Here is a 57,671-nt window from a genome sequence, read left to right on the forward strand (position 1 = left end):
TTAATGAAGCGTTCATTCCCGCTCTTTACCAAAATGCAGGCCAAGCTGGATAGCGTCAATACAGTGCTTCAGGAGAATCTATCCGGCATTCGCGTAATCAAGGCTTTTGTTCGAAAAGGTCATGAGCAGCAAAGATTCGGTAACGCTAATGAGGAATATACCGACGCTGCGATTCGCGCCAATCGATTGATGGCTCTGAACATGCCGCTGATGACGCTCATTCTTAACTTCAGCATTGTTGCCGTATTATGGTTTGGAGGCTTGCAGCACTGGGGCGGCGGGCTTGAGATCGGTAAACTGATTGCATTTATTAATTACGTGACCCAGCTGCTCATGTCCATGCTGATGCTAAGTAACATGCTGGCTTTTGTATCACGTGCCAAAGTATCGGCTGATCGGGTAAATGAAGTGCTGGAGACCCAATCCGAAATTGCGAATCCTTCAGCTCCTGTCGTTCCGGATGAAGCTAAGCGCGGCAGTGTTGAATTTAAAAATGTATCCTTTGCGTACAGCTCTAATGGCGGTGACCTGACATTAAGAGATATCAGCTTCACGGTTCAGCCAGGAGAGACTCTGGCTATCCTCGGTGCTACAGGATCAGGTAAATCCTCGCTCGTCAGTCTGATTCCGCGGTTATATGAAGCAAGTGGTGGAGAAATTTATGTCAACGGTGTGAATGTCCGGCATCTTGATCTGAACTACCTCAGACAGGAAGTAGCCATGGTCATGCAGCAGGCTCTACTGTTCAGCGGCACGATTCGCGATAATATCCGCTATGGAAACCCGGATGCCTCCGATGAAGATATCCTATGGGCGGCAGCGGCGGCAGAAGCTGATCCCTTTATCCGGCAGCTGGAGCATGGATATGATACACAGCTTGGACAACGAGGGGTCAATTTGTCCGGCGGACAAAAGCAGCGGATATCTATAGCCAGAGCACTCCTCACGAAACCATCCATCTTAATACTGGATGACAGCACCAGCGCAGTAGATTTGAAGACGGAAGCAAGAATTCAGCAGGCTTTGGAGACAGAAATGAAAGACACAACCAGGCTGATTATTGCTCAGCGGATCTCGTCCGTCATGCAGGCAGATCAGATTATTGTGCTGGACCAAGGGACCATCGCGGCCAAGGGTACCCATGATGAGCTGATGCTGACGAGCCAAGTCTACCAGGATATTTATCGTTCTCAGCGTAAGGAGGAATCATCTTATGTCTGATAAGCAGGAGATGAACAAACCCGCTTTTGCCATGCCCGGACCGGGACCACGAGGACCTGCCGGTGGACAGCCCGCCGGCTCCATTAAAGTAAGACCCAAAAATACGGCTGCAACCATCAAGCGAATATGGAATTATCTGAATAAGCAGCGTTCTGCCTTACTTATCGTCTATCTGTTCACCATACTAAGCGCACTCATTGCCTTAGCCGGACCATATTTAATCGGTGTAGCAATCGATGATTATATTGTACCTGGAGATTACACAGGTCTGATTCGTTTATGCTTGATCATGCTGGCCATATACCTGTTAGGCAGTATCGTTACCTGGATTCAATCGTATGTCATGACCAGTGTATCGCAAAAAACGGTACTTCATCTCAGAAATGATCTCTTCGCCAAATATCAGGACCTTCCGGTTCAATTCTTTGACACTCGGAACAATGGTGAGCTGATGAGCCGGGCGACGAATGATATAGAGAACGTGTCCAACACACTGAATCAAAGTGTTACTCAGCTGCTGAACAGTCTCGTTACCCTTGTCGGGTCCTTGGTGATTATGCTTAGTCTGAATGTACCGCTTACAGTCGTTGCACTAATCAGTATTCCGCTCGTCTTGATTTCGACCCGTCAGATTGTGAAGTACACCCGTATTTATTTTAAGGGACAACAGCAGCAGCTCGGCCAGTTAAACGGCATGATTGAAGAAACGATCAGCGGTCAAAAGGTCGTCAAGCTGTACCGGCGGGAAGAACAAGAAATCGTAAGATTCAAGGACATTAGTGAACAGCTTAACAAGGTTGGAATTAAGGCTCAGATCGTATCTGGTATGATGGGCCCCTTCATGAATGTCATCAATAACTTAAGCTTTGCGCTTATTGCAGCTGTAGGTGGATGGATGGTGTTTCAGAATGAGATGGTATCTGTCGGGATTGTTGTCAGCTTCCTGAACTATTCCAAGCAATTTGGCCGTCCTATATCGGAGCTTGCCAATCAGTACAATCTGATACAATCTGCGGTAGCCGGCGCGGAGCGAGTATTTGAGATTATGGATCTGAAATCGGAGTATGAGGAAGAGCAGGATCACGGCAAGACCATTACGAATATCCAAGGTTCTGTTCAGTTTGATCAGGTAAGCTTTCATTACAAACCGGAGAAGCCAATCTTAACGGACATCAGCTTCGAGGCTCATCCCGGAGAGAAGATCGCTCTTGTTGGACCGACTGGAGCAGGCAAGACGACCATCGTCAATTTGCTTACCCGCTTTTACGATACAGCGAGCGGGGATATCCTAGTGGATGGCAAATCGATTCGTTCACTGGATAAGAAGAATCTTCGCAAGCAGCTCGGTATGGTGCTGCAGGATGCGCATGTCTTCTCCGGAACCATTCGAGACAACATCGCCTTTGGCAGATTGGATGCAACAGATGAAGAGATCCAGCAGGCTGCCGTAATGGCCAATGCCGATCGATTCATTCGTAGATTACCAAACGGCTACGATATGAAGCTTAGTGCAGAGGGCGGCAATCTCAGTCATGGTCAGCGACAGCTGCTCACAATCGCACGAGCTATACTTGCAGATCCGGCCATACTGATATTGGATGAGGCCACGAGCAGTGTTGATACTAGAACCGAGATGTATATTCAAGAAGCGATGAAGACGTTGATGCAAGGCAGGACCAGCTTTGTGATTGCCCACCGTCTCAGTACGATTCAAGATGCAGACCGTATTCTTTACATGGAGAATGGATGCCTTGTTGAGCAAGGAACGCATGAGGAACTGCTCGCCATCGGTCCTGAAGGCCGATATTACAAGCTGTTCACCAGTCAATTCCATCAAGCCATTTGAGCTAGTCGATTCTTTTCACAGCAAAAAAAGCACACGCTCTGCAGATCTTCCTTGCAGAACCGTGTGCTTCTTTACTTATCCGATATTACATTTCACTAGCGAAATCTGATTATAGTGTTACGGCAACACCGGAGTGATCAGAGACGATCGGGCTGTCTTTGCCATCAAGAACAACCTTGGAGGATTTAACAGCAAGCTTACGATTACTGAATACATAATCAATCCGCAGCTTCTGCTTATTATTCTCCCAGCCGGCGATGGCTTTAACAACGGTATAGCCCTCATCCTTCTCTTCTGCCAGCTCGTAGCAGTCATGCCATCCGCTCTGTGTAACATAGTCGTAGCCTTCACCTTCCAGATGGGCTGCATTATTAAAATCACCCATAATGAAGGCCGGCTGATCCTTCACCTTCTCCAGAACAGCCAGTGAGTTATCCCACTGTCCTCTGAAAGATTCCTCATCATGCCACCAGCCATAGTGACCATTCACAAACCAAGTTTCTTCTCCTGATATAACCGTTTTGATCCCTAATATTTTGCGGGTACGGTAATTCTCATAGTCTCTCATTTCGGAAACATAGGCTTCAAAAGCATCAAGGATCGGAGTCTTCGATAAGAAAGCAAGGCCTTCATCATACTTCTCAAATCCCACATGGATCGGGATATATGTCCAGTAATACGTACCGATCTGAGCGCGTAATACGTGAGCATAATTATCTGCCTTTACTACCGCCTCATCATCTGTAACGTGGAAGTGCTTCAGATCGTCATCAGATAATGGTACCTCACGCTGTGACTGATTTACTTCCTGCAGCGCAATGACATCAAAATCCTGAGTGCGAATGAACTCGGCCAGCTGATCCATCTTGGTCAGCTGATCCTCCTCCATCCAGGCATGCGTGTTCAAAGTTAGAATCTTCAAATTGTAATCACCCTAGTCTGTCTTGAATATCGGACTTCAGAACGTCGGCTTTTGGACCATAAATGGCTTGAATACCGTTATCCTTCTTAATCAATCCAAGAGCTCCGAGCTTCTTCCACTCCTCTTCGTTACCCACTGCATTTACATCATTCACCGTAATCCGCAGGCGAGTCATGCAAGCATCCACATCCACAATGTTAGATGGGCCCCCGAGCGTGGCTATGATTTGGGCCGGAAGATCATCTCCAGCGGTTGCAGCAGCAGGAATGTTCTCTCCTGCAGCTTCTGCAGTAGCTGCTGTTTTATCGGACTCTTCATCCGTATAATTCCCAAGACGTCCTGGTGTAGCCATCTTAAATTTACCAATCATGAAGTAAGCGATAAAGTAGGAGCCTGCAAAGAATACAACGGTTGTAATGACAAAGTTAATGATATCGGCAACAAGGCCTGCATTGATCGATAGCGGAATTCTAGTCAGCAATTCGATCATACCGAACGAATGAAGTCTCAGGTCAATAATATCAGCCATACCAAAGGCAAGGCCAGTAATGACCGCATATACACCGTAAAGCAGCGGTGCAGCAAACATAAACATGAACTCAAGTGGCTCTGTAACTCCTGTCAGGAATACCGCAAGACCGGCAGACAAGAACATCGATTTGTATTTGGAACGCTTGTCCTTATCCACTCTGCGATACATCGCAAGTGCAATACCCATCAGAATACCAGCGCCAGCAATCATTTGACCTACTTTGAAACGAGCTGGTGTTACGGTGTCCATAAGCTGCTGATACGCCATTGGATCTGCACCATGCAGATTGGCAAGGTCACTTGCCCAAGCGAGCCATAGTGGATCTTGTCCAGCAACTGTACCGCCGGCATTGCCGCCAGTGAGTACCGTGTAAATTCCGCCAAGCTCGGTATAGTTGACGGGGATCGTCAGCATGTGGTGAAGCCCAAATGGCAGCAGCACACGCTCCAGTGTTCCGTATAGGAATGGGGCAATGAACGGTGCAGACTCCCCTGAAGTCGCTAACCATTTACCGAAGCTGTTGATTCCGGTTTGAATAAACGGCCAAAATGCAGACATTACTATCGCAACAATAACGGACCACAGAATGACAACAAACGGAACGAACCGTTTACCGTTAAAGAAGGCCAGCGCTTCTGGAAGCTTACGATAGTTATAATATTTATTGAAGATAACGGCTCCAAGGAAACCAGAAATTATACCGACGAACACACCCATATTCAGTGCAGGAGCACCAAGTACAGAGGTGAAGTAACCATCTACCGTAATCATTTGACCAAACAGCGTCGTAGTGGTTGCACCTTCCTGGCTCAGCATATCATTGGATACGCCAAGAATGGTACCGGTTGTAATATTGATCAGAATGAAGGCGATAAGTGCCGCAAACGCCCCTCCTGCTCTTTCTTTTGCCCACGATCCACCGATCGCGACAGCGAACAAGATATGAAGGTTGGTAATAATCCCCCAGCCGAGGTTCTCCATGACACCACCGACAGTGACAAGGAATGCGATATTTTCCGCAAACATCGCGATCACTTTGCCAAGCGAAATCATGATCCCTGCAGCCGGCATAACGGCAACGACGACTAGCAAGGCTTTACCGAATTTTTGCCAAAACTCAAAAGACAGAAGTTTTTTCATATGCGTTACCTCTTGTGTTTTTTATTGTGCAGCTTGGTCTGAACGCCTTGTTCTTTGTTGATATCGCATTCAGAAATCCCTTACAAAATCCTATGTTTATAAAGCCGGTGACACAGTGATTGATAAAAAAGCGATTACATCTTCCTTAAAATTGTGCCATGGCTTTTGAAAAGGAGTTATTGCAAGATCGTGCAACTTTAGTGCAATCGGTTGCAGTGCTATTATAAAATCATTCGCTTTCATTTTGCAACCCATTTTTTTAACTTCCCAATTTTTTTATTCCTCCTGCATTGTTTTATATGTCTAGGTGTGTGTATGATAAATACATCAGAATAACGCAAATTAAAAGGAGATTCAGCGATGGCAGTAACAATTAAAGATATTGCTAAACGAGCCAATGTTGCTACTTCCACCGTATCCCGGGTCATTCAGGACAGCCCCAAGATTAGTGAGGCAACCAAGGCACGGGTTCGTAAAGAGATGAAAGCGCTTGGATATGAACCGAATTATTCGGCGCAGAGCTTGGCCAACCGAATGACGCAGTCCCTAGGCATTATTATGCCTGAAGCGGATGTATCTATATTCCAGAATCCGTTTTTTCTTGAGAGCATTCGGGGCATCAGTGAACTATCTAATGAAAAAAACTTTACAATGGCCATTGTGACCGGCAGAGATGATACTGAACTCTTGTCTCGTGTAAGAATGATGACGAGGGCTAACCGGGTGGACGGTTTTATCGTCCTGTACTCCAAGCCCGAAGACCCGGTTGTTGATTTTTTTCATCACGAAAAAATCCCCTACACGGTTATTGGTAAGCCTCAGCAATACGTCAGCGAAACGACCCATGTAGATAATGACAATTTCCAGGCAGGGAAGGATGTTGTTACATACCTGTATGAGCTCGGTCATCGCCGAATTGCTTATGTTGGAGCAGATACAGCAAGGACTGTGCACAAGGAGCGGGTACGCGGATATCAAGCCGCACTTGGCGAACTGAATTTGGAGTGGGATTCCCGTTACTTGATCGGGACATCGTTCACCAATGACGATATTGCCGCCCTGTTCCAATTGGATACACCTCCTACGGCTATGATTGTCGGTGACGATATTGTCGCGCTGCCATTGCAAAGGACACTTCAGCAAATCGGGGTACGTCTTCCGGAACAATGCTCCTTGATCAGCTTCAATAACCTAACTCTTGCCGATATGATGAATCCGCCTCTCACGTCTGTAGATATCGATATATTCAAGCTGGGTTACCAGGCCGCTAAGAGCCTCATCGAGAAGATTCAGGATCCGAAAGAAATGACCAAGCATATTATTGTGCCGCACCGAATTGTGGAGCGTGCATCATGTACGAGGATAAATGAAGAACGATTATAAACCCAAGACACTTAAGCAAGCTGTTTGCATACTTTCATGCAGACAGCTTTTTTTCATGCAGACTGTTTTTTTAATTGACAGGGCAACCGGTTGCACTATATACTGTAATCGCAATCAAATGATAACACTTACATTTTGGGTATAAGCTTACGAACTCTGAAGTAAAATGAAGACTTATGACATATGCTGACAGAGAAGCGCCAAGTTTATAATTACCACTTAAGTTTCATCTTATTATTTCTAAACCAACCAAATAGGTATAGCGTGCTTATACGCTGCCCAAGGAGGATTAAAATGTCATATAAACGAATTTTTGATATTGATGCCTGGAAGATCTCCACAACGGAGCTTAACAAAGAGGACCTGCGCTTGCAGGAGAGCATGACTTCCATCGGTAACGGCTATATGGGAATGCGAGGTAATTTTGAAGAAACGTATTCCGGTGATCATCATCAAGGCACTTACATTTCCGGTGTATGGTTCCCGGATAAGACGAAGGTCGGCTGGTGGAAAAATGGCTATCCGCACTATTTCGGCAAAGTAATCAATGCTATGAATTTTATCGGGATCCGTGTTCTTATCAACGGTGCTGAAGTCGATCTGTATACAGATGCAGTAACTGATTTCTATCAAGAGCTCGACATGAAGGAAGGTATTCTTCGTCGCTCATTTACGATAAATGGACAGGTTCGAATTGAAACCGAGCGCTTCCTCAGCATATCGAAGCTGGAGCTGTGTCTGATTGATTATCGTGTCACCAATCTTACGGATCAAAACATGAATGTGGAGCTGATCCCTTATCTGGATGCAGATACAAAGAATGAAGACTCGAACTACGAGGAATCATTCTGGGTTGAAGCGGATCGCAAAGTCGGCGAGCCCTATGTCAGCCTTGCAGCTACAACAAAAGAAAATCCATTTGGTGTAGAACGCTTCACTGTCAATTCAACCATGGGTATTGTCACAGATAACGTAACTTCCAAAAAGATAAAAGAAGCTGCCCTCTTCGCCGCAGTTCATTATGTGTATGACGTTGCTCCACAGGCTGCAGCAGCGATTCAGAAATTTGTCATTGTCACAACTTCACGTGATATGAATACAGACCAGCTGATTCCTACGGCTGAGAGCATGATGATGGAAGCGATGAATAAGGGCTACAACCTGCTGAAAGAGGAGCATGTCAATGCTTGGGCTGAGCGCTGGGACAAAGCCGATATCGAAATCTCCGGCGATATTGAAGCTCAGCAAGGAATCCGCTTCAACATCTTCCAGCTCTTCTCTACTTACTATGGTCATGATGAGCGTTTGAATATCGGTCCTAAAGGCTTCACAGGGGAGAAATACGGCGGTGCAACGTACTGGGATACTGAAGCTTATGCCGTACCTATGTACTTGGCGCTTGCAGATAAGCGCGTAACCGAGAACCTGCTGCGTTATCGCCATAACCAGCTGGCAGGTGCACATCACAATGCACGTCAGCAAGGTCTGAAGGGCGCCCTATATCCAATGGTAACTTTCACAGGGGTAGAGTGTCATAACGAGTGGGAAATTACGTTTGAAGAAATTCATCGTAACGGAGCTATTGCCTATGCAATCTATAATTATACAAACTATACCGGAGACACCAGCTATCTGGTGAATGAAGGTATCGAAGTACTTGTTGAAATCAGCCGCTTCTGGGCAGATCGGGTTCATTACTCCAAGCGCACTGGCAAGTATATGATTCATGGCGTTACCGGACCAAATGAATATGAGAACAATGTTAACAATAACTGGTACACGAACAAGATCGCAGCTTGGGTATTGAAATATACAATGGACAGCTTGTCTAAAGTTTCCGAAACAAGAACACAACAAGAGCTTGGATTAACGGAGAGCGAACTGGCGAAATGGTCAGATATCGTAGAGCATATGTACTTCCCGTATGACGAAGAGCTGGGTGTATTTGTCCAGCATGATACTTTCCTGGATAAGGACCTCCGTCCAGTATCCTCGCTTGCGAAGGAAGAACTGCCGTTGAACCAGAAATGGTCTTGGGATAAGATCCTCCGTTCGCCTTTTATTAAGCAGGCAGATGTACTTCAAGGAATTTATTTCTTCGGAGATCAGTTCACATTGGAGGAAAAAGAACGCAACTTCAGCTTCTATGAGCCGATGACAGTACACGAATCATCTCTGTCCCCTTCCATCCATGCCGTGCTTGCTGCCGAGCTGAAAATGGAAGAAAAAGCAGTAGAAATGTACAAACGCACCGCGCGTCTGGACCTGGATAACTACAATAATGATACAGAGGACGGTCTGCATATTACTTCTATGACAGGAAGCTGGCTTGCAATCGTTCAAGGATTTGCCGGGATGCGCACGTATAATGAGACTCTCAGCTTCTCACCTTTCCTTCCAAAAGGCTGGACGAAATACAAGTTCCACATTAACTACCGGGATCGTCTGCTGAATATCAGTGTAGAACAAGACGAAGTGAAGATTACACTGGTATCCGGTGAGCCACTCACGATGGAATTGTATGGAGAAGAAGTCGTGATTACGAATGAGTCTGCATTAGTAACAACAATCGCATCTTAAGCGAAGAAACGGGTGAATGTAACATGAAAGCAGTTATTTTTGATCTTGATGGCGTGATCACCGATACGGCAGAGTACCACTACCTTGCCTGGAAGAGCCTAGCGGATGAGCTCGGCCTTCCTTTCGATAAAGAATATAACGAGAAACTGAAAGGCGTAAGCCGAATGGAGTCTCTTGAGCTAATTCTTGCACTTGGGAATACTGAGTATACAGATGAAGAGAAGTATCAGCTGGCTGATCAGAAGAATGAACTGTACAAAGAAATGATTAAAAAGGTAACACCGGCAGATCTTCTGCCCGGCATTGAGAGCCTGCTCAAGGAATTAAGGGAAGCCGGTATCCTTATCGCACTGGCCTCTGCGAGCAAGAATGCACCGTTTATTCTAGATCGGCTTGAAGTGACGCATTACTTCAATCATGTCGTTGACGTCACACAGATTAAGAATGGCAAGCCTGATCCAGAAATCTTCTTGACTGGCGCAGCCAAGCTGGGCGTCCTGCCTTCCGATTGTGTTGGCGTAGAAGATGCAGAAGCAGGCATCGAATCTATTCGATCCGCTGGCATGTATGCCGTGGGTGTCGGTACACCTGCTCAGATGCAAAGAGCTGACCTTATTGTGGCTTCGACCTCAGAGCTAACTCTGGACTTACTGAAGTCTAGTCATGCAAATAGAGCTTAATATGGAAATAAAATAAGAGCCGCATCCTTAATGAATTGCACCCTGTTTACTCGACAGGAAACACTCATTAGGGGAGCGGCTCTTTTTTATGCTTGTGATTGTAAGAATCCCAGTGCCTCATCAGCATTCTCAAAGTGAGATTCGGTATCGTTCCCAGCTTCTCTCGCCGAACGCTTCAACTGCATGGTCGTCAATGCCTTCTGCGTAATAATGGCCGCATGAGACATACCTGAATCCCTCAGCTGACGCTGATGCTCAACCAATCTTGCTTGTGATTCCTTAGAGAATACAAGGGATTCTCTCATATCAACCAGTACTTTGAAGGTGGGACTGCTAAATTCGCTTCGCAATAATAGCACACGCTCAGTGAGGCGATCCACTTCTTCAGGCTTTGGCAGGCCTATCCACTTAATCTCAATAATACGCTTCTGCTTATCTAGGACATTTGCTGTCGACATCTGTTGTTCTCCTTCATCAATATGTATAAAGTCCTATATAAGTATAACAGAAGTGGGTATAAAGATTCATCCTCAACTTCAGCTTTTTGCAATTTGTTTATACTTCTTAAGTGCGGTTACCGTCACATCGGGCTGAATCCCTGTCATTGTATATATTCGCTTGGCCCAATCCTCTATGTGATCAAGGGGAGATTCGGTGATGAGTTCTCGATTGTTGCTTATAAAGCTTCTTCCTCCTTCATACTCCCAGTGGACAATTTCATTCTCCATCGGAACTCTCATCTCTACAAGTGCATTATGCAGCAAGGACTGAGAATGCTCTCCTGCAGCGATCAAATCCTGAAGATCAACCGGTGTAAGATCAAAGACCTGACTGCTCGTCTTGCCATTCGGCCTAACCCAAGTGAAGGATAAGTGACTGCTCCCGTGATGATCAAGCTTTATTTTGCCTCCTGTAATATATCCGCTGAGCACCTCTCCACCGTATTCATCTGCCGTGAAGTCCATGAGAATCGGCTCAATCCATTGATCCCCCAAGTCGCAAAAATATCTACGCCCCTGCTCGTCAAGCGCACACACAGCTGCATGAGCCTCCTCTGTACCGAGGCCTTCTCCTAAGCCATAAGCTTCAATCCCGGCCCGCTTGAACTCATCAATCAGCCAGATCGCCAGATCAAAGCAATTCCCTGAGGTGCCGAATCTCTCGCGATGCTCCTTCATCTCTTCTACACTGCGTTGACGGACAGAGGACTGATCATAATACCATGCCTTGGTCAGCGTTTCCATGGGGAAAGCATCAAATTTATGCCATACAGTGAGGATTTGAGTCGGTGCATTCATCTTCCTATCCCCTCCTAGATTAAACGAGTTTAATTAGAATAAATTATGAATCTGTGCAGCTAAGGTCCATACAATCAATCCAAAACATAACGCGCAGCAAATTCCTTCCCATTTGTAGGACTGGTTATTACAATTTTCTTAATTGCCTCGAGCAAGGTAATAACAAAGAAAATTCCGAGAACCGGTATCAGGTAGAAGCTAAGGGATAACAGCACTGTCATTAACGGCTACCTCCTATCTTACTAATAGAACATTCTTCCTCAAATCATCTTGAGTCATTTCAACGGAGGCATTGCACTGTCATAGCTCGAATACTGGGTGAGCAAAATCTCATTCGTAAGTGCCAGCGCCTCGGTCCTGTTATTCGCGGGATAAGCAATAACATACCCATCGTCACTGCTCCATGAACTCCGCCCTTCTTCCTCCTGTTGCGATACCTGGATCGCCCCCTGCTTGAAATCATCTTGTTGATTAAGTGTACCGTACATGAATGACCCGGCGTGTGGATCGCCAGCTTCATCCTTATACAGATAGTGATACATAATCATCCCCGAGTAGTCCAGATCGGATAGTTGCAGCGTATACGCTGCTTCGCTTGAGATCGGATTGATCTCCCCCTCGATCTCGATCTCTCCCTCGAAGGATCTTTTACCAAGAAAGGTCGTATCGATCACTCCAGTTAATTGAACCTGCACTTGCTTTTCTATGGAGGGACTGCCTAGCCGATATTTTACTCCTTGTACGTCTACATGGATTTTTTTCGGAAACAGAGGATACACCAAATAAACAACAAGAATCAGTATGCCGATAACCCAAATGGAAATGCCAAGTCTATGCTTCAAGCTGCACCACTCCTTCATCAATAGCAATTCGGAATGTCTACTTCAGCCTATTATGCGACTTACCATAGCTGTCTAGTTCGGATATAGGTCTTCCCTTCAAATGGAAACTTCAGCAAATACCAAAGATCCTTCTCGATATATTCCTTCACAGGTTCCACTTCTTTGATATCAGAGGATCGATTGTCAAAATGATGATTTAGAAAGGAGTTGACAAAAGTGTAAAATTTCTCTCCCAGCTCCCTAGATTCTTCGGGAAGATGGCACTTCCATTCCACATCTCGAACTTCAACAGCTAGAAATGAAGGATCAGCATCGAAGTATTCATAATCCTCATCATCATCCCCGACAACGCTTGCTTCCAAGGCAGAAATGAGCGAAGGGTTTTCTTTTTTCACATCAAGCAAGGTGCATTTGAAGGTAAACTCGTCTTTGCCATGGATCGTCAGATGAGCTACATTCTCATTCCATCCTTGGGACACGAATATGTTATGATCGTCTATATAACGCTGATAACTGTATTCGGCATTTGGACCAAAAATAGGATCGATATGATCCTTTGACGGTTTATAAGAATATACACGATTTTTTACAAAATCACTGACTCGGCAGATGATATTTGAATAACTCTCCCCTACCAGTCTAATTTCTTCATCAGACCAATTATCAAGCTCAAACAATGATTCATACGGATCTCCGTTCAGATATAACAAAAAGGCAAAGGCTGGCTCTGTCTTCATACCCTGTCTCTTAAGGGATATCACTTGATTCGCAAAATCATCTCCTGCCAGTCTGAGAAATCGGTCTTCAATGAGCATATGCCTGTATGCATTTTGTTCAGAAGTAGGAATCGGCTGACCAAATACCTCAATATCCCAATCCTCTAATTTAAAACTGGCCTTCATTCGTTTGATGCCGTCTACGATTTTCTCGGATATTTTAAAGCCTTCGTATTCTCCAAATTGGTCTGTGAGCCGCTGATTAAATTCGGAGAAATCATGCACCTCGCAAATGATATCCAGATCGCTTCCCTCTATGTCAACTGCAATGGGAACAGTTCCTGTAAGAATGGGATCATAAACTTCCAATTTATCCATGACTTTGAACTGTGTTAGGACTCGATATACTTCCTGTTGCACTTCATTCCCTTCTATTAAATAACGTATGTCTTTATATAAATGTTTGTTTTGCATTGGTGGTTTAACTCCTTCCATTTATCTGTACAGCAACCGGACTACACGATCTACACAGGCCAGCAGCATAGGGGGCAATTCATCGTTGTGAATTTTAATTTGTCTGGTGAGCATCGGATGATTTGATCTACCACTCTCTATCTCTGCCACCAGCATTTTTCCTGAATTATGAACAAAACTTGTTTTGTCTAATAATTCTTTGGTATAAGCAAATTCCTCGTTCTTGTATGTAAAAATAAACCTAGGCGATAATTTGATTTTGGTGCGATCTTGTAGAATATTCTCCTCATCACCTTCAGGACCAATAGAAAATATACTCCACTTATTACGTCCTAACCAAATCATCTTATCCTGGATGGATACACGGAAACCTGTTTGAAGCTCTTCTCCGTCAACACTAATCTCAAGACTATTTATAAACCAGTTCGCAGCATCCAATCCTTTATTACGATATACACGCCTTAACGAGCCCAAGTCTTGATTGACCTCGTTTTGTAGTAAAGATGGGGCCTTAGAATGTGTCATAAATGGGATTTTATAAGAGTACTTCCTCTCCATTGACTCCGCTCCCTTTTTGAGATGAACATCACACATACATCTTATGTACTCCATTAGAAGTATAATGTTGCGCAGCCCGATCTACAAATCAAAAAAACCTGTATGGAGCGCTCCATACAGGTTTTCTAACAGGTTAATATTTACGATTCGATTACTTGTTAAAGCTGACTTGCTCAGGACCATCCCCAAGAATAATGGATGCCTGCTGGGGCTTTGTTTCTGCAATTTTACGGCCTTCTTTGAAGGAATACAGAACAGCAGCCTGTTTGCGTACAGCCTCATATTCATTCTCCGCGGAGAGTACAATAAAGCTCGCCGGTTTGCCGGCTTCGATACCATATTTATCTTCAATGTGCAGCGTTTTTGCACTATTACTCGTAATAAGGTCAATCGAATTGACGATCTGATCGTAGCCAAGAAGCTGTGATGCATGAATTCCCATATGCAGCACTTGCAGCATATTGCCTGTTCCAAGCGGATACCATGGATCAAAAATATCATCATGCCCGAAGCAGATATTGAGACCTGCCTCCTGAAGCTCCTTCACACGAGTCAGTCCTCTTCTCTTCGGATACGTATCAAAACGTCCTTGAAGGTGGATGTTCACGAGTGGATTGGATACAAAGTTCAGTCCGGCCATTTTTAACAATCTGAACAGCTTATAAGTATAGGCATCATTGTAGGAGCCCATTGCTGTCGTGTGACTCGCAGTTGTGCGTGCACCGTATCCGCGCTCATAGGCTTCCTTCGCCACAACCTCTACGAACCGGGACTGCTCATCATCGATCTCATCACAGTGAATATCTACGAGCCGGTCATATTTCTCGGCAAGATCAAACGCAATCTTCATCGACTCTACGCCATATTCTCTCGTAAATTCGAAGTGTGGAATGCCGCCAACCACATCAACGCCCATCTTCAGTGCCTCTTCCATCAGCTCGGCCCCATTCGGATACGAGAGAATGCCCTCCTGAGGGAAAGCCACCAGCTGGATATCTACATAAGGCGCCATTTCTTCCTTCACTTCGAGCATCGCTTTGACTGCAGTCAGGCTTGGATCCGTTACATCGACATGCGTGCGGACATGCTGAATACCTTGAGCAATCTGCCATTTGAGTGCAGTCTTGGAGCGTGTCTTCACATCCTCATGTGTCAAAGAGGTCTTGCGCTCCGACCAGCGCTGAATTCCTTCAAAGAGCGTACCGCTCAGGTTCCACTCCGGCTCACCTGCTGTCAAGGTTGTGTCGAGGTGAATATGCGGCTCAATAAATGGAGGCAGTACAAGTGACCCGTTGACGTCGAGCACTTCATTGTTCGAATTGGGTATGGATTCCTGTGTAATTTGTTCGAACTTTCCATCTGTCACGAGAATATTCCACAGTCCCTCTTTACCCCGCAATTTCGCGTTCTGTATGATCATTTGTTATCACCTTTTCATTAGATACTTTTGTTGAGAATACGGACATGAGTACGATGTATACGACGGCTGTGCCCAATAGCGCATTAAGCGGCGTAATGCCTGGAGCGAGCTGTGCAAAAGCAACCCCGATCGCCCAAGCGAGCATTGCTAACCAGTTTACCTTTTTAAAATTCATGCTGGCATATTCCTTGTATGTTCTGCGTTTAACGAAGAAGTAGTCAGCAATAATGATGGCGCCAATGGATGGAACCGCCGCACCCAGCACGTTTAGAAATCCAACAAAATTGTTGTACATCCACATCGCAAACACCGTGCCGACAATACCATTTATAATAACAAAGAACTTCTTGGAAATCTTCGTAATGTTCGCAAAACCTAGACCTGATGCATATAGAGCATTGTCATTGGTCGTCCAGATATTTAAGCCCAATACAATGATTGCCGGAATGAGCAGCCCCTGCAGGAACATAACTTCGGAAATATCGGCCAAGTTATAAGCCATGGCGCCAACCGCGCCGAACAGGAACATTAACGAGTTGCCCAGGAAAAAGGCAATAACAGTTGCAATGACCGCCTGCTTGGATGATTTGGCAAACCGGGTAAAGTCCGGCGTAAGCGTCCCTCCGCTAATAAAGGACCCGATACAGATCGTCATCGCCGCAGCCACAGACAAGGTTTGTGTTGGTGTGTAATCAAGCAAGCCTTGCATGCCGCCAAGTGTATCAACACCCTTAAGCATCGAGTAACTACCCAATATAGCGATCGCTGGAACCGCGATATAGCCCAGGATTACCAACGATTTCATACCAAAGATTGCAGAAGCTGTCATCGCCAGACCGAAGATGAAGATGAGTAAATTCACATCCCAGTTCATCGCCTTCGCGACCGGAACTGCAAACATCGCTACACCTACGCCGAACCAGCCGACCTGTGTAAAGCCAAGCAGGAAGGAAGGCAGATAGGAGCCTTTTTCACCAAAAGAATATTTAGCCAGCAAGTGGGTTGAGAGCCCCGTCTTGGCCGCAATGTGTGCGAGTGCGCCCGTGTAAATACCGAGCACCAAGTTTCCCGCCAGCACGATCAGCATAAACTCAGTGAAGCTCAGGCCAATGCCCAGCTCTCCGCCTGCCAGCATACTGGCCGAGAAGAATGTGAAACCCAGCATAACAGATAGTGTCTTCAAAAATTGATTTCTCTGCGTTCTCGGTACCGCCTGCAACGAAAACTCTTGATCGTTCTTACTCATCAGAATACCCCCAAATAAAAGTTTCCTGATACCAAAAAGAGCAGAAAAAAGAGGCTAATCGCCGTCGTTAAACTGACAATTAGCCTCATTTGTACATCATAAGCCGCGCGAATATAGAGAGCATCTCTAAATAGACTATGCCCTGCTTCACGCCGATTACGAAAATCCGCTGTCCTTGCCAGCCTCTCTGGACTGATTTAAAGGTACCAGTATTTAATTACGTTCTATTATTTTAGAAAACCAACCCTATGTCAATGTAATTATTATCCAAGTGTCAAAAAACAGGTGTCATTTATTCATTGGACAATACTACGGACGTCTCAATTTGCCTGTCAGGTACAGTCCAATAAGTCTTGAGCAATCTCATCTTATCCTCTTGAGAAACCCTATTAAACCCGTGTTTGTTGTAGAAGCGGATCGCCCATGAAGCATCTGCCCATGTGCCTATTAGAACAGGCTTATTCGTAAGCGCAAGCAGGTGGGTCAGCAGCATGGAACCGATACCTTTTTGGCGAGAATTCGTCTTGACGTATGCGTGCCGGATCAAACTAACATCCCCCCGGTCTTGTATCCCCATGACACCAATCAGATTGCCTTCAAGCTCATATCCCCAAAACACAACTCCGCTCTCGATCTCGCTCTGCAGCTCGTCCAGTGGCATATAAGGCTCGTGATAGCAATCCTCGGGTATGATTCCTTTATAAGCACGCGAAGCATCATTAACAATCTCATAGATTTCCTGCATTTCAACAGAACTACACAGCCTGATCATATATCATGCCTCCTATTTAATAAGCGTCCTCATTCTCTAACCACTCTTTTAGCCGTTTATTCCGATGCTCCAAGAATCGCTTCATATACGATTCAAGTACCCAGCGTTCCGCCATTTTCCCTAATACTCCAAAAGGAGCTTCAAATATTAATACATCCTTCATTTGGGTATACTCGTGGTCTATAGATGAGAAAAAATGCTGATGGGTCATGCTCCGAAATGCCCCCGTCTGCATCTCGTCAGTAAAATAGATCGGGCGTTTGTAGGCTGTCACTTCGGAAGTCAGTCTTTGTCTGACACCAAAATGAGTGGCCTCAAAGGTTACCGTTTGACCACATTCAATGAAACTGTCTGTAACGCCTGCCACAGCCTTTTCTTTGGTATGCTTCCATACCGTTACGGGATGAAGACGGATATTTCTGGCGGCATCAAAGCAATGCTCTATTGGAGCCTGGATAATGATGCTCGTGTCCAAAGTAACCATGCTCGGTTCAGCTCCTTATTTCTTGGATAATTGCAGGATATCAAAGGATTGAAGCATCGCTTGATGATTAACTGCATGCTTGTACTGAGGTATAATCATCGGGTTTACTAGTTAGACGCCACTCGCTAACCATTTGTTTTAGTCATTCAGAAATTCGAATACATATTCATGAGTCCTTGGACTGTTTATTAACTGTAGCACCTGTTCAAAGTATATCACGCTTAAATGTGGAAGTACTTCTAATCTATGGATGATATGGTTGGAGATACACTGTTGACGTTGTACTTTTGTGTGTTAGAATCAGAATACAAAGAAAGCATAGTAGTTTACTAGTATTTAGAATGAATGCTATGAAAATAAGGAGAGTGAGCAAGTTGTTACAAATGGTCATTACAGGACTTTTGTGCGGTGCCTTGCTGGGATTCGTCATGCAGCGCGGCCGGTTCTGTCTGACAGGCGGATTCAGAGATATGTACATTGCCAAAGACAACCGCATGTTCTATGCGCTGCTTATCGCAATATCTGTACAAAGCATCGGGGTATTCGCATTAATTCAGACAGGTGTCCTTCAATATGATGCTGGGGAATTTTCATGGGTAGCCACCATTCTTGGTTCATTTATTTTTGGTATTGGCATTATTCTGGCTGGCGGCTGTGCGACAGGCACTTGGTATCGTGCAGGTGAAGGACTGATTGGCAGCTGGATTGCCCTGTTCGGTTACATGGCGATGGCCGCAATTATGAAATCCGGTCCACTGGCTCCGGTTAACTCCAGCTTAAGTGAGGTCGCTACGACCACAAACTCTATTCCGGCAACGTTTGGACTGTCCGTATGGCCGTTTATTGTATTACTGGTAGCCATTACGGTATTCTTGGTAGTAAGACATTTGCGCAAGCCGAAAGTGTTCATTCCAACACTGAAGCCTAAACGCAAGGGTCTTGCCCATCTACTGTTCGAGAAACGCTGGCATCCATTTGTCACTGCTATTCTGATCGGACTCATTGCCCTGCTTGCATGGCCGCTCAGCGCAGCTACAGGCAGAAACTTTGGCTTGGGTGTAACTACACCTTCCGCAAACATTTTGCAGTATCTCGTAACTGGCGATGACGGATTTATCAACTGGGGCGTATTCCTCGTGCTCGGTATCTTCGTTGGTTCCTTTGCTGCTGCGAAGGCAAGCAAGGAGTTCCGTTTCCGCGCTCCGGATGCGAAGACAGCTGTAACCAGCTTCGGCGGAGGACTGCTAATGGGTTTTGGCGCAAGCTGGGCTGGAGGCTGCTCCATCGGTAACGGTCTCGTCATGACGGCAATGATGACATGGCAGGGATGGATTTCTCTGGTCTTTATGATTCTGGGTACATGGACTGCATCCTATTTTGTATTCATACGTCCACGCAAAAAAGCGAGCGCAGGTGCCGCCGCTTCAACAACTGCAACTGCTTAGGAGGAATTTAACATGCAACAAAAACTACAAGTTCTCGGAATGGTTTGCCCATTCCCACTGATCGAAGCAAAAGAAGCAATTAAAACGATAAACAGCGGCGACGAGCTCGTCATTGATTTCGATTGTACACAAGCGACGGAGAGCATTCCGCGCTGGGCTGCTGAGGATGGACACTCCATTACCAACTATGAGCAGCTGGACGATGCTTCTTGGACTATCACTGTGAAGAAAAAATAAGTCTGAACTTATATGAAAAGCGATCCTGTCAGGTTAACTGATAAGGATCGCTTTTTTTGTAAATAAACCAAGAACTTGATTGATTCATTATCACTGATGTCATTACATTCCGTCTCTATAATCCCCACGGTCATTGTGTTTATTCAGATAAATATCTAACGCCTTAATTCCACGGCGAGCAAGCTTAATAAATAGGATAAGACAGTATATTCCAATTGCTAATGTACCTAAATATATGAATAGACCAAAAAATCCAAAAGCTGAGGCTGTATGCATTTCAAATCACCTCCTCCTAATCGTTCTTCAATGGATGCTCAGACTCTTATTCTGATAACACCCGTTTCCCTTAAAAAATCTTCTCTTGTAACGTCTGACTCCCCAAGAAATTGCCGATAGCTGTTAATGGTCCCATCATGGGTGATACAATATACCGTCCTCTTGAATCTGCTGAGCCACTTTAAAAACCTGTCTGCATGATATTCAAATTGCTCAGTAGAGAGTGTATTAATCCCATCCTTCCAGAGCTCCTGTTCGGACGGCACAACTGTATAATCAGGATAGTCAGTAGATACCTCTTCCAAAGTATAAATCTTATCACAGCCAAGGGGCTCCCACGCTGGATTTTGCGGAAACATTCTTGGTCCGAGAAGCGGCGTAACATATTTCTGTACCGAGATGTCCTTGCTCCATATATTCACCGTTTCTATGGTTCTTCTTGCAGGACTTGTTACGACCACATCACCAGATACTAGCGGATACAGATGGCGTAATTGTTCTGCTTGCTGGTTCCCACTCTCTGTTAAAGCAGGATGCTGCATATGCAGCTGGTTGGGCCAATTCAACGTATGCTCTCCTTGAGCATGTCTGATAAATACCAATTCCATGTACAATCACTCCTGCTCACAGCCTTCGAAATAGCAGCCAGTTCACCGCATCCAGCAGGTTCTCCGCTATATAATCCGGTACTACCTCCGCCCAGCTTGATCGATAGTCGGTTAGTGATCCCATTCCCCAGCCTGTCTTGACAAGCACCTTCATTGCCCCAACCACATGAGCTGCTAGTATATCTGTATCGCCGACGTCACCAATGACAGCGCACTTGGTTAGATCGAGGTCATAAGCTGCTGCAGCCGCGTACAGCATACCAGGCTTCGGCTTCCTGCAATCACAAGTCTCTGTATTTCCATGCGGACAGATGAATGCATCATCAAACCCATAGGATAGAAACTGCTCTCTAAACTCTTCTTCACTTGCTTGCTGCTTCGATATTCGATGCTGGTTCGTAAACGCAAACACCTTGATTCCCTTTCCCTTTAGCAAATGGATAGCATCAAGCGCTCCGTCATACAACACAAAATCGCGCGGATGGATAAAGTGTCCTGTCCCCCCAATGGTTCCATCTCGATCTATAAATACAGCCTGCAGTTCCAGTTCAAACACCTCTCACTTGATCCATCGTCACAGAATCTATTTCAGTAATTCCATTCTTAATAGTCTCTCAGCAGCTGATCATAGATGACCTTGCCTATTCTTTGAACCACAGGATTGCCGATACGCTGAGCTTCTTCATATATTTCCGTTGTCATAACCTCTGTCATCACTGCCACGGCAAGCTCTCTACCTGGTATCAAGAAGTAACCTGCATCATGTGTAACATTACCCGCTTCTCCTGTCTTGTATGCGATCAGTATGTCACCAAGCACAGCACCAAATTTCGTATTCACCTCTTGCCTGGACATCCATAGAAGCAGCAGCCGTCGAGAATATTCAGAGAGCACCTCCCCTTGATATACAAGCTTGAGTAAATATGTGAGCTCTTGGGCATCCGCATAATTGTCCAGCTCCGGGGACTGAACAGGTGCAAACATCTTGCGTGCAAGCTGAGTACGGTGTATCCCAAGTCCTTCCAGCATAGCATTTACCCGCTCAAAGCCAATCATATCAATCAGGACATTCGTTGCCGTATTATCCGACTGTGCGATCATGAGTTTTGCCAGCCTTCCTATGTTAGCGCTCAAGGGCATAACTTCCAGCTGAAGCGATCCCGAGCCTCCTACTACATCCTTATCCCTCACGACAGCCTGATCTTCAAGACGAACTTCACCTCGATCAACCATTTGCAACAGTGCACAGGCAATCGCCAGTTTGATCGTGCTTGCTGATCTGTACCGCTCTTCTGATCCGATCGAGAACCCTAAGTTACCAGCGGTAACGCTTAGATCAGCCACACTGACTGTCACGCGTACTCCGTTTAGATTGGCTTGTTCTATTAACGGACGAAGTGGTTTCATGATGTGATGAAGCGAGCCTGCATACAGCTCCTCTGACGATAATTGCGGCATGAATAGCAGCTCCTTTACATGATCAAGTTACAGCAGCTTTCCACCATGTTAACATTGACGAAGATATTATTACCATATTTTATTTAAAAAGGGATGAGATCCCTTACCCTCTATTTACATGTTCTTCTCATAAAGCTTCGTTCATCTGCACAAAATAAGTTATACTTTTAAATAGATAGTTTAGACAGCCGTTACTCTGAGAATGAACACACTGGAGAGGGAAGTAATGTACCAATTATCCGAAGCATTAGCACAAGATATTGTGAACCGCATGATGAAGGACATTCCGTACAATATCAACATTATGAATGATAAAGGCATTATTATAGGCAGCGGGAATCCAAGCCGCATTGGCACAGAGCATCGTGGAGCCATCAAAGCGCTTGAGAGCGGAAAAATGGTAGAGGTATGGGAGGATCAGCGTTATGAAAAAAAGGGCACGAATGAACCCATCGTTATTAATCAAGTCCGCGTAGGCGTTATCGGGATCTCGGGCAGCCCGGAGGAGGTACGTCCCTTCTGCAGCATTGTAAGAACAACCGTTGTGCTTTTGATAGAGCAAGGGATGGCACTAGAATCGATGCAAAATGAAGCTAATCGTAAGAAGGCATTTCTAGAGGTCCTGCTAAATCATCAAGGGATATACTCGCAGAAGCTGCAAAAAAAAGCGCTCGCCTACAACATTGACCTGCTGCTGCCGACAACAATCCTCTACATCGATCATTCAGGGATGAATGCTGAAATTTCCAATATTCTTCTTATGTATCCTTCATTTATTATCGAGGAAGATATATGCATCATTCTTGTTCAGGAAGTGAAGGAGATCAAGAAGGTAATTAAGCAGCTCCTGCAAAGCCAACCTATGCTTAAGGTCAGTGTCTCACGGCATGAGACCCATATTGCAGACAGCTATGCTCAGGCCAAGTCCGCGATGAGGACAGCGCAGTCCCTGCATCTCCCCGAGCGAATCATTCTCTATGATCAGATGGAGTTCCTGGTGAAATTAAGCGAGTCAGCGCTTAACTCCTCCGAGCATCTCATCACCAAGTTGGAGGATAAGGAGTCCGTGGATCTGCTCGATACCCTGAGAGTATACATCAATAACAATTGCAGTGTATCCGACACTTCCGCAGAGCTGAGCATTCACCGGAATACACTTCAATACCGACTCTAACGGATTTACGATCTAACAGGCAAGGACCCACGAAACACGTTTGATCTGTTTGAACTAACTTATGGACTACTTGCGCTGTATAAATAGCTGTATTCTGCATTATTGGCGTACAGATTTAGTCACGGGCGTGATCCTTACATATTCCAACCAAAGCTGGAGCTCCATAGCGATATAAACTCTTATACGCATTTCCCAAGGTATTGACTACAACCTATAACTTATAGCAAAACGAGGCAGACCCGCGAATACCATCGCTACGGACTGCCTCTATTGTTTGTTTTTCTGTCACATTAGATTAAATCTCATACTTATCATTCTCTCCATTCATCCGTAGCGACAATGAGCTGGATACACTGCTTCTTCTGAAGGAGATCGATTTATTAATTGATCATTGAGTTTGTGACAACGTCTCTGACGAACTCGGTGTAAACGTATACGTTGCGCCAGCTTCTGTGTTGAATGAAATTGGCTTTAGGCCAGGACCTTCCAACTGACAAAGCCCAGCAATTGAACTTCTTACGGTGACTTCAGTAATTTTCGATTTCGCCCAGGAAAATCTAATGGTATATCCGCCACGAGCCCTGAGCCCCTCTACACTTCCTTCACACCAATTGTCTGGTAAGGCAGGCAGAAGCCGAATCACATTAGTGTGGCTCTGCATTAGCATCTCAGCAATTCCAGATGATCCCCCGAAGTTGCCGTCAATCTGAAACGGAGGATGATTGTCAAAAAGATTGGGTAACGTGGAGTGCTCCAGGAGAGCTCTTACATTCTCATAAGCCTTCTGCCCATCCTGAAGTCTTGCCCAGAAGTGAATGATCCAGGCCCGGCTCCATCCGGTATGCCCCCCACCATTCTCCAATCTACGTTCGAGCGTTGTACGTGCGGCCTTTGCGAGTTCCGGTGTGTATTCCGGAGTGAAACTTTCTCCTGGGTACAAACCAAATAGATGTGAAATGTGCCGGTGTCCCGGTTCCACTTCTTCGTAATCCTCCATCCATTCCTGGATTTGTCCTTTTTTGCCGATTTGTGTCTTCGGGATTCGCTTCAGAGCAGCAGCAAGTTCTTCCCTGAATGTATGGTCCCTTCCGATCAACTCGGCACTTTGAATGCAAGCAGTGAACAGAGCCTCAATAATCTGAAAATCCATCGAAGCGCCAGCGCATAGAATCCCCACCTCACCACTTGGCAGCTTGTAACTGTTCTCTGGAGAAACGGAGGGACAGGTAATCAGACGGCCATCCGCATCCTCAATCAGATAGTCAAGAAGAAATTGCGCAGATTCCTTCATGGTTTCGTATGCTTCTTCCAGAAAATTGAGATCCTGACTATAGCGATAATGCTCCCATAAATGCAGGCATAACCAAGCAGCGCCCATCGGCCAGAAGGAAGCTGGCAGGTAGGTATCCTGAGGGGCCGTGTCTGCCCAAATATCCGTATTATGATGTGCGGTAAATCCACGGCAGTCATACATCTTTCGTGCCGTAATTCGGCCAGGCTCCCGCATTCGCTCAATCAGATCGAACAATGGCTCATGGCACTCGGCTAGATTGCAGTTTTCGGCGAGCCAATAGTTCATTTGGGCATTAATGTTGATGGTAAATTTGCTGTCCCAAGGTGGAGTGAAACTGTCATTCCATATCCCTTGAAGATTTGCAGGCAAGGAGCCTGGCCGGCTTGAGGAAATCAGCAGATAACGACCAAACTGAAAATAGGTTTCGATCAATTCGGGATCCTCTTCTCCCCTTTGGAACTGTTTTAATCTCTCATCCGTCGGACCATCATGACGATCAGAACGTTTGGACAGGTTCAACGAAACCCTGCTGAACAGTTCATTATAATCCGATGTATGCCGTACAAGCAGTGTTTCATAAGAAATCCGGCTGAGCTCTTCCATACGAAGTTTAGTGTATAATTCCGGATCTTCCTGGCGGAAAGTCGTTTCCGCAGCAAGCAGCAGTGTGACCGAACTCGCATCCTTCAGTAGCAAATACTCGCCAAGGAGCTGACAGGTACCTCCATCTGGTATCGCTTTCAACACAGCTGCGAAGGAGCTGCCGTCTTTACCACCGCATTCACCATGCATAATGAGTCCGCTCTGCTCCCACTTCTTGGTTTTCTCCAGGTATCTCCAATTCTGACGAGTGAATCGGGCCTTCATAGACAAGGTATTCTTCTTGTCTGTTGAGATTCGGATGATGATAGCTTGATCGGGATGACTGGCAAACAGCTCACGAGTATAACGGGTACCATCAACGCTATAGCTAACCATGGAGATGCCCCGGTCCAAATCCAGCGCACGTATATAATCTTCAACAGGACCATCATGATTGCCGAATGATAACTGCAGCTCACCAAGTGGCACATAATGTCTTTGGGCTTCAGGAAGCCCGGCCATCGTCATGCTGGCCATCTCTTCAGCCTCCCGAAGTTTCCCTTCCATGATTAACTTGCGGATATGTGGCAGATTGGGCAGTGCATCTTCGTTATTCCGATCCCGGGGGCCCCCATACCACATCGAGTCTTCATTTAACTTCAAACGCTCCTCCGCTACGCCTCCAAATATCATTGCCCCAAGCCGACCGTTTCCGATTGGCAAGGCCTCGTTCCATATCTCTGCCGGTTTGCTGTACCACATGCGATGATTGTTCCGATTCGATTCTTTCATTCTGAACCTCCACTATGAATTTCAATGAATGATAAGAGATTAATCTCATAATAACATCGTAACAAAGAATAAAAATAACGTATTCATGCAGATCCATAATCTTTCATGATATGAGAATCGAAAAGATCATGTATTGGGAGAGTTTCTTCGATAAAAATCAATGGTGGGTGGGTGGCTGTCTGCCATAAAAGATTAGGACCTGATTCGCATAAATGCGAACCGGCCCGTGTTTGATAATAATGGATGAAAATGCCGCCCAGGATGGGTATAAACCTCCCCTTTCTCCCTACTTGGAAATGGATGAAGTATCATACGCTGCCTGCATAATTTCCAGATAACGCTTGATGTTGAGGCCTTCCAGCCCTTTTACGTAATCGTCCCAATCCTTTTCCAGACTCTTTGCTCCTGTAATGAATTGCAGGGCATTCTGGTCAATATAATCCTTGAGGTTCGTCTGCATCATGCTTGTTTCGTCCGCATTTGCCGGATCCACCCATAGTGCCCAATGCGGAAAAACTTCCTCGGGTTCTTTTCCTTCCATTAGGAGTGTTGCCTCATAAAGTCGGTGCTCATAACCGTCACCTGCATAGATGTCCTTGCCTTGTACTTCGGCATCCCGATATGCTCTGTGGTGATTATACTGACTCAGTGCACCCCAGCTGTCATTACGAGGCTCCTCTCCTGTAGGGAGGGGAATGGCTTTGTAAAGCGGCTCTACCTGATCATTAAGGGCCACATCGCCTTCCTCCGGCTTGCGCCAGCTGGTGCCCTCCTCACCCAGATATGCACTCATGGCTCCTTCTTGTGTGAATAGATAATCCAGCATTTTTATGGCTGCAATCTGTGTCTCTTCACTTGCCTTGTTCGTGAGTACAAACGATGCTCCAGGGTCAATTGGATAGTTGTAGGACGCATAATTGGCATGCGGCCCTTTCAAAGGAGGAATCGGATTATAATCCTTTCCATAGGGAGCACCCTCAGCCGTATTTACAAAAAGAGATGGATGCATGGCAGCACCTGCGCCAAGAAGCTGCGCATCAGCATTATCTCCAATTTTTTTAAAGGCCCCAACATTTTGAGTGAACGCACCGGGGTCAATCAAACCTTCATCGTACAGCGACTTAATATAGGCCAGTCCTTCCTTCCACTCCGGTTTGTTCGCAACCGTATCAACTCGGCCATTCTTTGCTATGAGATAGGTTCTGTCATCGTCATAGATGAACCCGTTCATCAAATAGGGAATGATGTGCACGCCGAAATTTTCAATGGAACCGCTCAGTGGAACTTCATCAGCTTTGCCGTTGCCATTCGGGTCCTTGGTTTTGAATGCTTTTAGCACTTTCTTAAATTCTTCCGTCGTTGTAGGCTCGGATAAGCCGAGCTGTTTAAGCCATTTTGTATTCATCCACATTTTGTTCGGATATGAGCAGTGGAAGCATTCATTCAAGCCCGTCAGTCCGTAAATATTGCCGTCCGGTGCTGTATTCATTGCTTTATAATACTCATTGCTGTCCAGTACCTTTTTGATATTCGGTGCGTATTGCTCAATTAGATCATTGAGCGGTACAATGACACCTTGCTGTCCAAATTTCAACAAGTCCGTTTGAGAGAAACGGTCAACCCATGGAATGAGAAAATATAGATCCGGGTAGTCCCCCGAAGCTAATGATATCTGTCTCTTTTCAGCTGCACCGTCAAAAGGAACCGTCGTCCAGTTTATCTTCATGTTAAACTTCTCTTCCATTTTTTTAGTAAACTTGTTCGTTTGAAGGTTGGTATCCGAACTTTGGTGCGCGAACACGTTAATGGTCACGTTGTCTCCGGATGAAGGGCCGCTCCCCTCTTCTCCGCTGCCCTTTGAGGATGAACATCCCGCCAGTGCCACAGACAGGAGCAGTATAAAAGCAAGTGCGAATGACCCTGATTTTCTCAAATAGACCCTCTCCCTTACAATTAATTGTAATGAACTAGCCCTTGACGGAGCCAATCAACATGCCCTGAACGAAATATCGCTGCACAAACGGATAAATGATGAGTACCGGCAAGCTGGCCATCACAATGAGTGAGAACTTCATCAATTCGGCCATTTGCTGCTGCTTCACCATCTCTCCTACATCCATATTTCCCGTACTGTTACTCAGAATCAGAATGCTGCGGAGAATCAACTGAAGCGGATAGAGCGATTGTGTTTTTAAATAGATCAGAGCATCAAAATACGCATTCCACTGCCCAACGGCATACATCAATGACAAAACAGCCACGATGGGTTTGGCGAGAGGCAAAATGACGCTGAAAATGAAACGGATATCACTGCATCCGTCAATATCGGCTGCCTCGGACAGCTCATCCGGGATAGAATTCTGAAAAAAAGTACGTGCGATAATCACCTGCCACACCCAGATGGCATTAGGAATCAACAGAGCCCAGCGGGTATCGATCATTCCCATGGATTTAACCACTAAGTAAGTTGGAATTAATCCGCCGGAAAATAGCATGGTGAATGTAATAAACATCATGAGAGGGCTGCGCCAAACAAAGGTTTTTTTGGAAAGCGGATAAGCAATCATAATGGTCAGTGCTACACTAATCATTGTTCCTATTGTGGTGTAAAATAACGAATTGGCGTAACCCATGATAACCTGATCGTTGCGCAATACAGACTTATAGCCGTCGAGTGTCATATCAACAGGCCACAGCCAGACTTTTCCGGATGTAACTGCAGCCGGGCTGCTCAGAGAAGAGCTTACGATATAGATCAGTGGATAGAGCACTGCAATCAAGACAACCGTCAGAATGAGGTAGATGATGGCTATAAACACCCGGTCCCCAAAAGATTCTCTAATGGTGCTCCTCTGACTAACCGCTGAACCGGCTTGGGACTGCAACTTGCTCATCGGATTCCTCCCTTTCCTAATGCCGCATTACCATAAGCTTGTATTGGACAGACGCTTGGCGGCAGCATTGACCGTTAACAACAGAATCAGGTTAATAAGCGAATTAAAGAGTCCAACTGCGGTAGCAAAGCTGTAATTGGCATTCAGTAAACCCATTTTGTACACATAGGTGGAGATAATCTCGGAAGCCGATAAGTTCAACGGATTTTGCAGCAAATAAATTTTTTCGAATCCGACGGCCATGATATTACCAACGCTCAGAATCAGGATAATGACTGCCGCTGGCAGCAGACCAGGCAGATCGATGTTCACCATTTTCTGAAACCGGTTAGCACCATCAACCTTGGCTGCCTCGTACAACGAAGGATCAATACCTGCGAGTGCTGCCAAATAGATGACTGCGGAATAACCCATGCTCTGCCAGACATCAGAAAATACATAGATGGAACGGAACAGCCCAGGCTCTCCAAGAAAATTGACCGCTTCGAAACCAAGCATCCCTGCAATCGTATTCACAATGCCGAGTCTCGGGGATAGGAACAGCATGATAATGGATACCATGACAACCGTTGAAATAAAGTAAGGTGCATAAGTAACCATCTGTACCGTTTTTTTGAATTTGGCATTCTTGACTTCGTTCAACGCCAGTGCCAGCAGTATCGGGACTGGAAAACCCACGACCAAACTGTAAAACGAAATATACAGTGTGTTTTTGATCAGGGTAACGAACGCAGGGTTTTGAAAAAGCAACTCAAAATATTTGGTGCCTACCCATGGACTTCCCCAGATCCCCTTAATCACGTTGTAATCCTTGAAAGCGAGCACTGCATTAACCATAGGCACATACTTGAAAATAATGAAGTAAGCGACGGGAGGAATGATCAACAGGTAGAGCTGCCAGTGCCTCCTCCAGCTTCTGGACAAGGCAAGTTTCAATGCGGACCGCCTGCCTTGTTTTACTACTGTTCTGCCATTCGAAATAGTGGTTCTCAGAGTCATCCCCCCAGAAGGTAACCTATTATGAATAAGGCCCTCTTTATTTTGGTAGCGCTTTCTTGTTTGTAATCATAAGAGGGTCCCTTATTCACGTAAAGGTACACTTTACTCGATGAGGTACGATTCAAGGACAAGAAGGCCGAGAAGCCTGATATGGCTTTATTTTCGCAAGAATTTTTTTAATGTTTTTTCTTGGATTGATATTCATAATGGTGCCAGCTTCATTTCAATTCGTTCTCCATTTGCCGGAATGAACTAGGCAAAACCCCACGGACTCGCTTGAAGGCTCTCCGGAATGAATGTGCGCTGTTATATCCGGTGGTCATAGCAATCTCATCGATTGTCCGCTCAGTCTCACACAGCAGTTCAGCTGCTTTGTTAATTCGTACCTTCTCCACATAATCGGAAAGATTCTCACCGGTATACTCCTTGAATAATTGCGAGATATATTTTTCCGGTTTCCCCATTTGTTCCGCAATGCGATACACTGTTAAGGTAGCATCGGCATAGCGTTCCTGAATGTAAGCCATCGTTTCGTTGATAATTTCAGCATGCATATTGGATTTTTTGCGTTGTATGTCCAGGCAGACGTCTTTCGCCAGTTGATGAAACTTGTCCCGGAGTACGGTAACACTGTCCGTTGCCTGAATAGCCGCAATCCGATTCTTAAACTCATCGACAAGCGCTTCGTCCAGCATGATCTTCGGTTCCAGCTTCAGAAATGTTCCCTTCAATTCCACAACGAACTGCTGTGTCATGTCATAAGACAGCTCCCGCTCGGTAAAATTGCGGTGGAACAACTGATCCAGAACCCGATCCGATTCTTCCATTTCACCCGCCTTTAGCGTATTGAGCAGACGCTGTTCGGACTCCATCGGATAGTAATACAATTCGGTTTCCTTGACGGTGTCCTCGAATCTCACCAGATGCTCTGTTCCCATATGAATGGCATATTCCAATGCTTGTCTTGCCTCGTTAAACGAACGGCCAACATCATTCCACACCTCATAAGAAGCACCCATTCCAACAGTGGTCGCTACCCGGTATTCCCGGTAAACTGCATCCATCTGTTTGCTCAGTTCGGAAACCGTTGTGTGCATGGCTAAATCCGAGGGTTCAACACTAAGCGGTTGTATAAAAGCAATCTGATCTGTACCCCAGTCTGTTATCAAGATCTCTGAATTCCATGTCGTCAAAGCTTCACGCACGATAAGCCTCGCGACGCTTAGTTCTTGAATAATTTCTTCGCTATCGGGACTTCCATAACCGTCTACCTTCACAATCCCTACAACCCCTCGGCTCGTATGAAGAGGTATATCGGTCTGGGAAGAGAGCGCCTCCAACTCGGGGATGGTGTAAAACTCACCTGTCAGCAGACGTTTGATAAATCCATCCCGTAACATGGGAATCTGTTCATTTAATGCATTCTTAAGTACATGGTTATTGGTAATTAAGCTAGTGATATTGCTTGCCAAAAAATCATATTCGTTGCTTGTCTTTCCGGGCAGCCCTATATCCTGTTCCCGGAACACCGACAGAAGCCGATGAATCGGTGCGCTGTGTCGGTAAGCCAGCATTAGCCCAATCAATAATCCAATACCAAGTGTTGCTAGCGTAAAGGTTAAGGTAACCCGCTTGATCTGATCGGCCTTGACCATAAGCGCACCTTCGGGGATGCCAGCCATGTAATTCCAGCCGTTTTGATTGGAGTGAATGGAAATGAGTAGCCGTCCGTCGTCCATTGGCATCACTTCATCGTTCTTGTTAGCAGGCATACCTTTCAATTTTTCAGCCTCTGCTTCATCTATACCACGCGAAAAAATAATATCCCCATTCGAATCTGTCACCAATGTCCACCCCCCATATTGCTCCACAATATGTTGAGTCAAACTCGCCATCTGATTCTCATCAATCATGACGCCAATGGTAGCCTGCGGCTTGTTGAAGCTGTTTAAAGGAATCGACTGAAGAAACGTGATAGCTGGAGCGTCCTCAAACACACCACTGAGAATCTCCTTCTTATAAATTTGTAGGGGAATGATTTCGTTTAAATGCGGCTTTTTTAATACATTCTCTTTCCACTCTGCTAACGTGATGCCTTCCAGGCGGTTGGCAGCAAAATAATGCTCAGGTCGGTAGTAAACCGTCGTAGGCGTAATAATGACATTATAGTTGGGGATATAGATGAAAAAACGAGACAAATAATCATTCGTACTGCTGTACATGGACAGGCTGCGCTGCATGCGGCTCAAACCATAGACATTATTAACGTCAGGCGGCTTGGGATCAGCTATTAGACGGTTTAAATCCTGATTAATGGCCAGTTGTCTCGTGAAATCCTCAACCAGCATCAGATTTCGTTCAATAAATTCCTTGCTCAGGTTGAGCGATTTGAGGCTGTTCTCAATCGAGCTGGTCCTCGCTGCTTCTATGGATGTTCTGTAGGAGGCATATCCGGCAATTTGAGGAATCATGAGAACAATAAGATACGAAATCATGAATCTGCGAAACAAAGGCGAGAATTTGGACCATAAGCGCTGCATATGTACCCCCTTCTTTCGTAAGCGTTTACAAAAGTGTTTTGTTAATGATACACCTATCATTTGCACAAGGTGAAGGTACAACTTCTGCTTTTGGGTACAAATCCATAAATTTCGACTCAAGACCGAAATCATTATCTGAATGAGTGCACTGTATGACAAGGAAAACAAGAAATAAAGCGCTCAAAAAGGACGAAACAGCTTAGAACACTGCTTCGTCCCTTTTCTCCATATACGAAAATTAAGTTTCTTGCTTACGGACTTCAGAATTGAACCTATCCTTTTATGTCTTTTCGATGTTAGTTATTTTATACAAAAAGTAATCAAAATCAGCGTGTTTACGGGTACCGCCAAGATCCTGCACACAGAGACCAATATAAGTTCCTGTAAATCGGATGTATTCCGGAGATTCATCAGACAGATGTGTGACATCCAGCCATCCACCTGCTGGATACCAGGATGAGTCATCATCGCATGCAAAGTAAAAGCAGGCACGGTCATACTCATACACAACCTTCAACCGAATTCGATTCTCTGATTTTAGTGGAATATCCTCCAACAGTTCGTCGTATATTCCGTATCTCGACTGAAGAATTCCCAAGCACATTCCCTTCTCTTCATGATAGGTGACCCGTAGATAGAGGTAGTCTTTGGTATCGTAGTACAGAATCAGTCCTGCCATTTGCTGCGGATGGTCCGGCGCAAATTCCAGGCAGGTTTCAACTTCACATCTGAAATCCTGAAGCCTCCGGGCGACCATGCTTTGTCTGTGTGTCGAGCTCATGGATTCCATCCCGCGCAAGCGCAAGTAACCGGGTCGTTCCGTCAGGCTGAGCCAAGATGAATCGGGTGGTATACGAAGGGTATTCCAATCGTTACGTAGCTCTGATTGATCGAAATGATCCATTTCCGGGACCGGTTCAAATGGAACTGACGAGATTTTCGGTGCAGGCACCGAAACCTCCGGATGCCGACCACCGTTAGACAGCTTCAGCCAGCCTTCATCGCTCCACGTACACGGTTGAAGAGCAGTCTCACGTCCAAGGATGCAAAATTTCTCCTGAACTGGCCTTCCGACCAGATGAGCCATATACCATTCACCCATGTGAGTTTCGACAAGACTGCCGTGACCAGCCTTCTGCAGAGTCAACTCCGGCCTGCCGTATGATGTAAGAATTGGATTCCCCGGATCAACTTCATAAGGACCTTGCAGGGAACGAGAGCGGGCAACCGTAACGGCATGTTCATAACCCGTACCGCCTTCAGCCATAATCAAGTAATAATAGTCTTTGTGTCTATATAGATGAGGCGCTTCTGTCAGCCCCAGTTCTGTTCCCTTAAAAATGTTAATAGCACGTCCGATCAGCTTTTGATCCTGAACAGAATATTCCTGCAACACGATGCCTGCAAACCGATTTTTGCCCTTCCGGTGATCCCAGATCATGTTGACCAACCACTTGCGACCATCTTCATCGTGAAATAAGGAAGGATCGAAGCCGCTGCTGTTCAGAAAAACCGGTTCGGACCATGGCCCTTCGATATCTGTTGCGGTCACAAGGTAATTGTGAGTATCTTTGAAAGCCCCTACACGGCTTTTGACATCTGTGTAGATCAGGTAAAAAACGCCGTTGTCGTAGCTAAGGCATGGAGCCCATATCCCTCCGGAATTGATGTTTCCTTCCATATTCAGCTGAGTGATACGGGTCAGCGGAGAAGTTATTGGCCGCCAATGAATCAGGTCCCGGGAATGGTGAATTCGTACACCCGGAAACCATTCGAAGGTAGAAGTGGCGATATAATAATCTTCCCCCGCCCTGCATATGGACGGATCGGGATGGAACCCGGGAAGAATGGGGTTGGTAATCATATTCATTATAGAAGCAACCTCCGGTATTCAAATAATGGCAGAAACAACAAATGATAAGAATGCATCACCATGCCAGCACTTTTTTGCCGGCTTCCAGGGCAGTTATGATCCGGTCTACATCATATATATTCCCTCTCCATGTTCCGCCGCTGACAGCTTGCAGCGCAGCCCACAGCCTGGTATCATCCGGCAAATTCTCATCAGGACGCATATCTGGATGAAAGGACCTTCGGGCCAGAATGAAAGCTCCTTCTTCTGGCGAAAACTCCGTATCTCCTTCTCCAATGAAGTTCACGCTGCCCTCGAGCTTGCCCCGATCCACAACGATGTCAATCAAGTCGCCGTTCCGGAGTTTGCCAATGGGCCCTCCTGCCAGCGCTTCAGGCCCAACATGGCCGATACATGCTCCGGTTGAAACTCCCGAGAAGCGGGCATCGGTGATGAGTGATACATATTTTCCAAAAGACAAGTGCTTGAGCGCAGAAGTAAGCTGATACGTTTCCTCCATCCCGGTTCCTGAAGGTCCACGCCCGAGCAGCACGACTACGTCACCAGCCAGAACTCCGCCAGTCTTAATGGCACGGATCGCCTCACGTTCAGTTGTAAACACCTTTGCCCGGCCACGATGCCGATACACGCCATGCTCATCCAGCACATCAGGATCAATGGATGTAGATTTGATGACAGAGCCTTCTGGCGCGATATTCCCGGTGGGAAAGGTCACGGTGGAAGAAATCCCAAGATGCTGCGACTGCTCTAAGCTCATGATCACACTATCCGGATCAATTCCGTCCTTCTCTTCCAATTGCTTGCGTATGAGATGACGACGTTCCGACGATTCCCACCAATCCAGCACTTCACCCAGTGACGCACCTGTTACTGTAAGTACAGATTCATCCAGCAGGCCAAGCTGTCTAAGGTGAAGCATAACCTCAGGAACACCCCCGGCCTGGAAAACCCGTATGGTCGGATGGAAGATGGGTCCGTTCGGCAGAGCACTAACCAGTCTTGGAACGTTCTTGTTCACCTGTATCCAGTCCTGTACCGTTGGCACAGTTAAACCCGCTGCATGGGCAGCAGCCGGGATGTGAAGAAGCAGGTTAGTAGATCCGCCGAACGCGGCATGAACGGCCATGGCATTGCGAATGGACGCATCTGTAACAATGTCTGCCATCTTGATCCCTTGGGACTCCATGTTGATCAGTGCACGCGAAGATTGGCGCGCCATCTCGAACCAGATCGGCTGCCCTGAAGGTGCCAGAGCGGCATGCGGCACCGTCATGCCCAATGCCTCTGCTACCACCTGGGCAGTTGCCGCGGTCCCCAGAAACTGACAGCCGCCGCCGGGTGTAGCGCAGGCCCGGCATCCCAGCTCCGATGCCATTTCAAGAGAGAGCTCTCCATTCGCGTACCTTGCACCAATGGTTTGAATTTTACCTGCATCCTCCCCATCGGTAGGCGGAAGCGTAACGCCGCCGGGAACAATAACTCCGGGCAGCTGCGGCATACCTGCAAGTGCAAGCATCATGGCAGGCAGCCCTTTATCACAAGTTGCAACACCGAGCACGCCTTTTCGCGTGGGCAGGGATCGAATCAATCTGCGGAATACCATCGCGGCATCGTTTCGGTATGGCAGTGAGTCGAACATGCCGGTTGTTCCTTGAGACCTTCCGTCGCATGGGTCGCTGACATAGCCAGCAAACGGGATTCCTCCGTGGCTTGATATTTCTTCTGCGGCAGCTTTCATCAGTAAACCGACTTCCCAGTGTCCTGTATGGTAGCCAAGAGCTGCGGGACTACCATCTTCATTACGGATACCGCCCTGTGTACTTAAGATCAGAAACTGTTTTCCGTTCAATTCTCCAGGCTTCCAGCCCATTCCGACATTCTGAGACATGCCGAACAAGTCGCCGCTTGGAGCGTTCCGCAGCAAATCATCGGTTAAAGGCAGACGTCCTGTTGCCCCTGGAGCATGCGCTATAATATCATAGCTGCTTGACTCCTTTTCCCCCATAATCGACACAATCTGTTCGTACATGGTAGCCTCCCACAGTTTATGACTTCACAAAGACTGTTTTGATCGCCGTAAAAAACTCGATTGCCGCTTGCCCCTGTTCTCTGGAATGCGAGCTTGACATCTTCATTCCACCGAACGGTGCCTGCAGTTCTACGCCAGCAGTTTCCGCATTAATTCTTACGAGTCCGGCATCCATATCCCGGATGAAGGAGAGCATAGCCCCGACGTTTTGTGTATAGATTGAAGCACTCAAACCATAATCGCTGTCATTTGCGAACGCGATGGCCTCTTCCAAGGAATCCACCGGAATCAAGGCCAGGACCGGTCCGAATATTTCTTCCCGGGCAATGGACATGTGCGGTTCGACACCTTCAAATACCGTCGGCTGTACATAAAATCCTTCTGCGAGCTCAGGATTGTCCGGTCTTTTTCCTCCAGCGAGCAGAACGGCACCTTCATCCTGCCCTTTTTGAATGTAACCAAGCACGGTATTAAGCTGACCTTCACTAGCACATGGCCCCATCCAGCTTCCTGAAGACATGCCGTCCCCCAAACGGATTTCCTGGATTTGTGACAGAAGTTTTTCTTTAAAGGCATCGTATACTTTTCGTTCAATAATGACCTTACTGGTGGCTGTGCATTTTTGACCGGTTGATTTCAAGCCGCCGCTGATGGTGGCCTCAACAGCCAATTCCAAATCAGCGTCTGCCGCGATGATAATCGGGTTTTTGCCACCCATCTCAAGCTGATACTTGGCTCCGCGAGCAAGTGCAGCGGCACCGACCCGCTTCCCAACTTCATTGGACCCTGTAAACGTTATTCCATTTACATCGGGGTGCTCAGCAAGTGCAGAGCCGATTACCGAGCCTTTTCCGCTCACGAGATTGAGAACACCAGCTGGTATGCCGGCTTCCTCAAAACATTCCAAAACCTTGGCTGCTGTAACCGCCGTTTCCTGAGCTGGCTTCAATACAACGGTGTTGCCATAGATCAATGCCGGTGCTGTTTTCCAGATGGGAATAGCCACCGGAAAGTTCCAAGGTGCAATTACACCGACTACGCCAAGTGGCACACGGGTCGTGAACATTAGTGCTTCTCTATCCGTCGAGGGAATCACATCACCCGTTTTTCGCATGCCTTCCCCTGCGTAATATCTCAAAATGGCGACGCCGCGCATCGTTTCTCCTTTGGCTTCCGGGAATGTTTTCCCCATTTCTCTGGTCATGGCTTCCGCCACCTCGTCAGCCCGGCGTTCCAGCACATTTGCGGCTTGGAAAAGATAATTTCCCCGTTCCGCACCCGTTAAGTTCCGCCAGGCCTTTGCTGCTTCTTTTGCGGATGTGACTGCATTGTTCAGGTCCTCTACACCCGAGGCGGGCACATAACCCACAATTTCTTTTCGATTCGCCGGATTAATGCTCGGTTCCGTCTTTCCGGATGTTGGTTTCACCCATTCCCCGTTAATAAAATTGTTATAGGTCTGCTCTAACTGAAATGCGCTCATCGCATTCACCCTCCTTCTAAACTAGTTTGAAATGACAGGATTGATTAGTGTCCCGATATCACTTATGGATATTTCAATGCGGTCTCCTGGTTCAAGGGTGAAATCATTCGGAGGCACGATGTTAGTGCCTGTCAAAAGTACCGTACCGTCATACAAATCGTTATCCCTTGCCAAAAAGGAAACCAGTTCATCCAGCTTACGGTTTAATTCACTCGTACTCGCTTCACTTTTAACAACCACTACTTCATCGCGATAGATCTGGCAGACGATGCTGAATTCATATGGATTCTTGACCGTTTCTGCCAGTCGAATAGCAGGACCTATGGAACAGGAATTGCGCCATATTTTGGCTTGTGGCAGATACAACGGGTTTTCCCCTTCGATATCGCGGCAGCTCATGTCATTTCCGGCGATGTATCCCACAATGCTGCCATCTGCGGCAAGCACCAATCCAAGCTCAGGCTCCGGGATCTGCCAAGTAGAATCGCTGCGTAGCGTGACAGCCTCATTCGGTCCAATAGTCCTGGCTGCTGTGGATTTAAAAAAAATCTCCGGTCTCTCTGCGTCATAGACCTTATCGTAAAAAGTTTCCGCATCCAACTTTCCATCTGTAGCTTCATAATTCCGCGCTTCCCGGCTCCGCTGATAAGTAACACCCGCTGCCCACACTTCCGGAGCTTCCACTGGTGTGGTCAGGTGCAGAGAAGTCCAATCATCGGTCAGCTTGTTCAACGGTATAAGAGCGCTTTCAATCAATTGAACCGGAGTAACCTCTTTCTCCTTTGCCTGATAAATTAAAGTCATAAAATCTACTTGCGGCAAACGATACGCTTTTTCATCATCCGTAACGGCTGCCAACCACTTCTGTTGTCCATCCAAAAATCGAATAATTCTCATTACAGCTTGCCCCCAATCTCCCTACCGGGTTGATAACACTACCTTAACACCAGCGATGATTCATGACGATATACTAATCACTCCGGCAACTTATCCTTTTCACGCATTATTTTTCTGTTAAGATAAATCTATCCGCATTTGGAATACAGAGCATTACAAGGAGGTAGCTGTGACCAAAATTTCAGAAGCCGTATATTTAGGCCGTCTGCCTGATGTTCGCATGTCTTTTCAATTGTTGGGACTGCATGCAAGACAAGTAGATTCCAAATGGACATATCCGTCTCATGAGCATTCCATGTATGAAATTCACTGGATGCTCGACGGTGAGATGAACATGGTGGTCAACGGTCAGTCGTACAGTCAATCCATTGGAGACCTTCTGTTTATCCGTCCGGGTATGACTCACTCCTGCACTGGTGCCGGACCGCAGGGTTTCACATACTTCTCCGTTCATTTCAGCGTACACGATACCTCTTTCTGCAGAGAACTCAACCGCTGCAAGGACATTTATTATCCGGCAAATTCGAGCCTCACTTTAGGATTGTCCTCTTCACTGTGTACCTTGTATGATCTGGCCAGAGAGCACTTATCCATGCCGTTGTCTTCCTCCAAACAGATGAAGGTTCATGCCGCCGTATTCGAACTGCTCGGCTCCCTGGTTGGCCAGTTATCCCAGAATGTATCCGTTACCTTATCCAGAAAAGAGACCATTGCCCACCAAATTGCCGAGCACATTGAGGACTCCGTAAGATATATCCACCTTCATGGTGACGTTAGGGAAAGCGAACGAACCTGGATCCAAGACATCGCCAAGTCGCTGAAGATTAGCCCTTCACAGATCAACCGGATCTTTCGGGAGGTATACGGTACAGCCCCGCGCAGGTTTCTGTCAGAAACACTTCTGAACGAAGCTCAGCGGCTGTTAAAACAAACAGACTTGAATATTGACCATATTGCGATGATGCTTGGATACAAGACCAACGCGCATTTCAGCCGTCAGTTCAAGCGATGGACAGGCATTACGCCAAGCGAGTTTCGTATCCATTCCCAGCGAATTGCTGCAGAGGAGCATTTCGGTGATTGAAGAACCTTTCCACAGAAATAAGCAGCTGCCGGGTTACGGCAGCTGCTTATTTCATAACAGAGTTCGAATCTGTGCAGCCCATTGCCTCATTTTCTCTTGCACTAGTCCCTGCCCTTATCCTGCTTGTCAATCAGGATTATTGCTCAAGCCAGCTTCAAAATTCGACCAATGTTCTCACAGGTTCTCTCCACATTTTGAGGTCCTTCCGCTAACAGCTTCTCAATGTCTGAAGCGCCTGGCACGATGCCAAAGATTGCGTCAATTCCTTCTTCGTACAACACCTCAACACCTTCGCCGATATACCCTGCCAGTGCAATCACTTTCTTACCTTCCAGCTTGGCCGCCTTCGCAACACCATATGGTGTCTTGCCGAATTTGGTCTGGAAGTCCATACCGCCTTCTCCGGTGAAACAGTAATCCGCCAATGCCAGCTTGCTGCGAAGCCCCGTGTACTCAATCACGATATCGATGCCACGCTGCAGGGTTGCCTGGGTAAAGATAAGCAATCCTGCTCCAAGACCGCCTGCTGCTCCTGCACCAGGGATATCACGAATATCTTTGCCGAGCTGTTCTTTGACCACAGCTGCATAATTCGCAAGATTCGCATCGAGTGTGAGTACCATTTCAGGTGTTGCTCCTTTTTGCGGTCCAAAAACATGAGAGGCTCCCGTTTCTCCACACAGTGGATTTGTCACATCACAAGCCACAATGATCTCTACATCTGCAAGGCGTGTATCAAGCTCACTTGTATCAATCGTGGCAAGCTTACCGAGACTTCCTCCGCCGCGCGGCAGTGTGTGCCCCTCCGTATCCAGAAACTTCACACCAAGTGCCTCTGCCATACCTGCACCGCCATCATTGGTTGCACTGCCGCCAATACCAATAATGATCTTCTTGATGCCTTGATCCAGACATTCCTTAATCAGTTCACCTGTTCCATAGGTCGATGTAACTAAAGGATTCTTGGTTTCCTTGGTCACAAGATGGATGCCACTCGCAGAAGCCATCTCAATCGCAGCCGTCACACCATCTCCCATAATTCCGTATTTTGCGGCAACCGTTTCGCCTAACGGCCCTGAGACCTTTTTTTCCACCATTCTACCGCCGGTTGCATCTACGAGAGATTGAACAGTACCTTCTCCGCCATCGGCCATCGGCACGTGGATGTAGCTCGCATCCGGAAATGCTTTACGCAAACCTGCTTCCATTGCTACGCAGACTTCCTTTGCCGTCATGCTTTCTTTGAAAGAATCGGGCGCCAGCAAAAATGTTGGTTGGTTCATCCCTCTCACCTCATATATTCATTTAATGTATTTACTTCACCTTATAATAAAAATCCGTAAAGCAATGTTGCTACAATCGCCATCGTACCCCCGACAATCGCTTCATATGGCACAAGTCCCATACGCTGCTTAATCGACATGTTCATACTTCCTGCCGTAACGTGGAAATAGTTACCTTGCGGCAGAGAGTCAATAACCGTAGCACCTGTGTGAACCATTGCTGCTGCTGCGAGAGGTGCAGTACCCATGTTCAGGATCGCTTCACCAAAAGATCCGGTTGCCAGAATAACGCCTGTTGAGGTTGAAGCTGTGGCTGCCGCCATCAGAATACCTGCAATCGGTGCAAGGAAGGTTCCGGAAATTCCGGATGCTTCAATAATACTCACGACCTGTGTGGATAGATCCGAGTTCGAGATCAGTCCTGCAATACCGCCTGCACCGAGTAGAATGAGCACCGTTGCGGTCATTTTATTAAGCCCGGATGCGGAGTAGTCCAGAATTTTGTTTGCTTTTCCCATCGCCAGCATCCCGATGATCCCTGCGATCGGCAGGATAAACATAGCGTCTACTTTAAAGCTGGCAAGCAAATCGATGCCCAAGATGGAACCGATCGGGTTAATCATCAGCAGGATGACAGCTACGAGCGGTGCCACAATGGCCGTTTTGAGCGGTGGATATTTGGAAGCATCCACTTCTTCATCATTTACCGCTTCTTCAGCCGACACCATTGCCCCTTTGTTCTTCAGCAAGGACGCTACGATAACGGTTACAGCTAGTCCAAACAGAGCAGGAATGAACCCTGCGATCATGACTTGACTCAAATCTAAATTAAATCCGTTTGCTGCTGCAATCGTATTCGGATTAGGAGAAATGATATTCCCTGCTTTACCCCCGCCTGAGAGCGCAAGCAAGAGTGCAATCTTCGAAATGCCCATTTTGTTACCCACTGACAAGGCAATGGGTGCAACGATCAGTACTGCGACTGGAATAAATACACCTACGGCTGTAATAATCATTGTGGCAAGAGCAAGGGCGAGAATCGCCTTTCCGCCGCCAAATTTCTTCACAATCGCCTGCGCGATCGTTTCGGCAGCACCGGACTCCATCATCACGCCAGCCAGAACCCCTGCGGCGAGTACCCGGAGAACCGTACCCATAACACTTTGTGTTCCACCAACAAGCACATCGATAGTTTCTTGCAGATTGGCTCCACCAATCAATGACCCAATGATGGCTCCCAGAAATAATGCATACACCGGATTTAGCTTTCTCAAGATGAGGATGATCGCAATGGCAAGTCCGACGAGCGCCCCGATCCAACTGATGGTTAATCCGTCCATCTTTGTATGCCCCCTTATGTTTATTTATGAATTCGCTTTCTTGTTGAATACGCTTTCAGTATAAGATGAATTGAAGTTAAGAGATATTGATAAACGGACGATTTTTATTGTGCAAATGCACAACCACAGCTTCATTTTTCTTCCAATTAAAAAACGGAGCACTGCGCTCCGTTCTGATCATTCCCTTATAAGTAGATAATTATCTACTTAGGGAAGAATGATATATTCTCCGTCACCTAGAAAAAGAATAGGATCCGTAATCTCTTCCATCGCCTTCTTCACGACAGTCTCATAGGAAGCTGTACGATATCGGTTGCTATGAGGCAGAATTGCCGCTCGAAGCACACCGAGTCCACTAAATTCGGTCAACAGGGTCTCGTTCCATTCAGGATGAAGAATATCGGCATGCTGAATAGTGCTTCCGAATATCGCAGCCCCTGCACTTTGCCCAGATACCAGCTTACCTTCTGACAGCATAAATGCCAGAATTTCATGCGCACCGGAATCTTTAACTCGAGCCAGCAGATATAAAGGGTTCCCCCCATTAATATGTACAACATCATAATTCAGCAATAAATTTGCAGGGTCTGTATCCAAATCCACATAATCGACCTTCGCAAAACCAATGGCGTAGAACAAATCTTTTGTTCTGACCGCGTGCTTGCTTTTATTTTTATACTGAATATCCGCCGTTGTTATAATACAAGCAGTTAGACCTGTTTTCACCTGGGGAAGCAAACTGAGAAATTGTGCCATTGTGTGCTTCGAATACAGTCCGTTCGCCGTTAGAAATAGCGGCATTAGTATAATCCCCCTATCTAGTCATATAGGCAGTCTTCATGTGGCTACTTCTAGAAAAAGCATAATTCTGTAGGAATACATTGTTCGAGGTTACTGTGACTAATTAGATATTAGAACGGTTATTAATGTGAATGTTAACGGAATGGAGCGGGAAGCTTAAGATGTGTGGCAGGACCGAAAGGTTATAAAAAAGGTCCGATCCCGCCATGGGGAATGATCTGCAAGGTGTGTTAGGAAGCAACTCTTACTTAACCTGCTCTGGCTGGCAATCGGTCTACACGGGAATTTAAACCCCTGCTTCCTTCATGCGCTGGAGAATTCCCACAATGCGTAATCCTTCTACATCGCTGATCGTAATTCCATACTTCTCTTGAATGCGTGTGATTTTTTTGAGAAGGGCAAATTTAGAGTCACAAAAATCAAACAAGGATGCATCATCTGAAATGAACATGCCGTAGTATTCCAAGCCAAAGATCTCTTTAAAAAAAATAATGCCTTCCGGCTCCAATTCATTAATCTGGTCTACGCTTGCATATACGATGCCCGCCTTGCTTCCCGGTCTAGGAAGTTCTCCACCGCGCGCTAGATAGGCTTCAAAATTTCGTTGCAGATTCGCGCAAGCCTCCTCCTTCGTATCCCCTTCCCCTCGCATCCAATACCAATTGAGTACTCTGGCTTGCCAAGGATACTTTTTGGAGTAGGAGTCTGACTCAGGTTGAATTTCTTGATTTATAATTTCAATCGGATAGTCACGAAGAGACCAATTTGACTTAAAGAAGGAAGCCGCCATCTTATATGCTGTTTTCCATGATTCTGTCAGTAATTGTTGTTTCATCTTTCATAACTCCCTCATTTATATGCTTGGGTGATATTATCCTCTATTATAACAAGCTCATACCTAATCTTCGAATGTTTAGGCCTGAAGATGAAGCTTGTATAGGTATTAGACAAAAAACCATCACATTTAACGAGATATTTAGAACTTTTTAATCATTTCCATTACGGTGTATCTTAGTCCGCAATATTAAGCTTCCGTTTGATTGCCTCCATATCGGCTTCCATGTCTTTTAATCGGGAACGATTCGATAGCGCAACCAATAAAGTAATAAACAAAATGATGAGAATAATCACCATGTTAGCTCCCTTCAAATAAACAAAGAACGCACCTCTAACAAGTTTGAACAAGTATAGTCTGGCTGCACTTCATTTTTTCTCATTTTATTCAATCGATTCAACCACACGGCAGCAATACCTGCATTCTGAGCTCCCTGGATGTCACTCTTTAGCGAATCTCCAATATGGATGACTTCATCAGCGGCCAGACCGCTAAGCGCAAGTGCCTGATGAAACATTTCGGGCCGAGGCTTATATGCTCTTACGCTTTCGCTCGTTATGATTCCATCCACTTCAATCCCGTGGTAAGACGCAGCCGATTGGACGTCATATGTGTCTATATTAGACAGAATATAAGAACGAATCCCTTCTCTTCTCAGGCATTCTAGAAAAGGCACGGTATCCTCATAAAGTACGGGTTTCACCCAATGTTCGAACTGGGATGTGATCAGATCCTTCGACTTTAGAGGACAAGCATAATGTGTAAGCGTTCTCTCCAAGGACTCAATGCCGATATCCCTTTGCAGGCGGTATAATTCTCCAAAGCTCTCATCATACATAGCTGAAGCATTTGCCCACCAGAAGCTTCCGATTTCTTTATGCGAGCATTTACGTGCAGCGGTGGTCCGGATCTGTTCATAAATAACCGGCAAAATGTCGTCATCTTCATGGACCAGAGTTCCGTAAAAATCCAGAAAGAAGGCCTTGATCTTCATTATATCCGCTCCTATTCAAACAGGTACATAACCCCTATTCCTCTTCTACCTGAAAGATCGAATCAACGATAATAGGCAGATTATCACGCACCGAAACGGCTCCAAACACAGACCTTGCATGAACTCCTTTTTCCCCAAATACGTCAGACATCAAATCGGAGTAACCGTTCAATACCTTGTGATGCTCCTCAAAGCTCGGCTCAGCATTAACGAAACCCTGAACTTTAACGACTCTCTTGACTCGATCCAGTGTACCAAGCGCATCCCTCACAACCGCTAGGACCTCAATCGCCGCATCGCGGGCAAAGGTATAACCCTCTTCTGTCGTAAAATCACTGCCAAGCTTCCCCTTCGGGCTGCCTGATGGACCTTTACCTGAAACAAACATCAAACCATTGACGATAACAACATTCGTATATTGCGCAGCCGGATTACTCGCCGCAGGAAGCTCGATTCCGAGATCTTGTAAACGCTCTTCCGTAGTTTGTAGTTGTGACATATAGACCGCCAGCCCTTCGATATAAGATAGATGCTTCATTGACTGCTTCTTTCGTTCGATTGGATTCCCATATTATAACTTGATTGAATTAAATCTTCATCCCGTATTTCAGCTGATACGCCAGTCAACCACCAGCTGAAGCTGCTATTTCTGATACAATGAAAATCAATGTCTATGTATCTTGAGTTATTTAATGAACGGAGGAATATCATGTCCCATTCCGAAACCAAACCTATAAAAATCGCCAAACCTAAGCTTCCTAAGCAGCTCTCATTGGTTAAGCTTGCAGATTCTACCATTCTGGATCGCGCTGAATATGGCCAGGCCATGTGTCAGGAGGAAGAGATCATGGATGTCATCGCCGAGAAAGTAACATTTGATCAGATGGTATTCGAGAACATCACCTTTAGCAGCACCTCTCTTCTGCATGCAGAATTAACAGATGTCGTCTTCAAGAACTGTGATTTATCCAATGTGAACTTCAGCGACTCTGTCCTGCATCGAGTTCAGTTTACGCATTGCAAAATTATCGGGATTGACCTTACCGCTGCAACTATGCGAAATGTATCTTTTCAAGAATGCGCAGGAGATTATGCAACGTTTCGTTTTGCCAACATGAAAAACATCTCATTTCAGGAGTGCTCGCTCATCAAGTCGGATTTCTATCATTCCGAATTTGCCGGCATTGAGCTCATCGGCTGTATGATTGACGGTACACAGTTCACGGGTGCGAAGCTAAAAGGCATTGATCTTAGCCAAACGGAATTTTATAACCTCGGTGTGACCATGGAGGATTTGCAGGGCTGCATTATTGCACCGGCACAGGCACTTCTGTTCTCCAAAATATTTGGTCTCGTCATTAAGGAATAACTTCACAGAAAAAATAATTTAAACGGTTTTTTATCCCTGTCAGATATAGATCAATGTTATATTATTACAATCATGGTTTTTCGCGTTTGCAAGAAAAGGAGTTATTCATATGATAGAAGCTATAGGAAAATACAACACGGCTAAAATTTTTACAGATACGATCGATGAAACGGCTTATGCTCAAGTCCTTGAGCTGTGTAATCAGAAGGCATTTGAAGGTGTACAGATCCGCATCATGCCAGATACCCATGCAGGAAAGGGCTGCGTGATCGGCTATACGGCTGAGCTTGGGGGACGTGTCGTTCCGAACCTCATCGGTGTGGATATCGGCTGCGGAATGGAAGTTACATCTCTCGGACCGATCGATATCAATTTTGAGAAGCTGGATCATTTTATACGTCATCAAGTACCACATGGTCATTCCATTCATCAAAAAATCGCGCACCCTATTCATAAGCCCGTACTGGAGCAAAAAATTGAGAACATCGCAAACAAAACAGGTACGGTCTATGAGAAGCATCTAAGAAGTGTGGGAAGTCTGGGTGGAGGCAATCATTTTATTGAAATTAATGAGGATTCGGCAGGTAACAAAATCCTTGTTATTCATTCTGGAAGCCGCAATCTTGGACTTCAAGTCGCCAAATACCATCAGAAAAAAGCAGAGCTCTATTGTACAGACCGCATGAAAGACCTGACTCTTCAGCAAAACGAGGAGATCGGACTGCTCAAAAAATCTGGCAATCTTGATGCGATCCCTGCCGTTATTGAGAAGTATAAAGCACTCATGGAAGTGTACCAGGTTCCAAAACCGCTTATGTACCTCGAAGGGGCTGGGGCTGACGAATATTTAGCGGACATGTACGCAGCACAGGAGTTCGCTCTCTTAAACCGCCAAGGGATGTCGAAGGCCATTGCCGAATTCTTGAACTTGGATTACCGTCAATTGGAGAAATTCACAACCATTCATAACTATATTAATCCAGAGGACAAAATCATTCGCAAAGGCGCGATCTCAGCCAAAGCAGGTGAAAAGGTCATCATACCGATCAATATGCGAGACGGTTCTATTATCGCCATTGGCAAAGGCAATCCTGATTGGAATCATTCCGCCCCCCATGGTGCAGGCCGCCTGATGAGCCGATCCAGAGCCAAGGATATTTTGCATATGAACGATTTCAAGGACACCATGCGCGGCGTATGGACCTCATCCGTAAGCACCGCTACGCTGGATGAAGCCCCAATGGCCTACAAACCAATCGAAGAAATTCTGGAGAATACGGTAGATGCATTAGAGATTGTAGAGATTATTAAGCCGCTGTACAATTTCAAAGCGAGTAATTAATTTGTCATGTAGAACAATAGTACAGCCATTATGCTTCCAGTCTTGAGAGAAACGGTGTACCGATTTTTGAGTAAGATTCGACCCACAAAATAGGAATGCCTTACTCTCGTGCAAACTTGATTCGAGGTGAGGCGATAAAATTATTGCATTATTTAATTGGTAATTATAGTGATGATGTTTCTTTCAAGTAATTTACTAGTTCAGTAGAAGGTGTGGCAACCATTTTTCGATATTCATCAGTACGTTTTCCATTCGTATCGTATGATATTTTAACATAAACATTTTTATAAATATTATTTATGTTTTTTGATAGCTCTCCTTCTTCTTTTAATACATATCCCCGATATAAACTTAGACCAAGTGGCTTCTCATTTGGTTTAAGTTTATTGTTTTTTACATTATCAGGATCACTAATTGTGATTAAATCATAACTTTCTAAGTTATTTATCATTTCTGGTTCAAGAGTGAATGATATTGTGATATTTTCCATTTCTTCTTTTACATTATTAACTAAGACATCGTAAACGATCATATTAGCATCTTCACCGCTTTTAAAAGTTGAAGTTACCGTCAGATCATAATTTACTGGTTTCGAAGATTCAGAAGCTTGATCTCTAATAAAATCATCAAGCTTTTCTAATTCTTCTATCTCATTGTAGCCATTAGAATAAAAGCTTGTGTTAGTATTGGAAGAACATGCTGTTAACGTAAATATTATTATACATACAAGTAAATAAAATCTCGGATGAAATCTACTCATCATTTTCCCCTCACACAATGTGTAAAACAAGTGATTATGCTGCTGGCTGTTTTTTATCTGCTTCTTCATTGAAAATATAGCTCTCATAAAGCTACTTGAGCGTAAATCCTTTGCCAACAACAGTTTCCTTATCCAAGTCAACATAGACGACAAGATCACCCGAAGTATTCGTACCGGTATGATTGAAAGTCACAGCATAAACTTGATCATTGCCTACATTACTATACATATAGGAGTCGTTCTCCTCATTAACTCTTACTTTCTCTACGCTTGAATCCTTCGGGCTAGCAGGTATTAAAGCTTGTTCTTCATGTGTAAGGCTACTGAATGCCACCATTTCGATCGGTGTCTGTTCATAAGTTGAAATCAAACTGCAGCCTGCTAAAGTTGGTAAGATCATTAATAACAACGAAATAAAAATGTGTTTTTTTATCATAACACTCTCCTTTGACTTCCTCAAAAATCGTTCTTCAACCATAGACCCACGCTAAATATAGCCTCGTTGATGAAGGAGCTTAAGGTAGGTTGCGTAATTTTCATTACCTAGATGGCATTCTTCTTCTCGGAGGCCTCTTAATATGTATAATTCCTGCAGTAGCTGCTGGCTCATCCCCTGAAGTGTAAATCCGGTAATGTATTGTTTATCTGCACTTTCTATAATAATGCGAAGCAATCTGCCCTGCCTGATCTTTCTCCACAGCCGTTCTGCACCCGTCAAAGAACTCTCATCGGAAGGGACCGTTGCATGAATTGCCTGCATTTCTTTTATCATTTCTTGCTCTTGAGAAGTAAAGATGGAGGATAGAATTTGACTGTCGTTCACATGATAGATTTTTACGATATGATTGTAATGGATTAGAGGGTCTTTTTTCAGGTCGTATACTTCCAATGGGTTCACAACAACAACACCATATTTACTTTTCAATAGATGATCTGCTTCCTGAAGAGTATACCGCAGCGGTAAATTGGATGCCATAAAACGCTCGTGCAGCTCGCTGATTTTTATATCCACATTTTCTATATTCAAGTAAACTCCCCCTTTGAACTACTTTATTTCCTCAAAGTGTTGATCATAGCAGCTTCAATCCTCAGACTAGAGAGTCACTCACTCGGCAAAAACATCAGAAGTTGTTCAAGCTCACATACTACCGTATTCATTTAGAAAGCGGAAGATTCCTGGTCAGCACTTCAATAGTTCATTGACAGTCTTAGTCCACTGCCCTGTCGAATCTGCCAAAATGGTCTCCCATCCCATCTCTCTTGCAGGAAGCAGATTACGCTCTTGATCATCTACAAAATAAATCTCATCACTATGCTCCAGCCTGCCGTGCAAAGCGTTGTAGATAGCAGCATCCGGTTTACACATGCCAATTTCACTCGAAATGGTACAGGATGTGATGTAAGACATAAGTGGTGCCAATACAGGTGATAACCATTCATGTCTATGATTACTTAGAATATGTATGTTTGCTTTTTCAGACCATTTCGCTACCCATTCCGCAGCAGGCAAAAGCCTCAAATGAGTTTGCAGCATTCGCCTCATGACCTCATCACTTTGATCTACTTCATTCATCTGCCTTCTTATCCAAACGTAGAATTCCGCTTCCGAAATATGCCCAGACCATAATGACTCCCTGAGCTCTTCTTTAAATTTGCGAACAACACTATTGCCAGAGACTATATCTGATAACGTCAGTTCATTCCAGTAGCTGGGCGACAAATTTGCCGTGATTACCCCTCCGGCATCAAGCACAAGCTGTGGTTTAGGGTGCATTGGGATGACCATCCTTCCGGATATGATTGGTGCTCTCCAATTACTTCGGGATCACCTCAAGCTTAACGACATAAGTACCTGTCCCTGCCGGCCATTCCCCATATACCACGATGAAATATGTGCCTGGCTCAGAAGGGGTTCGGATCGTATTATCTTTTACCGGCATCGCGCTCCGCTCCGTACTTGTTACTTGTACAACCGAATACTCCGAAGGCTGAATAGAGAAAGAGAGAATCATGTCTGTACTGGGAGCCACTTCATATCCCTCATATTGGTTGGCTATTTCCGTTGGTTCCGGTGCATCTGCTAACCCACTCGTCCAGACATACGAGCCTTTGTGAAAGAGAAGCTCCTGCTCATCCAAGCGCCCAATCAGATCCGGAGGCTCCGTTAGAAAGAAGGACCTGGATGTGATGTAATGACGGCAAGGAACAACAACACTCCCACAGTAATAAGCAGCCTCTTCTTCATTTTATTTTTACTCTCTCATATTTGGATACAGATTCTATCAAATTCTCAATCGTCCCTACAAATCGTTTGACTTCAGGCAAATGATAGAACGTACTGGACTGCTCCGGTTCATAGACATGTTCTGATTCTGAGTATATCCATACTTCCTTTCCTGTACCCAGGGCAATACCCAGCTCAATATGACTTCCCTTGCCTGCAGGCATCATCATAATGAACACATCGGAACGGATGACTCCTTCCATTTCCGCTTCTCCAATTGCAGCGAGCTCTGCATGCGTAGTGGCTTTCCCATGTCTGGTCCAATCATAGGTATGTGTATGACCTCTCAAGACAAGCTGTGCAGCAGTGTAATGAACATGCTCCATGTTTCTAAAGCTCGAAGCAATATAGAATCTCATAAGTTCCCCCTGATACGTTAATATCTAACCTTTAGATTATATTGAAAATATTGGATTTTCTATTATATTCTACACGATTGTCTACAACTCAAAAACCCCCGCATTCACACGCGAGGGCATTCAAGCTGAAGCTTATATTCTAATTCACTATATTATACTTCTACAGCTGTAAAGTTACCAAAATAATAGAGCAAAAATGAAGCTAACAATAGAACAGCAACAATAATTCCAACAGTAATCTTCTTCTTGCGTTTGGTTAGGTGTTCTCTATTTCCTGCCATATGAAGTCTCTCCCTTAATTGTTCATCTTGATACATATATAAACGTTTGAAGAGAGTTATAAACGAAGGCAGGACCGAAATTCATTCCATTCTACTTTCTTTTTGGTACGGATGCCGTACTGAAATCCTGATCCTTGAGCATTTTGGCAAGGTACAGCATCTGCCCCAAATGTTCCGAGAAATGCGTCACACAAGCAAACAGAATATCCAGGTTACTCCGTTCCTGATCCCGGATGACTTGTGTCTTCATCAAATCTTCTTCACTCATTAGCTCAATGGTCTGTCTAACATCTTGGTACGATTCCTTTGTGATCTCGATAAGCTCATCTCTTGTACGGTATAACACATCGAATTCGGCGTCTCTGTCTCTCGTTACATCGGATCCCCGAATGCCTCGACGAACGCGTTCATCAATATTGCCGCTGATATGCACAACCAAGTTGGCAATGCTGTTGGATGCTTCATTGTAGCGATAGTTCACCTCATCATCATTCAACTGATGAAGCACATGCAAGGTTCTTTTGTCGAGATCATCGAGCTTTGTACATAGCAGTTCTTTAAACAAATGAATATCCATTTGGATCATCCTTTCCTGCTCATCGGTGAATTCTACAAGAGATAATAGCTACTCTTCCTGTTGCGATCTGTTCCCAAGCTGATTATATTTATCATAATTACAGAAAACAACGTCATTTCCCTCTATTTGATATATAATTTCTTTTAGCAATAACATAGCTGCAGAAACAAGATATATCAGGAAAGGAGAGCTTGCTATTCGAACCTTGGTCATCAGTGATATTCATGGCTGCTACGAAGAATTTAACGCATTGCTGCATACAGCAAATTACATACCAGAGCAGGACAAGCTCATACTCCTCGGCGATTATGTAGATCGCGGACCGAACAGCAAGGAAGTACTTAACCAAATCATACAGCTTCATCAGGATTATGGTGTCGTTACACTAAGGGGGAACCACGATCAGCTGTTCCTGGAGGCGATGCTGCTGCAGGAGGATGATCGCTGGCTAAAAAACGGAGGATACCAGACGGTCGAGAGCTACATGGGCCCTTCCTACTTCGAAGATCATTACTTTAACAAAAATGCCTATGCAGAAGCAAAGGCCTATATTATGGAGCATTATCCTCATCACTTGGAATTTCTTCAAGCCTTGCCTTATTACTATGAAACGGATACCCACTTGTTCGTCCACGCAGGCATTAATCCATTCTATGCAGATTTTAGAGAGCAGCCGAAGGATGATTTTATATGGATACGCGATCTCTTTCACGATCAGCCCACCAGTCTCGATAAGCCGGTTGTATTCGGTCATACGCCGACGGTGCATCTGCATGAATCTCCAGGCGTGTGGTTCCAGAAGGACAAGATCGGTATTGACGGTGCGTGCGCCTATGGCAAACAGCTGAACTGTCTCGAAATTGCAGAAGACGGAACGTATAAGACCTACGCGGTCTACAAGGGAACCAAGCTTCCTGCAAGTACATAAAGCCTTCTGTCTTGTTTAATCCTACCGTATAAGGGTACTAAAATGATGTATGTCTCATTTTGACCTTAATTAGGAGGTGGATGCAGGTGGAAGAAAAGAAGCTCTTGCCTAAAGAGGAAGCCCTGGATCACAGCTTAAGTGTGCTGCGTGAAGGCTACCTATACATAACGAATCGTACAATCGGGTTCCAATCGGATATTTTTGAAACACGTCTTCTTGGTGAACGCGCAATCTGTATGCGGGGAGAGGAAGCTGCGAAGCTGTTCTATGATAATGATAAATTTGAAAGAATTGGCGCTGCACCGAAGCGGGTCATCCATACTCTATTTGGTGAGGGCGGCGTTCAATCCTTGGACGGAGAAGAACATCATCATCGCAAAAATATGTTCATGTCCGTGATGTCCACAGAAGCCCTTGCCCAAATGCGGACGATCACTCGCAAGCATTGGGCCCTTGCCGCTCAGCGGTGGGAGACTATGCCGAAGGTACAGCTCTATGAGGAGGCACAGGAGCTCCTGTGCCGGGCTGCCTGCGAGTGGGCAGGCGTGCCTTTGCGAGAAGCGGAAGCACAAGAAAAAGCAGCCTGGTTTGGCGCCATGATTGAAGCCACCGCTGCAATCGGTATCAAGCACATGAAGGGGAAGAACGCCCGCTCTAAGGCGGAGAAATGGATTAGTGGCCTGGTTGAGCAAGTCCGTACAGGTGAAATAGAAGCACCCGAACAGAGCACACTCCACACGTTCGCCATGCACCGTGATCTGAAGGGAGAGCTTCTCGATTCACAAACGGCTGCCGTAGAAATCATCAACATCCTGCGCCCGATCGTCGCGATCGCTATTTATATCTGCTTCACGGCACTGGCGGTCATTCAGCAGCCTGAGGAGCGCAAGAAGCTGGCGACGGCAGAAGAAGACTATCTTCAGAATTTTGTGCAGGAGGTACGCCGTTTCTATCCCTTCTTCCCGTTCCTGCCTGCACGTCCAACCAAGGATTTTACTTGGCAAGGGTATGAATTTGAGAAGGGTGTTCTAACCCTCCTTGATCTGTACGGTACGAACCATCACCCGGATCTGTGGGATAATCCTGAGAAGTTCAGACCGGATCGCTTCCATGATTGGAATAGAAGTCCATTCAATTTCATTCCGCAAGGCGGCGGAGATCACTATACAGGACACCGCTGTGCCGGTGAATGGATCACGATCGAAATCATGAAGGAGAGTCTCGATTATCTTGCGAACAAGATGGAGTATGATATCCCTCAGCAGGATTTGAGCTTCAGCTTTCATGAGATGCCCTCTCTGCCGCACAGCCGCATCGTCATGATCAACGTAAAGGCTGTGTAGGGGATTATGTAACTATAAATTGAATGCAATGCGTTTAATAAAAAACTAAAGATGGACGTGAACCTCTACGTCCATCTTTTATTTTTTATATCTGTGAAGCCAGTTCTGTTCCTAACTACTCCTCAGCAAGGCCAACGATTTCAGCAGAATGGGCAATCGATAGCTCCACTGTATCTGAATAGGATTGTCCTTTAAGATCTTCCCATGTAATTACTGCAGAAGTCGATTCATAGGTGTCTGCATTCTTTTTCAGTTCATCGTAAGAATAACTCCCAGTATTAGTACCCATCTCTTTCACATTATCTTCAATACTGCTTAGTGATGCAGATGCCACTCCTATTGCTTCGGCTGACCAGCCATATACACTTTCCCTGCTGTCCTTGTCCATCTGTTCGTAGAAGCTTACATCAATATGACGAATATTTTGAAGATCTTTGGAATCTCCCATATAAGACAGCTTTGCTTTTCCACGCATAATCTGTCCTGCTCCGATTAGAATAGTATAGTCCTGGATATTCCACAGATCTCCGCTTCCGTTTAGAACATACATTTTCACAGGTTCATTCGGTGCTGTTTCACCCATACTTTCATGGGTCTGTGACTGAAATGAGAAGATCCCTGCAATGACAGCAAGCACATACCCTAGAAAAATCAGTAAACCGATGATGAATAGAATTCTAAACCTTCTCTTTCTTCCATCTAATCTCGCTCTGTTTTTCATGGAGCTAACGCTCCTCTCCCCTTGATCTCCATACGCCTCCTCTACATCGCTTAAATCCACTCTCTATGTAAAATAATTCATGCTGATCTGCAAAAGTTACAGTTACTATAGGTATTCGTGCAGCCTCTGCCGCATGCAGCAACGCCTGAACCAACTGCTTGCCCAGGCCCTGTCTCTGATATTCCGGATGGATCATGATATCCTCCATATAACCATGCTCGAGTCCTGTCCCGGTAATATAACCAAATCCAATAAGCCTTCCGTTCATATCTCGTGCACTTCCCCATAACAAACATCGCTCGAACAAAATCGGATAATCCTGCTCTCTCCTGTCCCATCCGACAGACTGCCGCAAATCAGGCACTTCATGATCTTGAATCGAATTATTAATTAAAATAGGAACTACAACAGAATCCATAACTGCCTCCTCCTTTTTCGCTAATCCTAAAATATGAGGGGGTCCTTCAGTTCCGACCATTGCATTAGGGGTTTTCCCAGCTTATTTAGGGTAATCGTTCCCACCATAATGTGCTGACTGGAAGGACTGGTGAGGTAGTGCTCCAGCATGAAGCTATTAATTCTGGACATGGTGAGGTTAAGCAGTTCCTTTTTCGGTACCCAGATCAGCTCTCCTTCATCACAAGCTGCTAGATCTACCATATCCGTTTTACCAAAGTACACATACTGGAGACGTATCTCACTATTCTTGATTCGATGTAAAATATACTTCAGCTCTAAATCTATGATATCCTCGCTCTTGATGCCGGACTCCTCATACACTTCACGAATACACGCCTCTTTGGGATGAGACAGCTCCTCCGGTTCGAGATGGCCACCAAGTCCGGTCCAGAAGGCATCATCAGGAAGCCGGCTTCCTAATCTTTTTAGCATGAGCACTTTATCCTCGTTAAACAGGTACGCTGTTGCCATCTGCCGAACTTCCATAGATCATCCCTCTTTCATTGTTAGATCTGCTAATTACTTCATCACGGCTGAAATAGGCAAATAGAGCATCTACGTCGGCATAGCAAGCATCGAACCCTAGAAGAAAGTATTAATAAATCCTACTGTATTTACTTTATACACCGTACCATCTTCTAAGAGCTTATATTTCATCTCACGCTTGTTGAAGATCATACCGCTAAAAGTAGACCCTGAACGGAGGACCATTTGTCCGTCTTTCACACAGCCAAGTCCATCCACGTAATTATATTGATCACATGAAATACCGTGTTCCTCATGCAGCCAAGCATAATAATCTTCTTGTGTTGGGCAGGTATAAGCTAGAATAAGTAACAGCAATAGGACGGCAAAGATGACATTCCTCGCTCGATTTGTTTTCACTTTGATTAGTTTATTCATGGTGACTTCGCTCCTCGATGTGGTATCATTCTATTTCATTATAGATTAGTCTTGCTAGTTCTGCATAAGCATCTTCCGGAATTTCATAAGCAGCATACTGTTCTCCAAGTCTAACGAGCAGTCCTCTTGCTACTTCTCCATTGACGACATTCAGATGATAAAGTTCTGATGTGCCGTCGGAATAAGTAATGTTCATTTCAAACATGGGACTATAATCGAGCATCCCGAGCCTTTCCTGCGCCTGGTTAATCGCCTGAACAAATTGCTCTACTTCGTCCTTGTCCACTATGGTTTGTAAGGTAAAAGGTTTGTCTCCAGGACTGAAATAGGAATCTATACTCTCCAATTGAATGGATACAGCCCCTTCATTAACAATATCACTCTCAATTTTTTTCTTCTCCTCTGTACATCCTGCCGCGATAAATATGACAAGACTCATTGTACATAGCACAAGCCATTTCCTAATCTTCAAAATTCTGCCCTCCCGATGATGATATAGTATAGACGCTTGCTATATGAGGAGAGTTGCGAAAAAAAAGCTCAACCCGCTTCTAGAGTTCTTCGTACGAAACCCGCAGCGTTTTGAGCTATCCCTTTTTTTAGTTGCGTACGACTTCGGTTCCTGCAATAAAATCATGAAGGGAGCGCTTATCCTCTCGGATCGCTACCATCAGTGCACTGACAATCGTTCCGATTCCAAACGTAATTGCATAAACCAGACCGGCAACAACGTCTCGCAGCAGCATCGTGCCAATCCCGGGAGGTCCTTTGTCCGATACCTTGCGAATCTTAATTCCGCAAATGTATTTCCCTATGGTATACCCTCTCCAAAATACAGGCAGAAGCAAGGAATACAGAAAGCTAACCGTATCATTCAGCCAATTCTCTTCTACGTTCCCAACAATGAAAGAGGTCACAAATGCCAAAGGAATACCCACAATAATTGCATCTAGCAAAATAGCTCCAAAGCGAATCCAAAACCCAGCCGGTTCGTTTACCATGCCATCACTCCATTCGTAAGCATCTTCTAAGATTGTATTCAGAATGATCATTCTTAATTTACAATAACGATGCGACAGGGGGATAAGTTTCGTTTAAATAAAAAAAGCATCATCTGGGTCAGATGAGCTTTTCTCAAAATGATGGAGTGATCATTGTTAACCCCAACGACGGTTGGCGTACTTCTCCACTAATTGTCTAAATTCCGTTTGCTGCGCAGTGTTAGCAAATCCTCTTTTCGGAACACCAATGCCCTGCGAATCATTCACAAACACATAGAAGTATTGAGGATCTTCACGAAGATGCGCTACCTT

At 45.5% G+C, this 57,671-nt stretch carries 59 protein-coding genes (2 of these 59 only partly in view); 13 read left to right on the forward strand and 46 right to left on the reverse strand.

Going from position 1 to position 57,671, the window contains the following annotated elements:
* On the forward strand, nt 1–1,221 hold the 3' portion of the coding sequence (locus tag TCA2_RS03240; protein ID WP_047910080.1) for an ABC transporter ATP-binding protein. Its footprint begins 516 nt before the window's first position; the window shows 1,221 of its 1,737 coding nt (coding positions 517–1,737); the start codon falls outside the window, past its left edge; it ends in the stop codon at nt 1,219–1,221.
* A complete protein-coding gene (locus TCA2_RS03245; protein ID WP_052511702.1) occupies nt 1,214–3,067 on the forward strand; it encodes an ABC transporter ATP-binding protein in 1,854 nt (617 codons plus the stop codon). The genes TCA2_RS03240 and TCA2_RS03245 overlap by 8 nt, the downstream gene beginning before the upstream one ends.
* A gap of 109 nt (nt 3,068–3,176) precedes the next feature.
* Here the strand turns inward: TCA2_RS03245 and TCA2_RS03250 are convergent, their stop codons facing one another.
* Together TCA2_RS03250 and TCA2_RS03255 are read right to left on the reverse strand one after the other, a co-directional pair.
* Nucleotides 3,177–3,989 carry an endonuclease/exonuclease/phosphatase family protein gene (locus TCA2_RS03250; RefSeq protein WP_047910081.1) on the reverse strand — a complete coding sequence of 271 codons (813 nt, stop codon included), beginning with the start codon at nt 3,987–3,989 and terminating at the stop codon, nt 3,177–3,179.
* A gap of 7 nt (nt 3,990–3,996) precedes the next feature.
* The gene (locus tag TCA2_RS03255) at nt 3,997–5,661 is read right to left on the reverse strand and encodes a PTS transporter subunit IIBC (protein WP_047910082.1); all 1,665 of its coding nucleotides are present in this window, start codon (nt 5,659–5,661) and stop codon (nt 3,997–3,999) included.
* A gap of 360 nt (nt 5,662–6,021) precedes the next feature.
* Here TCA2_RS03255 and TCA2_RS03260 point away from each other — a divergent pair, with 360 nt between their 5' ends.
* From TCA2_RS03260 to pgmB, 3 genes are all read left to right on the forward strand, one after another.
* A complete protein-coding gene (locus TCA2_RS03260; protein WP_047910083.1) occupies nt 6,022–7,044 on the forward strand; it encodes a LacI family DNA-binding transcriptional regulator in 1,023 nt (340 codons plus the stop codon).
* 294 nt (nt 7,045–7,338) lie between these two features.
* Nucleotides 7,339–9,624 (forward strand): glycoside hydrolase family 65 protein, encoded by a 2,286-nt coding sequence (locus tag TCA2_RS03265; RefSeq protein ID WP_047910084.1) that lies wholly within the window; start codon nt 7,339–7,341, stop codon nt 9,622–9,624.
* A gap of 23 nt (nt 9,625–9,647) precedes the next feature.
* Nucleotides 9,648–10,304 (forward strand): beta-phosphoglucomutase, encoded by a 657-nt coding sequence (pgmB, locus tag TCA2_RS03270; protein ID WP_047910085.1) that lies wholly within the window; start codon nt 9,648–9,650, stop codon nt 10,302–10,304.
* A gap of 86 nt (nt 10,305–10,390) precedes the next feature.
* Here the strand turns inward: pgmB and TCA2_RS03275 are convergent, their stop codons facing one another.
* The 10 genes from TCA2_RS03275 to TCA2_RS03315 form a co-directional block, all read right to left on the reverse strand.
* Nucleotides 10,391–10,762: a hypothetical protein gene (locus tag TCA2_RS03275; RefSeq protein WP_047910086.1), complete on the reverse strand. Its 372-nt coding sequence runs from the start codon at nt 10,760–10,762 to the stop codon at nt 10,391–10,393.
* A gap of 78 nt (nt 10,763–10,840) precedes the next feature.
* Complete coding sequence (locus tag TCA2_RS03280; protein ID WP_047910087.1) at nt 10,841–11,602, reverse strand: hypothetical protein; 762 nt, start codon at nt 11,600–11,602, stop codon at nt 10,841–10,843.
* Between the two features lie 74 nt (nt 11,603–11,676).
* Nucleotides 11,677–11,823 carry a hypothetical protein gene (locus tag TCA2_RS27075; protein WP_193745975.1) on the reverse strand — a complete coding sequence of 49 codons (147 nt, stop codon included), beginning with the start codon at nt 11,821–11,823 and terminating at the stop codon, nt 11,677–11,679.
* 54 nt (nt 11,824–11,877) lie between these two features.
* Nucleotides 11,878–12,444 carry a hypothetical protein gene (locus TCA2_RS03285; RefSeq protein WP_047910088.1) on the reverse strand — a complete coding sequence of 189 codons (567 nt, stop codon included), beginning with the start codon at nt 12,442–12,444 and terminating at the stop codon, nt 11,878–11,880.
* A gap of 59 nt (nt 12,445–12,503) precedes the next feature.
* Nucleotides 12,504–13,634 carry a DUF4269 domain-containing protein gene (locus TCA2_RS26480; protein WP_152557596.1) on the reverse strand — a complete coding sequence of 377 codons (1,131 nt, stop codon included), beginning with the start codon at nt 13,632–13,634 and terminating at the stop codon, nt 12,504–12,506.
* 21 nt (nt 13,635–13,655) lie between these two features.
* Entirely contained in the window at nt 13,656–14,192 is a 537-nt protein-coding gene (locus TCA2_RS03295) for a hypothetical protein (protein WP_238546267.1), read from the reverse strand.
* A gap of 151 nt (nt 14,193–14,343) precedes the next feature.
* Nucleotides 14,344–15,612 (reverse strand): cytosine deaminase, encoded by a 1,269-nt coding sequence (locus TCA2_RS03300; RefSeq protein ID WP_047910090.1) that lies wholly within the window; start codon nt 15,610–15,612, stop codon nt 14,344–14,346.
* A complete protein-coding gene (gene codB, locus TCA2_RS03305) occupies nt 15,581–16,858 on the reverse strand; it encodes a cytosine permease (RefSeq protein WP_047910091.1) in 1,278 nt (425 codons plus the stop codon). Before codB ends, TCA2_RS03300 begins: the two co-directional genes overlap by 32 nt.
* Before the next feature lie 292 nt (nt 16,859–17,150).
* The gene (locus TCA2_RS03310; RefSeq protein WP_047910092.1) at nt 17,151–17,630 is read right to left on the reverse strand and encodes a GNAT family N-acetyltransferase; all 480 of its coding nucleotides are present in this window, start codon (nt 17,628–17,630) and stop codon (nt 17,151–17,153) included.
* A gap of 16 nt (nt 17,631–17,646) precedes the next feature.
* A complete protein-coding gene (locus TCA2_RS03315; protein ID WP_047910093.1) occupies nt 17,647–18,114 on the reverse strand; it encodes an SRPBCC family protein in 468 nt (155 codons plus the stop codon).
* Between the two features lie 383 nt (nt 18,115–18,497).
* On the opposite strand from TCA2_RS03315, the gene TCA2_RS03320 reads away from it, so the two are divergent.
* Complete coding sequence (locus TCA2_RS03320; protein WP_047910250.1) at nt 18,498–19,559, forward strand: YeeE/YedE family protein; 1,062 nt, start codon at nt 18,498–18,500, stop codon at nt 19,557–19,559.
* Between the two features lie 12 nt (nt 19,560–19,571).
* Nucleotides 19,572–19,796 (forward strand): sulfurtransferase TusA family protein, encoded by a 225-nt coding sequence (locus TCA2_RS03325; protein ID WP_047910094.1) that lies wholly within the window; start codon nt 19,572–19,574, stop codon nt 19,794–19,796.
* A gap of 314 nt (nt 19,797–20,110) precedes the next feature.
* Here the strand turns inward: TCA2_RS03325 and TCA2_RS03330 are convergent, their stop codons facing one another.
* The 3 genes from TCA2_RS03330 to TCA2_RS03340 are packed head-to-tail and all read right to left on the reverse strand — an operon-like array spanning nt 20,111 to nt 22,138.
* Nucleotides 20,111–20,680 (reverse strand): histidine phosphatase family protein, encoded by a 570-nt coding sequence (locus TCA2_RS03330; protein ID WP_047910095.1) that lies wholly within the window; start codon nt 20,678–20,680, stop codon nt 20,111–20,113.
* A 16-nt stretch (nt 20,681–20,696) separates the two neighbouring features.
* Nucleotides 20,697–21,236 carry an HAD-IIIA family hydrolase gene (locus TCA2_RS03335; RefSeq protein ID WP_052511704.1) on the reverse strand — a complete coding sequence of 180 codons (540 nt, stop codon included), beginning with the start codon at nt 21,234–21,236 and terminating at the stop codon, nt 20,697–20,699.
* Between the two features lie 47 nt (nt 21,237–21,283).
* Nucleotides 21,284–22,138 (reverse strand): serine hydrolase, encoded by an 855-nt coding sequence (locus TCA2_RS03340; protein WP_047910096.1) that lies wholly within the window; start codon nt 22,136–22,138, stop codon nt 21,284–21,286.
* A 226-nt stretch (nt 22,139–22,364) separates the two neighbouring features.
* On the opposite strand from TCA2_RS03340, the gene TCA2_RS03345 reads away from it, so the two are divergent.
* Entirely contained in the window at nt 22,365–23,312 is a 948-nt protein-coding gene (locus TCA2_RS03345; RefSeq protein ID WP_238546268.1) for a sugar diacid recognition domain-containing protein, read from the forward strand.
* A gap of 388 nt (nt 23,313–23,700) precedes the next feature.
* Here the strand turns inward: TCA2_RS03345 and TCA2_RS03350 are convergent, their stop codons facing one another.
* The 9 genes from TCA2_RS03350 to TCA2_RS03390 all read right to left on the reverse strand — a co-directional run bounded on the left by TCA2_RS03350 (nt 23,701) and on the right by TCA2_RS03390 (nt 38,695).
* Complete coding sequence (locus TCA2_RS03350) at nt 23,701–25,980, reverse strand: glycoside hydrolase N-terminal domain-containing protein (RefSeq protein ID WP_047910097.1); 2,280 nt, start codon at nt 25,978–25,980, stop codon at nt 23,701–23,703.
* Nucleotides 25,981–26,266: 286 nt separating this feature from the next.
* Entirely contained in the window at nt 26,267–27,913 is a 1,647-nt protein-coding gene (locus TCA2_RS03355; protein WP_047910098.1) for an ABC transporter substrate-binding protein, read from the reverse strand.
* 34 nt (nt 27,914–27,947) lie between these two features.
* Nucleotides 27,948–28,874 carry a carbohydrate ABC transporter permease gene (locus TCA2_RS03360; protein WP_047910099.1) on the reverse strand — a complete coding sequence of 309 codons (927 nt, stop codon included), beginning with the start codon at nt 28,872–28,874 and terminating at the stop codon, nt 27,948–27,950.
* Nucleotides 28,875–28,901: 27 nt separating this feature from the next.
* Nucleotides 28,902–29,873 (reverse strand): sugar ABC transporter permease, encoded by a 972-nt coding sequence (locus tag TCA2_RS03365; RefSeq protein ID WP_177178648.1) that lies wholly within the window; start codon nt 29,871–29,873, stop codon nt 28,902–28,904.
* A gap of 218 nt (nt 29,874–30,091) precedes the next feature.
* Nucleotides 30,092–32,413: a helix-turn-helix domain-containing protein gene (locus tag TCA2_RS03370; protein WP_047910100.1), complete on the reverse strand. Its 2,322-nt coding sequence runs from the start codon at nt 32,411–32,413 to the stop codon at nt 30,092–30,094.
* Nucleotides 32,414–32,693: 280 nt separating this feature from the next.
* Nucleotides 32,694–34,283, reverse strand: coding sequence for a glycoside hydrolase family 43 protein (locus TCA2_RS03375; RefSeq protein ID WP_047910101.1), 1,590 nt, complete (start codon nt 34,281–34,283; stop codon nt 32,694–32,696).
* A gap of 58 nt (nt 34,284–34,341) precedes the next feature.
* On the reverse strand, nt 34,342–36,315 hold the full coding sequence (locus TCA2_RS03380) for a YjhG/YagF family D-xylonate dehydratase (protein ID WP_047910102.1): 1,974 nt from the start codon (nt 36,313–36,315) through the stop codon (nt 34,342–34,344).
* A 16-nt stretch (nt 36,316–36,331) separates the two neighbouring features.
* Nucleotides 36,332–37,798 (reverse strand): alpha-ketoglutaric semialdehyde dehydrogenase GucD, encoded by a 1,467-nt coding sequence (gucD, locus tag TCA2_RS03385; protein ID WP_047910103.1) that lies wholly within the window; start codon nt 37,796–37,798, stop codon nt 36,332–36,334.
* A 21-nt stretch (nt 37,799–37,819) separates the two neighbouring features.
* Nucleotides 37,820–38,695 carry a fumarylacetoacetate hydrolase family protein gene (locus TCA2_RS03390; RefSeq protein ID WP_047910104.1) on the reverse strand — a complete coding sequence of 292 codons (876 nt, stop codon included), beginning with the start codon at nt 38,693–38,695 and terminating at the stop codon, nt 37,820–37,822.
* Between the two features lie 169 nt (nt 38,696–38,864).
* On the opposite strand from TCA2_RS03390, the gene TCA2_RS03395 reads away from it, so the two are divergent.
* Nucleotides 38,865–39,779: an AraC family transcriptional regulator gene (locus TCA2_RS03395; RefSeq protein WP_047910105.1), complete on the forward strand. Its 915-nt coding sequence runs from the start codon at nt 38,865–38,867 to the stop codon at nt 39,777–39,779.
* A gap of 143 nt (nt 39,780–39,922) precedes the next feature.
* Here the strand turns inward: TCA2_RS03395 and TCA2_RS03400 are convergent, their stop codons facing one another.
* The 7 genes from TCA2_RS03400 to TCA2_RS03425 all read right to left on the reverse strand — a co-directional run bounded on the left by TCA2_RS03400 (nt 39,923) and on the right by TCA2_RS03425 (nt 45,570).
* On the reverse strand, nt 39,923–41,062 hold the full coding sequence (locus TCA2_RS03400) for a glycerate kinase (RefSeq protein ID WP_047910106.1): 1,140 nt from the start codon (nt 41,060–41,062) through the stop codon (nt 39,923–39,925).
* A 41-nt stretch (nt 41,063–41,103) separates the two neighbouring features.
* Nucleotides 41,104–42,402, reverse strand: coding sequence for a GntP family permease (locus TCA2_RS03405; protein WP_047910107.1), 1,299 nt, complete (start codon nt 42,400–42,402; stop codon nt 41,104–41,106).
* A gap of 207 nt (nt 42,403–42,609) precedes the next feature.
* The gene (locus TCA2_RS03410) at nt 42,610–43,203 is read right to left on the reverse strand and encodes a Type 1 glutamine amidotransferase-like domain-containing protein (protein ID WP_047910108.1); all 594 of its coding nucleotides are present in this window, start codon (nt 43,201–43,203) and stop codon (nt 42,610–42,612) included.
* A 286-nt stretch (nt 43,204–43,489) separates the two neighbouring features.
* Nucleotides 43,490–44,038, reverse strand: a complete 549-nt coding sequence (locus TCA2_RS03415) for a hypothetical protein (protein WP_047910109.1) — start codon at nt 44,036–44,038, stop codon at nt 43,490–43,492.
* A gap of 176 nt (nt 44,039–44,214) precedes the next feature.
* Nucleotides 44,215–44,337 carry a hypothetical protein gene (locus TCA2_RS27795; RefSeq protein WP_274359724.1) on the reverse strand — a complete coding sequence of 41 codons (123 nt, stop codon included), beginning with the start codon at nt 44,335–44,337 and terminating at the stop codon, nt 44,215–44,217.
* 11 nt (nt 44,338–44,348) lie between these two features.
* Nucleotides 44,349–45,032, reverse strand: a complete 684-nt coding sequence (locus TCA2_RS03420) for an HAD family hydrolase (RefSeq protein ID WP_047910110.1) — start codon at nt 45,030–45,032, stop codon at nt 44,349–44,351.
* A 34-nt stretch (nt 45,033–45,066) separates the two neighbouring features.
* The gene (locus TCA2_RS03425; RefSeq protein ID WP_238546269.1) at nt 45,067–45,570 is read right to left on the reverse strand and encodes a RidA family protein; all 504 of its coding nucleotides are present in this window, start codon (nt 45,568–45,570) and stop codon (nt 45,067–45,069) included.
* Nucleotides 45,571–45,741: 171 nt separating this feature from the next.
* Here TCA2_RS03425 and TCA2_RS03430 point away from each other — a divergent pair, with 171 nt between their 5' ends.
* Both TCA2_RS03430 and TCA2_RS03435 read left to right on the forward strand, forming a co-directional pair.
* Nucleotides 45,742–46,401, forward strand: coding sequence for a pentapeptide repeat-containing protein (locus TCA2_RS03430; protein ID WP_047910111.1), 660 nt, complete (start codon nt 45,742–45,744; stop codon nt 46,399–46,401).
* Nucleotides 46,402–46,510: 109 nt separating this feature from the next.
* A complete protein-coding gene (locus TCA2_RS03435) occupies nt 46,511–47,743 on the forward strand; it encodes an RNA-splicing ligase RtcB (protein ID WP_047910112.1) in 1,233 nt (410 codons plus the stop codon).
* A gap of 163 nt (nt 47,744–47,906) precedes the next feature.
* Here the strand turns inward: TCA2_RS03435 and TCA2_RS03440 are convergent, their stop codons facing one another.
* The 8 genes from TCA2_RS03440 to TCA2_RS03470 all read right to left on the reverse strand — a co-directional run bounded on the left by TCA2_RS03440 (nt 47,907) and on the right by TCA2_RS03470 (nt 52,004).
* Nucleotides 47,907–48,620, reverse strand: coding sequence for a hypothetical protein (locus TCA2_RS03440; RefSeq protein WP_152557600.1), 714 nt, complete (start codon nt 48,618–48,620; stop codon nt 47,907–47,909).
* Nucleotides 48,595–48,873 (reverse strand): hypothetical protein, encoded by a 279-nt coding sequence (locus TCA2_RS03445; RefSeq protein ID WP_238546270.1) that lies wholly within the window; start codon nt 48,871–48,873, stop codon nt 48,595–48,597. Before TCA2_RS03445 ends, TCA2_RS03440 begins: the two co-directional genes overlap by 26 nt.
* A 117-nt stretch (nt 48,874–48,990) precedes the next feature.
* The gene (locus TCA2_RS03450; RefSeq protein ID WP_052511706.1) at nt 48,991–49,530 is read right to left on the reverse strand and encodes a hypothetical protein; all 540 of its coding nucleotides are present in this window, start codon (nt 49,528–49,530) and stop codon (nt 48,991–48,993) included.
* Between the two features lie 153 nt (nt 49,531–49,683).
* On the reverse strand, nt 49,684–50,277 hold the full coding sequence (locus TCA2_RS03455) for an HAD-IA family hydrolase (protein ID WP_052511708.1): 594 nt from the start codon (nt 50,275–50,277) through the stop codon (nt 49,684–49,686).
* A 40-nt stretch (nt 50,278–50,317) separates the two neighbouring features.
* Nucleotides 50,318–50,641 carry a hypothetical protein gene (locus tag TCA2_RS03460; protein WP_047910115.1) on the reverse strand — a complete coding sequence of 108 codons (324 nt, stop codon included), beginning with the start codon at nt 50,639–50,641 and terminating at the stop codon, nt 50,318–50,320.
* A gap of 103 nt (nt 50,642–50,744) precedes the next feature.
* Nucleotides 50,745–51,146: a nucleoside 2-deoxyribosyltransferase gene (locus tag TCA2_RS03465; RefSeq protein ID WP_047910116.1), complete on the reverse strand. Its 402-nt coding sequence runs from the start codon at nt 51,144–51,146 to the stop codon at nt 50,745–50,747.
* 152 nt (nt 51,147–51,298) lie between these two features.
* The gene (locus TCA2_RS27800; RefSeq protein WP_274359723.1) at nt 51,299–51,427 is read right to left on the reverse strand and encodes a hypothetical protein; all 129 of its coding nucleotides are present in this window, start codon (nt 51,425–51,427) and stop codon (nt 51,299–51,301) included.
* Nucleotides 51,428–51,518: 91 nt separating this feature from the next.
* Nucleotides 51,519–52,004, reverse strand: coding sequence for a DUF1572 family protein (locus TCA2_RS03470; protein ID WP_047910117.1), 486 nt, complete (start codon nt 52,002–52,004; stop codon nt 51,519–51,521).
* Nucleotides 52,005–52,209: 205 nt separating this feature from the next.
* Here TCA2_RS03470 and TCA2_RS03475 point away from each other — a divergent pair, with 205 nt between their 5' ends.
* Both TCA2_RS03475 and TCA2_RS03480 read left to right on the forward strand, forming a co-directional pair.
* Nucleotides 52,210–52,932, forward strand: coding sequence for a metallophosphoesterase family protein (locus TCA2_RS03475; protein WP_337999922.1), 723 nt, complete (start codon nt 52,210–52,212; stop codon nt 52,930–52,932).
* Nucleotides 52,933–53,012: 80 nt separating this feature from the next.
* Nucleotides 53,013–54,275, forward strand: coding sequence for a cytochrome P450 (locus tag TCA2_RS03480; RefSeq protein WP_047910119.1), 1,263 nt, complete (start codon nt 53,013–53,015; stop codon nt 54,273–54,275).
* Nucleotides 54,276–54,390: 115 nt separating this feature from the next.
* Here the strand turns inward: TCA2_RS03480 and TCA2_RS03485 are convergent, their stop codons facing one another.
* The 7 genes from TCA2_RS03485 to TCA2_RS03515 all read right to left on the reverse strand — a co-directional run.
* Nucleotides 54,391–54,996 (reverse strand): hypothetical protein, encoded by a 606-nt coding sequence (locus TCA2_RS03485; protein WP_047910120.1) that lies wholly within the window; start codon nt 54,994–54,996, stop codon nt 54,391–54,393.
* Nucleotides 54,997–55,000: 4 nt separating this feature from the next.
* Entirely contained in the window at nt 55,001–55,414 is a 414-nt protein-coding gene (locus TCA2_RS03490) for a GNAT family N-acetyltransferase (protein WP_047910121.1), read from the reverse strand.
* A gap of 26 nt (nt 55,415–55,440) precedes the next feature.
* Nucleotides 55,441–55,941, reverse strand: coding sequence for an NUDIX domain-containing protein (locus TCA2_RS03495; RefSeq protein WP_081872171.1), 501 nt, complete (start codon nt 55,939–55,941; stop codon nt 55,441–55,443).
* Nucleotides 55,942–56,037: 96 nt separating this feature from the next.
* Entirely contained in the window at nt 56,038–56,358 is a 321-nt protein-coding gene (locus TCA2_RS03500; protein WP_047910122.1) for a hypothetical protein, read from the reverse strand.
* A 25-nt stretch (nt 56,359–56,383) separates the two neighbouring features.
* On the reverse strand, nt 56,384–56,830 hold the full coding sequence (locus TCA2_RS03505) for a hypothetical protein (protein ID WP_047910123.1): 447 nt from the start codon (nt 56,828–56,830) through the stop codon (nt 56,384–56,386).
* 127 nt (nt 56,831–56,957) lie between these two features.
* Nucleotides 56,958–57,359, reverse strand: a complete 402-nt coding sequence (locus tag TCA2_RS03510; protein ID WP_047910124.1) for an RDD family protein — start codon at nt 57,357–57,359, stop codon at nt 56,958–56,960.
* A 156-nt stretch (nt 57,360–57,515) separates the two neighbouring features.
* Nucleotides 57,516–57,671, reverse strand: the 3' end of a protein-coding gene (locus TCA2_RS03515) for a YcxB family protein (protein WP_047910125.1). The gene runs 345 nt beyond the window's last position; the window shows 156 of its 501 coding nt (coding positions 346–501); its start codon lies off the right edge, out of view — the gene reads right to left on this strand; its stop codon occupies nt 57,516–57,518.

Source organism: Paenibacillus sp. TCA20 (assembly GCF_000732325.1).
Classification (GTDB): Bacteria; Bacillota; Bacilli; order Paenibacillales; family Paenibacillaceae; genus Paenibacillus; species Paenibacillus urinalis.

What these genes read in the sequence shown, in the direction of transcription:
- TCA2_RS03245 (WP_052511702.1), top strand. Translation starts at nt 1,214, where the DNA reads ATGTCTGATAAGCAGGAGATGAACAAACCCGCTTTTGCCATGCCCGGA.
- TCA2_RS03255 (WP_047910082.1), bottom strand. Translation starts at nt 5,661, where the DNA reads ATGAAAAAACTTCTGTCTTTTGAGTTTTGGCAAAAATTCGGTAAAGCC.
- TCA2_RS03260 (WP_047910083.1), top strand. Translation starts at nt 6,022, where the DNA reads ATGGCAGTAACAATTAAAGATATTGCTAAACGAGCCAATGTTGCTACT.
- TCA2_RS03265 (WP_047910084.1), top strand. Translation starts at nt 7,339, where the DNA reads ATGTCATATAAACGAATTTTTGATATTGATGCCTGGAAGATCTCCACA.
- pgmB (WP_047910085.1), top strand. Translation starts at nt 9,648, where the DNA reads ATGAAAGCAGTTATTTTTGATCTTGATGGCGTGATCACCGATACGGCA.
- TCA2_RS03275 (WP_047910086.1), bottom strand. Translation starts at nt 10,762, where the DNA reads ATGTCGACAGCAAATGTCCTAGATAAGCAGAAGCGTATTATTGAGATT.
- TCA2_RS03280 (WP_047910087.1), bottom strand. Translation starts at nt 11,602, where the DNA reads ATGAATGCACCGACTCAAATCCTCACTGTATGGCATAAATTTGATGCT.
- TCA2_RS27075 (WP_193745975.1), bottom strand. Translation starts at nt 11,823, where the DNA reads ATGACAGTGCTGTTATCCCTTAGCTTCTACCTGATACCGGTTCTCGGA.
- TCA2_RS26480 (WP_152557596.1), bottom strand. Translation starts at nt 13,634, where the DNA reads ATGCAAAACAAACATTTATATAAAGACATACGTTATTTAATAGAAGGG.
- TCA2_RS03295 (WP_238546267.1), bottom strand. Translation starts at nt 14,192, where the DNA reads ATGGAGAGGAAGTACTCTTATAAAATCCCATTTATGACACATTCTAAG.
- TCA2_RS03300 (WP_047910090.1), bottom strand. Translation starts at nt 15,612, where the DNA reads ATGATCATACAGAACGCGAAATTGCGGGGTAAAGAGGGACTGTGGAAT.
- codB (WP_047910091.1), bottom strand. Translation starts at nt 16,858, where the DNA reads ATGAGTAAGAACGATCAAGAGTTTTCGTTGCAGGCGGTACCGAGAACG.
- TCA2_RS03310 (WP_047910092.1), bottom strand. Translation starts at nt 17,630, where the DNA reads ATGATCAGGCTGTGTAGTTCTGTTGAAATGCAGGAAATCTATGAGATT.
- TCA2_RS03315 (WP_047910093.1), bottom strand. Translation starts at nt 18,114, where the DNA reads ATGGTTACTTTGGACACGAGCATCATTATCCAGGCTCCAATAGAGCAT.
- TCA2_RS03320 (WP_047910250.1), top strand. Translation starts at nt 18,498, where the DNA reads ATGGTCATTACAGGACTTTTGTGCGGTGCCTTGCTGGGATTCGTCATG.
- TCA2_RS03325 (WP_047910094.1), top strand. Translation starts at nt 19,572, where the DNA reads ATGCAACAAAAACTACAAGTTCTCGGAATGGTTTGCCCATTCCCACTG.
- TCA2_RS03330 (WP_047910095.1), bottom strand. Translation starts at nt 20,680, where the DNA reads ATGGAATTGGTATTTATCAGACATGCTCAAGGAGAGCATACGTTGAAT.
- TCA2_RS03340 (WP_047910096.1), bottom strand. Translation starts at nt 22,138, where the DNA reads ATGCCGCAATTATCGTCAGAGGAGCTGTATGCAGGCTCGCTTCATCAC.
- TCA2_RS03345 (WP_238546268.1), top strand. Translation starts at nt 22,365, where the DNA reads ATGTACCAATTATCCGAAGCATTAGCACAAGATATTGTGAACCGCATG.
- TCA2_RS03350 (WP_047910097.1), bottom strand. Translation starts at nt 25,980, where the DNA reads ATGAAAGAATCGAATCGGAACAATCATCGCATGTGGTACAGCAAACCG.
- TCA2_RS03360 (WP_047910099.1), bottom strand. Translation starts at nt 28,874, where the DNA reads ATGAGCAAGTTGCAGTCCCAAGCCGGTTCAGCGGTTAGTCAGAGGAGC.
- TCA2_RS03365 (WP_177178648.1), bottom strand. Translation starts at nt 29,873, where the DNA reads ATGACTCTGAGAACCACTATTTCGAATGGCAGAACAGTAGTAAAACAA.
- TCA2_RS03370 (WP_047910100.1), bottom strand. Translation starts at nt 32,413, where the DNA reads ATGCAGCGCTTATGGTCCAAATTCTCGCCTTTGTTTCGCAGATTCATG.
- TCA2_RS03375 (WP_047910101.1), bottom strand. Translation starts at nt 34,283, where the DNA reads ATGAATATGATTACCAACCCCATTCTTCCCGGGTTCCATCCCGATCCG.
- TCA2_RS03380 (WP_047910102.1), bottom strand. Translation starts at nt 36,315, where the DNA reads ATGTACGAACAGATTGTGTCGATTATGGGGGAAAAGGAGTCAAGCAGC.
- gucD (WP_047910103.1), bottom strand. Translation starts at nt 37,798, where the DNA reads ATGAGCGCATTTCAGTTAGAGCAGACCTATAACAATTTTATTAACGGG.
- TCA2_RS03390 (WP_047910104.1), bottom strand. Translation starts at nt 38,695, where the DNA reads ATGAGAATTATTCGATTTTTGGATGGACAACAGAAGTGGTTGGCAGCC.
- TCA2_RS03400 (WP_047910106.1), bottom strand. Translation starts at nt 41,062, where the DNA reads ATGAACCAACCAACATTTTTGCTGGCGCCCGATTCTTTCAAAGAAAGC.
- TCA2_RS03405 (WP_047910107.1), bottom strand. Translation starts at nt 42,402, where the DNA reads ATGGACGGATTAACCATCAGTTGGATCGGGGCGCTCGTCGGACTTGCC.
- TCA2_RS03410 (WP_047910108.1), bottom strand. Translation starts at nt 43,203, where the DNA reads ATGCCGCTATTTCTAACGGCGAACGGACTGTATTCGAAGCACACAATG.
- TCA2_RS03415 (WP_047910109.1), bottom strand. Translation starts at nt 44,038, where the DNA reads ATGAAACAACAATTACTGACAGAATCATGGAAAACAGCATATAAGATG.
- TCA2_RS27795 (WP_274359724.1), bottom strand. Translation starts at nt 44,337, where the DNA reads ATGGTGATTATTCTCATCATTTTGTTTATTACTTTATTGGTTGCGCTA.
- TCA2_RS03420 (WP_047910110.1), bottom strand. Translation starts at nt 45,032, where the DNA reads ATGAAGATCAAGGCCTTCTTTCTGGATTTTTACGGAACTCTGGTCCAT.
- TCA2_RS03425 (WP_238546269.1), bottom strand. Translation starts at nt 45,570, where the DNA reads ATGAAGCATCTATCTTATATCGAAGGGCTGGCGGTCTATATGTCACAA.
- TCA2_RS03430 (WP_047910111.1), top strand. Translation starts at nt 45,742, where the DNA reads ATGTCCCATTCCGAAACCAAACCTATAAAAATCGCCAAACCTAAGCTT.
- TCA2_RS03435 (WP_047910112.1), top strand. Translation starts at nt 46,511, where the DNA reads ATGATAGAAGCTATAGGAAAATACAACACGGCTAAAATTTTTACAGAT.
- TCA2_RS03455 (WP_052511708.1), bottom strand. Translation starts at nt 50,277, where the DNA reads ATGCACCCTAAACCACAGCTTGTGCTTGATGCCGGAGGGGTAATCACG.
- TCA2_RS03465 (WP_047910116.1), bottom strand. Translation starts at nt 51,146, where the DNA reads ATGAGATTCTATATTGCTTCGAGCTTTAGAAACATGGAGCATGTTCAT.
- TCA2_RS27800 (WP_274359723.1), bottom strand. Translation starts at nt 51,427, where the DNA reads ATGGCAGGAAATAGAGAACACCTAACCAAACGCAAGAAGAAGATTACT.
- TCA2_RS03470 (WP_047910117.1), bottom strand. Translation starts at nt 52,004, where the DNA reads ATGGATATTCATTTGTTTAAAGAACTGCTATGTACAAAGCTCGATGAT.
- TCA2_RS03480 (WP_047910119.1), top strand. Translation starts at nt 53,013, where the DNA reads ATGCAGGTGGAAGAAAAGAAGCTCTTGCCTAAAGAGGAAGCCCTGGAT.
- TCA2_RS03485 (WP_047910120.1), bottom strand. Translation starts at nt 54,996, where the DNA reads ATGAAAAACAGAGCGAGATTAGATGGAAGAAAGAGAAGGTTTAGAATT.
- TCA2_RS03490 (WP_047910121.1), bottom strand. Translation starts at nt 55,414, where the DNA reads ATGGATTCTGTTGTAGTTCCTATTTTAATTAATAATTCGATTCAAGAT.
- TCA2_RS03495 (WP_081872171.1), bottom strand. Translation starts at nt 55,941, where the DNA reads ATGGAAGTTCGGCAGATGGCAACAGCGTACCTGTTTAACGAGGATAAA.
- TCA2_RS03500 (WP_047910122.1), bottom strand. Translation starts at nt 56,358, where the DNA reads ATGAATAAACTAATCAAAGTGAAAACAAATCGAGCGAGGAATGTCATC.
- TCA2_RS03510 (WP_047910124.1), bottom strand. Translation starts at nt 57,359, where the DNA reads ATGGTAAACGAACCGGCTGGGTTTTGGATTCGCTTTGGAGCTATTTTG.